37 protein-coding genes, 1 tRNA gene, 2 rRNA genes and 2 pseudogenes (1 of these 42 running past the window's edge) are annotated in these 57,671 nt (G+C 72.8%); 11 read left to right on the top strand and 31 right to left on the bottom strand.

All coding sequences use genetic code 11. The features are described from left to right. From recA to CHF15_RS37175, 3 genes are all read right to left on the bottom strand, one after another. Positions 1–704: the 5' portion of a recombinase RecA gene (gene recA, locus CHF15_RS37185; protein ID WP_089228354.1), read on the bottom strand. Its footprint begins 433 nt before the window's first position; the window shows 704 of its 1,137 coding nt (coding positions 1–704); it begins with the start codon at positions 702–704; its stop codon lies off the left edge, out of view. Between the two features lie 191 nt (positions 705–895). After that, the gene (locus CHF15_RS37180; protein WP_089228353.1) at positions 896–2,032 is read right to left on the bottom strand and encodes an AI-2E family transporter; all 1,137 of its coding nucleotides are present in this window, start codon (positions 2,030–2,032) and stop codon (positions 896–898) included. 126 nt (positions 2,033–2,158) lie between these two features. Beyond that, complete coding sequence (locus tag CHF15_RS37175) at positions 2,159–2,353, bottom strand: DUF3046 domain-containing protein (RefSeq protein ID WP_018561797.1); 195 nt, start codon at positions 2,351–2,353, stop codon at positions 2,159–2,161. Positions 2,354–2,708: 355 nt separating this feature from the next. Between CHF15_RS37175 and CHF15_RS37170 the strand changes: the two genes are divergently transcribed. The 3 genes from CHF15_RS37170 (at position 2,709) to CHF15_RS37160 (ending at position 7,130) form a co-directional block, all read left to right on the top strand. Then, complete coding sequence (locus CHF15_RS37170; RefSeq protein ID WP_089228352.1) at positions 2,709–3,290, top strand: TMEM165/GDT1 family protein; 582 nt, start codon at positions 2,709–2,711, stop codon at positions 3,288–3,290. Positions 3,291–3,516: 226 nt separating this feature from the next. Then, a complete protein-coding gene (locus CHF15_RS37165) occupies positions 3,517–4,737 on the top strand; it encodes a PP2C family protein-serine/threonine phosphatase (RefSeq protein WP_089228351.1) in 1,221 nt (406 codons plus the stop codon). A gap of 92 nt (positions 4,738–4,829) precedes the next feature. Further along, positions 4,830–7,130, top strand: a complete 2,301-nt coding sequence (locus CHF15_RS37160) for a SpoIIE family protein phosphatase (RefSeq protein ID WP_245939243.1) — start codon at positions 4,830–4,832, stop codon at positions 7,128–7,130. Here CHF15_RS37160 and CHF15_RS37155 read toward each other — a convergent pair whose 3' ends face one another. The 4 genes from CHF15_RS37155 to CHF15_RS37140 all read right to left on the bottom strand — a co-directional run bounded on the left by CHF15_RS37155 (position 7,131) and on the right by CHF15_RS37140 (position 13,562). Further along, the gene (locus tag CHF15_RS37155) at positions 7,131–7,748 is read right to left on the bottom strand and encodes an HdeD family acid-resistance protein (protein WP_089228350.1); all 618 of its coding nucleotides are present in this window, start codon (positions 7,746–7,748) and stop codon (positions 7,131–7,133) included. Positions 7,749–7,802: 54 nt separating this feature from the next. Continuing rightward, complete coding sequence (locus tag CHF15_RS37150) at positions 7,803–8,219, bottom strand: SHOCT domain-containing protein (RefSeq protein WP_089228349.1); 417 nt, start codon at positions 8,217–8,219, stop codon at positions 7,803–7,805. Between the two features lie 95 nt (positions 8,220–8,314). Further along, on the bottom strand, positions 8,315–10,792 hold the full coding sequence (locus CHF15_RS37145) for an ATP-dependent Clp protease ATP-binding subunit (protein WP_089228390.1): 2,478 nt from the start codon (positions 10,790–10,792) through the stop codon (positions 8,315–8,317). 145 nt (positions 10,793–10,937) lie between these two features. After that, positions 10,938–13,562: a Pls/PosA family non-ribosomal peptide synthetase gene (locus tag CHF15_RS37140; protein ID WP_089228348.1), complete on the bottom strand. Its 2,625-nt coding sequence runs from the start codon at positions 13,560–13,562 to the stop codon at positions 10,938–10,940. Between the two features lie 267 nt (positions 13,563–13,829). Between CHF15_RS37140 and CHF15_RS37135 the strand changes: the two genes are divergently transcribed. After that, positions 13,830–15,734 (top strand): Na+/H+ antiporter NhaA, encoded by a 1,905-nt coding sequence (locus CHF15_RS37135; RefSeq protein ID WP_378358333.1) that lies wholly within the window; start codon positions 13,830–13,832, stop codon positions 15,732–15,734. Between the two features lie 108 nt (positions 15,735–15,842). Here the strand turns inward: CHF15_RS37135 and CHF15_RS46080 are convergent. Then, positions 15,843–16,106: pseudogene (locus CHF15_RS46080) on the bottom strand (DUF418 domain-containing protein); the annotation flags it as partial. A 15-nt stretch (positions 16,107–16,121) separates the two neighbouring features. Beyond that, a complete protein-coding gene (locus tag CHF15_RS37130; protein WP_245939242.1) occupies positions 16,122–16,901 on the bottom strand; it encodes a DUF418 domain-containing protein in 780 nt (259 codons plus the stop codon). 249 nt (positions 16,902–17,150) lie between these two features. On the opposite strand from CHF15_RS37130, the gene CHF15_RS37125 reads away from it, so the two are divergent. Further along, positions 17,151–17,816 carry a response regulator gene (locus CHF15_RS37125; protein ID WP_089228346.1) on the top strand — a complete coding sequence of 222 codons (666 nt, stop codon included), beginning with the start codon at positions 17,151–17,153 and terminating at the stop codon, positions 17,814–17,816. Next, a complete protein-coding gene (locus CHF15_RS37120; protein ID WP_089228345.1) occupies positions 17,813–18,913 on the top strand; it encodes a sensor histidine kinase in 1,101 nt (366 codons plus the stop codon). Before CHF15_RS37125 ends, CHF15_RS37120 begins: the two co-directional genes overlap by 4 nt. Here the strand turns inward: CHF15_RS37120 and CHF15_RS37115 are convergent. The 5 genes and pseudogenes from CHF15_RS37115 to CHF15_RS37100 form a co-directional block, all read right to left on the bottom strand. Then, complete coding sequence (locus CHF15_RS37115; RefSeq protein WP_089228389.1) at positions 18,874–21,663, bottom strand: cation-translocating P-type ATPase; 2,790 nt, start codon at positions 21,661–21,663, stop codon at positions 18,874–18,876. The two genes, CHF15_RS37120 and CHF15_RS37115, sit on opposite strands and share 40 nt — an antisense overlap. A 51-nt stretch (positions 21,664–21,714) precedes the next feature. Then, complete coding sequence (locus CHF15_RS37110; RefSeq protein ID WP_089228344.1) at positions 21,715–22,674, bottom strand: polyphosphate kinase 2 family protein; 960 nt, start codon at positions 22,672–22,674, stop codon at positions 21,715–21,717. A gap of 119 nt (positions 22,675–22,793) precedes the next feature. Then, complete coding sequence (locus CHF15_RS46640) at positions 22,794–23,222, bottom strand: ATP-binding protein (RefSeq protein WP_322975716.1); 429 nt, start codon at positions 23,220–23,222, stop codon at positions 22,794–22,796. A 73-nt stretch (positions 23,223–23,295) separates the two neighbouring features. Continuing rightward, positions 23,296–24,858, bottom strand: a pseudogene (locus CHF15_RS37105) (SpoIIE family protein phosphatase); the annotation flags it as partial. Positions 24,859–25,018: 160 nt separating this feature from the next. Next, entirely contained in the window at positions 25,019–27,457 is a 2,439-nt protein-coding gene (locus CHF15_RS37100; RefSeq protein WP_179280127.1) for a SpoIIE family protein phosphatase, read from the bottom strand. Positions 27,458–27,765: 308 nt separating this feature from the next. Between CHF15_RS37100 and CHF15_RS37095 the strand changes: the two genes are divergently transcribed. Continuing rightward, a complete protein-coding gene (locus CHF15_RS37095; protein ID WP_089228342.1) occupies positions 27,766–28,668 on the top strand; it encodes a hypothetical protein in 903 nt (300 codons plus the stop codon). 6 nt (positions 28,669–28,674) lie between these two features. Here CHF15_RS37095 and CHF15_RS37090 read toward each other — a convergent pair whose 3' ends face one another. From CHF15_RS37090 to CHF15_RS37075, 4 genes are read right to left on the bottom strand one after another with little or no spacing between them, the layout of a single operon-like run. Further along, the gene (locus CHF15_RS37090) at positions 28,675–29,895 is read right to left on the bottom strand and encodes a PucR family transcriptional regulator (protein ID WP_089228341.1); all 1,221 of its coding nucleotides are present in this window, start codon (positions 29,893–29,895) and stop codon (positions 28,675–28,677) included. 60 nt (positions 29,896–29,955) lie between these two features. Further along, on the bottom strand, positions 29,956–30,264 hold the full coding sequence (locus CHF15_RS37085; protein ID WP_089228340.1) for an AzlD domain-containing protein: 309 nt from the start codon (positions 30,262–30,264) through the stop codon (positions 29,956–29,958). Next, positions 30,261–30,977, bottom strand: coding sequence for an AzlC family ABC transporter permease (locus tag CHF15_RS37080; protein ID WP_245939247.1), 717 nt, complete (start codon positions 30,975–30,977; stop codon positions 30,261–30,263). The genes CHF15_RS37085 and CHF15_RS37080 overlap by 4 nt, the downstream gene beginning before the upstream one ends. Before the next feature lie 25 nt (positions 30,978–31,002). Further along, positions 31,003–31,851 (bottom strand): AraC family transcriptional regulator, encoded by an 849-nt coding sequence (locus CHF15_RS37075; RefSeq protein WP_089228338.1) that lies wholly within the window; start codon positions 31,849–31,851, stop codon positions 31,003–31,005. 90 nt (positions 31,852–31,941) lie between these two features. Here CHF15_RS37075 and CHF15_RS37070 point away from each other — a divergent pair, with 90 nt between their 5' ends. Genes CHF15_RS37070 through CHF15_RS37060 form a run of 3 tightly spaced genes read left to right on the top strand, consistent with a single transcriptional unit; the run spans position 31,942 to position 38,349 of the window. Beyond that, positions 31,942–36,660: an ATP-dependent helicase gene (locus CHF15_RS37070; protein ID WP_089228337.1), complete on the top strand. Its 4,719-nt coding sequence runs from the start codon at positions 31,942–31,944 to the stop codon at positions 36,658–36,660. Between the two features lie 27 nt (positions 36,661–36,687). Continuing rightward, entirely contained in the window at positions 36,688–37,515 is an 828-nt protein-coding gene (locus CHF15_RS37065; RefSeq protein WP_179280126.1) for a DNA-formamidopyrimidine glycosylase family protein, read from the top strand. A gap of 36 nt (positions 37,516–37,551) precedes the next feature. Next, positions 37,552–38,349 carry an SDR family NAD(P)-dependent oxidoreductase gene (locus tag CHF15_RS37060; protein ID WP_089228336.1) on the top strand — a complete coding sequence of 266 codons (798 nt, stop codon included), beginning with the start codon at positions 37,552–37,554 and terminating at the stop codon, positions 38,347–38,349. 559 nt (positions 38,350–38,908) lie between these two features. Here CHF15_RS37060 and CHF15_RS37055 read toward each other — a convergent pair. The 9 genes from CHF15_RS37055 to CHF15_RS37015 form a co-directional block, all read right to left on the bottom strand. After that, the gene (locus tag CHF15_RS37055; protein ID WP_089228335.1) at positions 38,909–39,379 is read right to left on the bottom strand and encodes a Dps family protein; all 471 of its coding nucleotides are present in this window, start codon (positions 39,377–39,379) and stop codon (positions 38,909–38,911) included. Between the two features lie 160 nt (positions 39,380–39,539). Further along, entirely contained in the window at positions 39,540–39,923 is a 384-nt protein-coding gene (locus CHF15_RS37050) for a helix-turn-helix domain-containing protein (protein WP_089228334.1), read from the bottom strand. Positions 39,924–40,017: 94 nt separating this feature from the next. Next, positions 40,018–40,560, bottom strand: coding sequence for a CinA family protein (locus CHF15_RS37045; protein WP_089228333.1), 543 nt, complete (start codon positions 40,558–40,560; stop codon positions 40,018–40,020). Further along, entirely contained in the window at positions 40,557–41,294 is a 738-nt protein-coding gene (pgsA, locus tag CHF15_RS37040) for a CDP-diacylglycerol--glycerol-3-phosphate 3-phosphatidyltransferase (RefSeq protein WP_089228332.1), read from the bottom strand. Before pgsA ends, CHF15_RS37045 begins: the two co-directional genes overlap by 4 nt. Next, the gene (rimO, locus tag CHF15_RS37035; protein ID WP_089228331.1) at positions 41,291–42,775 is read right to left on the bottom strand and encodes a 30S ribosomal protein S12 methylthiotransferase RimO; all 1,485 of its coding nucleotides are present in this window, start codon (positions 42,773–42,775) and stop codon (positions 41,291–41,293) included. Before rimO ends, pgsA begins: the two co-directional genes overlap by 4 nt. A 114-nt stretch (positions 42,776–42,889) precedes the next feature. Further along, the gene (locus CHF15_RS37030; protein ID WP_089228330.1) at positions 42,890–43,690 is read right to left on the bottom strand and encodes a helix-turn-helix domain-containing protein; all 801 of its coding nucleotides are present in this window, start codon (positions 43,688–43,690) and stop codon (positions 42,890–42,892) included. Between the two features lie 220 nt (positions 43,691–43,910). After that, positions 43,911–46,544 (bottom strand): DNA translocase FtsK, encoded by a 2,634-nt coding sequence (locus CHF15_RS37025; protein WP_089228329.1) that lies wholly within the window; start codon positions 46,542–46,544, stop codon positions 43,911–43,913. A 114-nt stretch (positions 46,545–46,658) separates the two neighbouring features. Next, positions 46,659–47,339, bottom strand: a complete 681-nt coding sequence (locus CHF15_RS37020) for a response regulator (RefSeq protein WP_089228328.1) — start codon at positions 47,337–47,339, stop codon at positions 46,659–46,661. A gap of 270 nt (positions 47,340–47,609) precedes the next feature. Beyond that, the gene (locus tag CHF15_RS37015) at positions 47,610–53,090 is read right to left on the bottom strand and encodes a HAMP domain-containing protein (protein ID WP_410169681.1); all 5,481 of its coding nucleotides are present in this window, start codon (positions 53,088–53,090) and stop codon (positions 47,610–47,612) included. A gap of 284 nt (positions 53,091–53,374) precedes the next feature. Between CHF15_RS37015 and CHF15_RS37010 the strand changes: the two genes are divergently transcribed. Then, positions 53,375–55,996, top strand: coding sequence for a SpoIIE family protein phosphatase (locus tag CHF15_RS37010; protein WP_089228326.1), 2,622 nt, complete (start codon positions 53,375–53,377; stop codon positions 55,994–55,996). Positions 55,997–56,070: 74 nt separating this feature from the next. Here the strand turns inward: CHF15_RS37010 and CHF15_RS37005 are convergent. The 4 genes from CHF15_RS37005 to CHF15_RS36990 form a co-directional block, all read right to left on the bottom strand. Then, positions 56,071–56,143, bottom strand: a tRNA-Thr gene (locus tag CHF15_RS37005). An 83-nt stretch (positions 56,144–56,226) separates the two neighbouring features. Beyond that, positions 56,227–57,192 carry a DegT/DnrJ/EryC1/StrS family aminotransferase gene (locus CHF15_RS37000; RefSeq protein WP_143681722.1) on the bottom strand — a complete coding sequence of 322 codons (966 nt, stop codon included), beginning with the start codon at positions 57,190–57,192 and terminating at the stop codon, positions 56,227–56,229. A gap of 142 nt (positions 57,193–57,334) precedes the next feature. Next, positions 57,335–57,451, bottom strand: a 5S ribosomal RNA gene (gene rrf, locus CHF15_RS36995). Between the two features lie 96 nt (positions 57,452–57,547). Continuing rightward, a 23S ribosomal RNA gene (locus CHF15_RS36990) occupies positions 57,548–57,671 on the bottom strand; the annotation flags it as partial.

Genomic DNA, 57,671 nt, shown 5'->3' with positions numbered 1-57,671 from the left:
GTGCCGTCCTTGAGGGTCTCGATACGGCGGATGTCCAGCCGCACGGAGGCGTAGAACTTCAGCGCGCGGCCACCGGTCGTGGTCTCCGGCGAGCCGAACATCACGCCGACCTTCTCGCGGAGCTGGTTGATGAAGATCGCGGTGGTCTTGGACTGGTGGAGCGCACCGGTGATCTTGCGCAGCGCCTGGCTCATCAGACGGGCCTGCAGACCCACGTGCGAGTCACCCATCTCACCCTCGATCTCGGCCCGCGGCACGAGGGCCGCCACGGAGTCGATCACGATGAGGTCCAGCGCGCCGGAGCGGATCAGCATGTCGGTGATCTCGAGGGCCTGCTCGCCGTTGTCCGGCTGGGACAGCAGCAGGGAGTCGACGTCCACGCCGAGGCGCTTGGCGTAGTCGGGGTCGAGGGCGTGCTCGGCGTCCACGAAGGCGACCTTGCCGCCGGCCCGCTGGGCGTTGGCCACCGCGTGCAGGGTCAGGGTCGTCTTGCCGGAGGACTCCGGACCGTAGACCTCCACCACGCGGCCGCGCGGGAGACCGCCGACGCCGAGGGCGACGTCCAGGGCGGTGGATCCCGTCGAGATGACCTCGATGGGATCGTTCGGCCGATCGCCGAGGCGCATGACGGCACCCTTGCCGAACTGCCGTTCAATCTGTGCGAGCGCGGCGTCGAGCGCCTTGTCGCGGTCGGTTCCTGCCATGGGTTCCACCCTGGGTGTCTGAGTCGTTCGCTTCACGTCCATGACGCTACTGCCTGCCACTGACAACGCGTCCCGACGCCGCCCCCGGCCTGTGGACAACCCACGGGAGTCCGTGAAAACCCTTGGGAAACCGGGCCCGGGACATCCATGAGAATGGATGTTCGATTTTCGTGTCAAGCGACCCGCGAACCTCAGGCGCCCCCGTCGTCCGCCCCGCCCCGGCCGTCCCGCCGGTCCCGCCCCTCCCCGCGCGACCGCCACCGGAACAGCGGACGCCGCTGCGGCCCGTGCGCCCGCGGGTCCGTGACGGCGTACCGCTTCACGTACGCCCCGAGGAAGCCCTGCAGCGTCGCCGTCGCCGGGATCGCCACCAGCGCGCCCACCGCCCCCAGCAGCGCGGTGCCCGCGATCACCGACCCGAAGGCCACCGCGGGGTGGATGGCGACGGTGCGCGCGGTGATCCGCGGCTGCAGCACGTAGTTCTCGAACTGCTGGTAGACCACGACGAAGCCGAGCACCCACAGCGCGTCCCACGGGTCCTGCGTGAACGCGATCAGCATCGGCAGCGCCCCCGCCAGGTACGTGCCGACCGTCGGCACGAACTGCGAGACGACGCCGACCCAGACCGCCAGCGCCGGGGCGTAGGGCACCCCGATGACCACGAACAGCACGTAGTGGGCGACGGCGGAGATCAGCGCCATCAGGGCCCGCGAGTACAGGTAGCCGCCGGTCTTGGCCACCGCGATCTCCCACGCCCGCAGCACCTCGGCCTGCCGGGCCGGCGGCAGCACCGAGCAGACGGCACGGCGCATCCGGGGCCCGTCGGCGGCGAAGTAGAAGGTGAACAGGCCGATCGTCAGCACCTGGAAGACCCCGCCGAGGACCGTCGCCGACAGCCCCCACACGTTGCCCGCCTGCCGCTGCACATAGGTGCGCAGCCAGTCGGAGTGCAGCACGTTCTCCTGCAGCTTGCCGACGGACAGGTCGGTGCCGAAGGTCTGGTTGACCCACACGACCACGTCGTCGACGTACTCCGGCAGATTGCTGCCGATCGAGGTGATCTGGTCCACCAGCAGCGAGCCGAGCAGCACCACGAAGATCCCGCCCGCGGCGAGCACGACCAGGAACACCAGCCCGGTCGCCCACCCCCTGCGCATCCCGCGCGCGGCCATCCAGTCCACCGCCGGCTCGATCGCCAGGGCGGCGAAGAAGGCCAGCAGGATGTTCACCAGCAATCCGATGACCTGGTGGAACGCCCAGTTCGCCAGCTGGAAGGCGGCCAGCAGCGCGATCGCCAGCACCATGGCCCTCGGCAGCCAGCGCGGCATCGCCGAACCCCCCGCACCCTCCCCGGCACCCGTTCCGTGTCCCGGTTCCCCCGGGGGCCGCGGACCCCCGGTCGCCCCGGCTATCGTCTCGTCGCTTCCCGTCACGCCCTCAGTCCCGCCCCGTGCTCAGCGGCGCGAGGCCGGGACGTCGACGGCCGCGCACACCGCCCGCCAGACGTCCTTGGTCTCCCAGCCCTCGTCCAGTGCCTGGTGGACGGTCCGGCCGCCGAGCTCGGACATCACGTGGTCGCGCGCGAAGGAGTCGGCGTACGTCTCGCCGAAGTGCACGCGCATCCGTTCCCAGAACACCGTCAGCTTCATGCGCCCAGTATCCCGCGCCGCCGACCGAACGAGCGGGCGTCGCACAAGGGCGCACGCGTCCGCCGACCGGGACGCCCGGCAAGGGGGCGGCGGGGCCGACCGGGGCATTGGGTACACTGGGTGAAGCGAAGGGGAGTAGTCCCGCAATACCGGCTGGTCGACACACTGGACGTCCGTGGATGTCCCGGCCACCGGGCCGCCGCACCGGGTGCGGGGGTGGACGAGACCTTCGGCCAAGGCAAGACGTGGTCCGCACCGCCGTGCGGGCCGCTCCGTCGCGCCGGGCCGTTGGCGCTTCCCGTCGCCCCCTGGGTGCCGTCGAGTCCGCGGTCCGGCCCCAGCAGAAAGCACCGGAATGACCTTCGACCCCCTGGCGCTCGTCACCGCCTTCGGGCTGATCTTCCTCGCCGAGCTCCCGGACAAGACGATGTTCGCCTCGCTGGCGATGGGCACGCGCATGCGCCCGCTCTACGTCTGGTTCGGCACCTCGACCGCCTTCATCCTGCACGTGGCCATCGCGGTGGGCGCGGGCAGCCTGATCAGCATGCTGCCGAACATGGCGGTGAAGCTGGTCTCCGCCGCCCTGTTCGCCTTCGGCGCCGTGGTGCTGTTGCGGGGCGGGGGCGACGACGACCACGACGAGGCCGGCAGGACCGTGACCGGGTTCTGGCCGGTGTACTCCACCGCGTTCACGGCCGTGTTCATCAGCGAGTGGGGCGACCTCACGCAGATCACCACCGCCAACCTCGCCGCCACCAACGGCTGGCTGCCGACCGCGATCGGCTCGGCCGCGGCACTGATGTCGGTCTCCGCCCTCGCGCTGGTGGTGGGCCGGTTCATCGCCAAGAAGGTCCCGCTGAAGACCATCCAGCGCGTCGGCGGCGTCTGCATGGCGGGCCTGGCCGTCTGGACCCTGGTCGAGGCGTTCGCAGGCTGACGTACGCAGGCTGACGTCCACGGGTGACGCCCCGGACCTTCGGGCCGGGCGCACCGCCCACCGGCCCCACCCTTCCCCGTTTCATCCGCTTTTCCCGAACAGTGCCATTAAGTACCACGATGACCCGAGATGTTTGCGGGGCGTACATTCGGTGTATGCGATCGCCAGCGCTGGAGGACGGCCTTCGTGCTTCGGCCCCCGGACCCGTCGGGGACCCGGAGCCGCGATGAAGGACAGCCTCACGCACCGCCTGCGGCGGCTGCCCGGGCGGCGGGCGGCGCCGCACGGCTCAGGGCCCGGTCCCTCCTGGGTGACGCTGCTGACCCAGGGCCACGGGCCGCTGGCGCTGGCCCTGTTCATGATCATCTCCATCGTCGTCACCGGCTTCATACTGCCGCCCACCGAGCACCTGGCCTCGCTGATGGTGGTGGTCCCCGCCACCACGGCCGTGCTGGCGGGGCCGGGGACGACGACCCTGAGCGCCGCCTTGTCCTGTGTCGCGGCCTTCGTACTGGACGTGCACGACAACCTGCTGGGCACGTCCATCCCCGCCGTGCACCAGCTGGAGATCCTCCTCGTTTCGGCCTTCGTCATCGCCTCCCGCAGCATCCGTGACCGCAGCGTCAGGGAGCTGATGGAGGTGCGGATCGTGTCCGACACCATCCAGCGCGTCCTGCTGCGCCCGCTGCCCCCGCGCATCGGGCCGCTGCTCGTGCGGGCGGCGTACCACGCCTCCCATCCGTACGCGCAGATCGGCGGGGACCTGTACGCGGTGGCCAGGAGCGCGGCGGGGGTGCGCTTCCTGATCGGGGACGTCAAGGGCAAGGGGTTGCCCGCGGTCGAGGACGCGGAGGCACTGCTCGGGGCGTTCCGGGGGGCGGCCCGCCGGTTCGGCTCGCTCCCGGAGCTGGTGGCCGACCTGGAGCACTCGATACGCGGCCACTTCGAGGAGACGGGCCGGACCGACAGCGACGCCGTGGAACGGTTCATCACCGCGCTGGTCCTCGAGGTCCCCGACGACTGCGCCGAGATCCACATGGTCAACTGCGGGCATCCCCCGCCCTACATGGCACAGCGGTCCGGCACCCTGCTGCTGTCCCCCGCCACGCCCTCTCCCCCGCTCGGCCTGGGCAGCCTGGACGCCGGGGACTACATCGTCGACACCTTCCCCTTCGGCCGCGAGGCGACGCTGCTGCTCTACACCGACGGGGCCATCGAGGCCCGCAACGACGACGGCCAGTTCTACGACCTGGGCGCGCACGTGGCCACCTGGCCCGGCTCCCGTCCGGAGGAATTGCTCCAGCACGTACTCGACGGGCTCTCCCTGCACGTGGGCGGCGGCGCCATCAAGCTCGACGACGACATCGCCATGATCGCGGTGCAGTACGGCGACGGCTTCCCCTCGCCCTCCCCCGCCCCGTCCGACGAGCGGCTCCTCGCCTCCTGAGCGCGGACGCGGCGGCGGGCCTTCCCCGGGGGAAAACGCCGGGGTGCGGGGGCTGGTGGGGTGGGAGAGGGTGAGGTGGGAGGTGCGTGCGGATGGCGGGTGGCGGTGACGTGCTCCTGCTCGTCGACGAGGGCGGGCGGGTGGAGGAGTGGTGGCCGAAGGCCGAGGAGTTGTTCGGCCTGCCCGCCGACGGGGCCGTGGGACGGCCCGTCGCCGACCTCGTGCGCGCGCCCGGATCCGCGCTGGGCCGGAGCGAGCTGCTGGTCAGGCCGATCCTGCGCGGTACCTCCGTGCTGTGGGAGGTGCGCACGGGCGGCGACACCCTCGGCGCGCGGGACGCTGCGCTGCTGAAGGTGATGTTCTCGCAGGCCCCGGTGGGCCTTCACGTCCTCGACGACCAACTGCGCCTGGTACGGATGAACAGCGCGACGCGGGCGCTGCACGACGAGCCGCTGAGCCCCGGGCGGCGCTTCGGCGAGGTGTTCCAGCTGGACGACCCGGTGACGGAGGAGGAGGTCGCCCGGCGGGTGCTGGAGACCGGGGAACCGGTGCTGAACCGGCTGGTGCGCGGGGCGCTGGGCGAGGGCCGGCCGCACAGGCGCATGTACCTCACCTCCGTCTTCCGTCTGGAGGGACCGCACGGAGAGGTGCTGGGGCTGGTGGCCGCGGCCTCCGACGTCACCGAGCGGCAGACGAGCCGCCGGCGGATGACGGTCCTGGACGCGGTGCGCGAGCGGGTGGGGCAGCGCCTGGACGTGGTCGCGGTCTGCGAGGAGCTGGCGGAGGCGGTGGTCCCGGCGTTCGCCGGCATCGTGGTGGTGGAGGTGGTGGAGGACGTCGTACGGGGCGAGGTGCCGCCGCTGGTCCCCGTCGACCGCGACGTGCCGCTGCGCAGGGCCGCCTACCGCGGGAAGGTCTCGGCGTACCCGGTCGGGGACGTCCGGCACCTGCCGTACGGCACCCCGTTCGCCCGGGTGATGGCCGATCTGCAGCCGCGGCTCGTGCTGGTGGACGCGGACAGCATATGGCTGGCGGCGGACCCGGCGCGGGCCGACGCGATCCGCCGGCAGAACGTGCACTCGCTGATCGTGGCGCCGCTGGCGGTGCGCGGTGAGGCGCTCGGCCTGGTCAGCTTCTACCGGCACGACGACGAGGACCTCTTCGACGAGGACGACGTGCGGCTGGCGCTCGACGTGTGCACCCACGCGGCGCTGTGCATCGAGAACGCCCGGCGCTTCACCCGTGAGCGCACCATCGCCGCCACCGTGCAGCGCCGGCTGCTGCCGCAGCGGCCGGCGCCGCGGATCGCGCTGGAGACGTCCCACCTCCACCTGCCGGGGATGGAGGGCGGCGGTGCGTGGTTCGACGTGATCCCGCTGCCGGGGGCGCGCACCGCCCTGGTCGCCGGCGACGTCAAAGGGCGCGGCGTCGAGGCCGCCACCACCATGGGGCAGTTGCGGACGGTCATCCACTCCCTCGCCGCGCTCGACCTGCAGCCCGAGGAGCTGCTGGCACGGCTGAGCGACACCGCGACGCGGCTGGCCGAGGAGCGGGCGGCGCTGCCGGCCGGGGACCCCCTGCACCGCGAGCCACTGGCCGCGGAGTGCGTCATCGCCGTCTACGACCCGCTCGACCTCACCTGCACGATCGCCCTCGCGGGCCACCCGCAGCCGATCGCCGTCTTCCCCGACGGCGCGATCGAGTCGCTGCCCGTCTCCCCCGGGCCCCTGCTGGCGGAGACCGGCAACGCCCCCTTCTCCGCCACGACGGTCGCCCTCCCCGAGCACACCACCCTGTTGTTCGGCACCTCCGCGCTGACGGACCTGCTCCACCCGCGTTCCGGGACGCTGCACGGCCTGCTGGAGCGGTACGGCCGGGGCCCGCTGCAGGAGCTCAGCGACGCCTTCGCGTACGCCATCAGGAACGGCAGTCAGCCCGGGGACCTGCTCATGCTGCTCGCCCGCACCCGGGGGTTCCCCGGCGACCGGGTGCTGACCTGCCCGCTGCCGAGCGACGCGGAGGCGGCGCCCATCGCGCGGTCGATCGCGCGGCGCCGGCTGTCGCGGTGGGGGATCGACGAGGAGACGGCCTTCACCACGGAGCTGATCCTCAGCGAACTGGTGGGCAACGCGGTGCGGTACGGGGCCCCGCCCCTGCAACTGCGGCTCGTCCTGGACGCCACACTGACCTGCGAGGTCAGCGACGCGGGCGCGAGCGCGCCGCACCTGAAGCACGCCCGGACCCTGGACGAGAGCGGGCGCGGCCTGTTCATCGTCTCCCGCTGCGCCGACCAGTGGGGCACCCGCTACCACGCCGAGGGCAAGACCATCTGGGCCGAGCAGACGCTGCAGACCCCGGCGCCCGCGCAGACCGCCGACGACCCCGGGCCCTGATCACCCGGGCGGACGCGCCCGCGTCGGCGCCGGCCGTTTCGCGAGGGAGCGCAGCGCGAGGGCCGCCGCCACCTCGGCCAGGCCCAGCAGGACGAGCCACAGTCCGACCAGCCGGGCCAGCGCGACCGCCGACTGCGCGGGGAAGGCGAGCACGACGATCCCGGCGACGACCCCGAGCGCGGCCACCGCGAACGCCATCCCGCGGTGCGGCATGTCCCGTCCCGCGATGGCGATGAACCCCACGAGCAGCCCGGACACCAGCCAGTACGCGCCGAGGACGAGGGAGAGCACGGCGGTCGTCTGCAGCGGGTGCCGCAGGCACAGCACCCCGGCGAGCACGGCGACCACCGCGACGATCACCGCCGTCACCCTGCTGCCGCCGTCCTGGCGGGCGAACGCCGTGACGAAGCGGAAGACGCCCGCGAGGAGCAGGTAGAGGCCGATGACGACCGCCAGCACGTGCAGCGTCTCGTCCGGCCAGACGAGCACGATCACCCCCGCCACGAGCGTCGCGAGCGCGAAGCCCAGGGACCACCCCCAGGAGCCGCCCAGTCTGCCGAGCACCTCGTCGGGGTCGGCGGGCGCCTGCGTCGTGGTGTGTCCGTACGGTGCGTTCATGGTGTCTCCCGGCGCTGCGCGCGGCGGCGTGCGCCGCCGCGCGACGAGGACGGCTCAGTGCAGGACCTTCTCCTTGAAGCGCTGGAACTCCTCCTCCGTCAGGTCGCCCTTCGCCTTGAGCTCCGAGAGCTTGGCGAGCGCGTCGACCCCGCCCGCCGCCGTGCCGCCGCCGGCGGTCTCGCGGACGTACTCGTCGAACGCCTTCTGGCGGTTGCGCATCTGCTCCGCCTCGCGCCTGCCCATGCCCGAGCCGCGGAAGAGCAGGTACGCGAGGATCCCGATGAAGGGGAGGACGAGCACGAAGAGCAGCCATGCCGCCTTGGCCCATCCGTTCATGCCGTCGTCGCGGAAGACGTCCATCACGACGCGGACGATGAGGAAGATCCAGATGACCCACAGGAAGATCCACATCATCGTCCAGAACGCGCCCAGGACCGGGTAGTCGTAGGCGAGGTACATGTGACCGGTCATTTTCCGTCTCCTCCCGGCGCCCGCCCCGTACGGTTCCGGGGAGGGCGCGGGCCCGGGGGCGGATGCCCGCCCGTGAGCTGCCTGATGAGCCGGCGTCAGCCGTCCGACGCCGCGGCCTCCTCGGCCGTGTCGTGCGCTTCGCGCTCCTGGAGGCCGAGGGTCAACTCCCCGTCCCTGACGTCGGCGACGACCGTGTCCCCGGGGTTGAGGGTGCCGTCGAGCAGCATGTTGGAGAGCCTGTTGTCGAGTTCGGTCTGGATGGTGCGGCGCAACGGACGTGCGCCGAACTCCGGTTGGTAGCCCCGGTCGGCCAGCCACTCCTTGGCGGCCTGGGTGACCTCGAGGCCGATCCGCTGGGCGTGCAGCCTGCGGCGGCTGCGCTCCAGCAGCAGGTCGACGATCTGCACGAGGTCCGACCGGGTCAGCGCGTGGAAGACGATGATCTCGTCGATACGGTTGAGGAACTCGGGCCGGAAGTGCGCCTGGAGCTCGGCCATCAGGTCGTCCCTGATGTCGTCGATCGCCCCTTCGTGGTCGAGGATGTGCTTGGAGGCGATGTTGCTGGTCATGATGACCACGGTGTTCCGGAAGTCCACCGTGCGGCCCTGGGCGTCGGTGAGGCGCCCGTCGTCCAGCACCTGCAGCAGCAGGTTGAAGACGTCCGGATGGGCCTTCTCGACCTCGTCGAACAGCACGACGCTGTACGGCTTGCGGCGCACCGCCTCGGTGAGCTGCCCCGCTTCGTCGTACCCGACGTAGCCGGGCGGTGAGCCGACGAGCCGGGAGACGGTGTGCTTCTCCTGGAACTCGCTCATGTCGAAGCGGATCATGCGCTCGGGGTCGCCGAAGAGCAGCTCCGCGAGCGCCTTGGCGAGTTCCGTCTTGCCGACGCCGGTCGGCCCGAGGAACAGGAAGCTGCCGGTGGGCCGGTCGGGGTCGCCCATGCCGGCGCGCCCGCGGCGCACGGCCTGGGCGACGGCGTCGACCGCCTCGTCCTGGCCGATCACCCGCCGGTGGAGGTCCTCCTCCAGCTTCATCAGCCGCTCGCGCTCGGTCTCGGTCAGCTGGGAGACGGGGATGCCGGTGCGCGCGGAGAGCACTTCGGCGATGTCCTCGGCGGTGACGCCGGGGGTCTGCTCCCGTTCCCCGGCGAGCGCGGCGAGTTCGTTCTCCAGCTCCCGGATCCGCTCCTTGAGGCCGCCGGCGCGTTCGAAGTCCTCGGTGCTGACGGCCTCGTCCTTCTCGCGGCGGAGCTTGGTCAGGCGCTCCTCCAGCTCGTCGGACGGGCCCGGGCCGCCCAGGGAGCGCAGGCCCACCCGGGCGCCGGCCTGGTCCATGAGGTCGATGGCCTTGTCGGGCAGGAAGCGGTCGCTGATGTAGCGGTCGGACAGGGCGGCCGCGGCGTCCAGCGCCTCGTCGGTGTAGCGCACCTGGTGGTGCGCCTCGTAGGAGTCGCGGAGCCCGCGCAGGATCTCGACCGTCTCGTCGACGGAGGGCTCGGGCACCATCACCGGCTGGAAGCGCCGCTCGAGGGCCGCGTCCTTCTCGATGTACCTGCGGTACTCGTCGATGGTGGTGGCGCCGACCACGCTCAGATCGCCGCGGGCCAGGGCGGGTTTGAGGATGTTCCCCGCGTCCATGGCCCCCTCGCCGCCCGCCCCTGCGCCGACGACGGTGTGGAGTTCGTCGATGAACAGGATGACGCTGCTCTTCGCCGCGGTGACCTCGTCGATCACCTTCTTCAGGCGTTCCTCGAACTCCCCGCGGTACTTGGAGCCGGCCACGAGTCCGGCCAGGTCCAGGCCGACGACCCGGCGGTCCCGCAGGGCCCTGGGCACCTCCCCGGCCACGATCCGCTGGGCGAGTCCCTCGACGATGGCGGTCTTGCCGACGCCGGGGTCGCCGATGAGCACGGGGTTGTTCTTGGTCCGCCGGGACAGCACCTCGACGGTCTGCTCGATCTCCTCGCCGCGGCCGATCACCGGGTCCAGCCGCCCGCCGCGCGCCTCCTCGGTGAGGTCCCGGCCGTACTCGTCCAGGGTCGGGGTGTCGGTCGGCGCGGACCGGGTGCCGCCGCCCTTGCCCGCAAGGGCCGTGGGATCGGCTCCCTCGGAGCGCATCTCCAGGCCGGAGCGGGGGTCGTCGGAGAGCGCGGCGAGGATGTGCTCCGGGCCGATGTACGAGGCGCCGGCGGCCTGGGAGCGCGCGTGGGCGGCGAGCAGGGCGCGTTTCGCGGCCGGGGTGAGCGCGGGCTCCCCGCCGCCGGTGCCCGAGGGCAGGACCGCGGCCACGTCCTCGGCCAGCCGGTCGGGGTCCATGCCCGCCTGTTCCAGCAGTTGCCGGCCCGCCGGTACGCGCGTGGCCGCCCACAGCAGGTGCTCGGTGTCGAGGTCGGCGCCGTCCGCGGCCGCCCTGCTCGCGGCGGCCGCCAGCAGTTGGTTGGAGGAGTCGCTGAGCAGTCGCCCGATGGGGACGCGCTGGACGGCGGGTGGTGATGCCGCCGGACTCATCCCGAAGAAGCGGTTGAAGAGATCGGAGAACGGGTCGCCGGACCCGAAGGGGGAAGTCGTCACCTTGCCCACCCGTCCGGCGGGCACACAACGGCTGAGTGGCGCCCGCCGTAGTCGATTTGCCCGTACTCCACCAGTGTTGGCCCGATCGGACGCGCGTGCCACCGCAGTGCCCGGACGGTGACGCAGCGCGGCCCGGCGCCGCCGCTCAGCCGGTCCTGGTCCGGGCGGTGTCCGCGTCCTCGCGGTGGGCCGGGGGCACCGGCAGCTCGTCCGGCATCTCCCGTGCGGGGTTGCCCGCCCAGTGCGCCCCCTGCGGCATCTCCTCGCCCTTCATCAGGAAGGAGTCGGGCGCGAGGACCGTCCCGTCGCCCATCGTCACGCCGTAGTGGACGAGGGCGCCGACGCCGACGGTGCAGCCGGCCCCGAGGGCGCTGTGGTCGGACTTGAAGGTGCCGTCCTCCTGGGAGTGGCACTGGATCCGGCTGCCCTCGTTGAGCACGCACCCATCCCCGATGGCGACCAGGGAGCGCTCCGGGAAGTAGCAGCCGTCGTCGAAGACCCGCCGGCCCATCCGGACGCCCAGCCAGCGCCAGATGACGCCCTTGAAGGGCGTGCCGTTGAAAACCATGATCGCCTCGCTCACGCTGGTCACCTTCCAGTACCGCTCGTGCTGCCAGAAGGGGCGTTCGTAGATCGAGCAGTACAGCGGCCGCAGCCCCCGGAATCCGGTGGCGATGCGTTCGGAGAGCACCATGTCGACGACGGTGAAGGCGAGGGTGAGGACGTTGGCGAGGGCGATCACCGACAGGCCGAGCACGGAGTACAGGTCCGCGGCCACCGACACCACGAGCGCCACCCAGAAGAAGAAGACCCACCGTGCGAGCAGGTGCAGCGCCATGGTGGAGACGTTGTGCTTGTTCTTGGCCGCCAGACGGCGTCGGAAGGTCTCGCCGTCCTTGAGGTGGTCGAACTTGCTGTCGCGCAGGACGGACCGCGGGATCTCGAAGCTGGGCGAGCCCAGCAGGCCGACGCCCTCCCTGACCTTTCCGTCCACCGGGACCATGACCTTGGTCGCCAGCAGGCAGTTGTCCCCCGTCCTGCCCTGCGACGGGTAGGCCACGTAGTTGCCGACGAAGTTGTGCGGCCCGATGGTGACCCGCGAGACGCAGAAGGACGAGCTGGAGAAGTCGGCGTTGATGATCGACAGCCCGTCGGCCACCATCGTCCCCCGGCCGACGGAGCTGAGGAACGGGTTGTCCTGCTTCATGATCGTGCCGAAGTTCGACCCGGTCTGCTCCACGTGCGAGAGCCGGTAGCCCAGGCCGCCGAGGTAGTGGACGATCGCCGAGCTGTCGCCGAACAGGGTCTTGAAGAAACGCCGGTTGGTCAGGAAGCCGATGGTCCGGTGCATCCCGTACCGGAAGCCGAACAGGGGGTAGACCGTGTCCGGTCTGACGGCGAGGTTCAGCACGCGCGGGACCGTCACCGTGAACAGCAGGCCGAGCACCACCGCGCCGAAGAACAGGGCGATCGAGGTGACCAGGGCGTCGGCGTAGAACCCCCAGGTCGTCAGCGCCGTGGGGCCGGGCTCCACGAGCGAGGCGAACTGCGGCACGGCGGCGAACAGCAGCACCGAGCCGGCGACGGCCAGCGGCACGTAGACCAGGACCGCTCCGAGCAGCTGCGAGACGGAGTAGCCCGCCCTGCGTGCGGCGCCGCAGCGGGCCGGTCCCACGGCCCGGTAGTCGACGTCGGCGGGCTGGGCCGGGGACCCGTGCCAGTGCTCGCCGTCGGGCACGCGCTGGCCGGCGTGGAGCGAGGAGGCGTGCCCGAGCTGGGTCCCGTCGCCCATGACCGTGTCGATGTCGATCACCGTCACCTCGCCGACGAGCACGTCCTTGCCGAGCGTGACGGGGCCGGTCCGGATCACCCCGGACTCGGCGCGGTAGCCGGAGAAGAACACGTCCTTGCGGATCACCGTGTCGTCGCCGATGGTGAGCAGGTCGGTGCAGATCGGTACGCGCCGTGACAGGACGGTGACGCGGCGTCCGATTTTCGCGCCGAGCGCCCTCAGGTAGAGCGTGTACAGCGGCGACCCGTGGAAGAACACCAGCGGATCCGACCGGATGAGCGTCTTGACGCACCAGAAGCGCAGGTAGTCCATGCTCCAGATGCGGATCTGCCGGGGGCGCCACCGGCCGACGAGCACCCACTTGGCGACGACGGGGAGCACGCACACCGCGGCGAAGGCCACGCCGCCGAAGGCGATCGCCCGCAGGTAGGTGTCGACCAGGCCCGAGGCGCCGGCGATCCAGTCCAGGCCCTTGGTGAGGACGAGGGCGGCCCCGAAGGAGTACGCCACGAAGAAGGCGAGCTGCAGCACCGCGCAGAGCACGTAGTGCGGGGTGCCGGTCGGCGGTCCCGCCACCGACCGAGGCACCGCGGCCCGTACCGGACCGGACGCGGTCGCGGTCGCGGTCGCGGTCGCGGGGACAGCGGTGGCGGCGGTGGCGGCGGTGGCGGCCGGCGGGGTCTCGTCGAGGGCGGCGGCCAGGCTGCGGACGGTGGGATGGCGGTAGATCTCCTTCATCGACACCGACGGTGCGTCCGGCCGTTTCCTCAGCCGTGCGCAGAAGTGCGCCATGACCAGCGAGTCGGCGCCCAGGTCGTCGAAGAAGTGGCTGTCGACGCGGACCTGATCGGCGTGGACAACGCCGGCCAGGGTCTCCGCGAGGATCCTCTCGGTGCCGGTCCCGGGACCGGCGCGATCACCCCCGATGGTCGGGGCCTCATCCTCGCGCCCGCGGACCTCGGCTGATTTGTCCACCATGTGATCCCCTGAGGGTCTACGACCATCCGCGGCCCAGCGGCCCGCTGCCACGAGGTCGTGGGCGCTTGTCCGGCCGTACGGGAAGAAGTCGTCTCCTTGCAGTCTCGAACGTCCGGCGCCGGGGCGCCAACCGCCGGGCCCGCGACGGGCGGAGCGGTCACCGTGCGTAGGGTGCGCGGGCCCTGCGCAGGCCCCGACGGGAACGCCCGCCCGCCCCTGGCCGCTGTGCGACAGGCCGCCGTCGCGGGCTCGTGCCACGATGTGCGGGTGAGCGCGTTCTCGTCACTGCAAGCAACGGGGCAGACTCCGCGCCGCCCCGGCGTGACCACTCCGCGCCTGCGTTTCCTGCGCACCGAGACCGCGAGCGCCGGTTTCCTGCTGGCGGCCACCGTCATCGCCCTGGCCTGGGCCAATCTGGCGCCGGAGAACTACGAGTCGGTGTGGCGCACGCAGCTGTCGCTCACCCTGGGCTCGCAGGGGGTGTCGCTCGACCTGCGGGAGTGGATCAACAGCGGGCTGATGACGCTGTTCTTCTTCATCGTCGGCCTGGAGGCCCGCCGGGAGTTCGACCTCGGCGAGTTCCGCGAACGGGCCCGGATCACCCTGCCCACGATGGCCGGACTGGCCGGCATGCTCGTACCGCTCGCGCTCTACCTCGCGTTCACCCACGGCACCCCCGAGGCACGCGGCTGGGGCACGGTGATCTCCACCGACACCGCGTTCGCGCTCGGGCTCTACGCCCTGCTGGGCCGCAGACTCCCCACGGCCACGCGGGCGTTCATCCTGACCGCGTCCGTCGTCGACGACTTCATCGCGCTCGCCGTCATCGCCTTCGCCTACACCAGCGGCATCTCCTGGCCGGAACTGTTCGTCGCCATCGGCATCTTCGGCGTCGGGCTCGTCGCGTCCAACTCCGTCGTGCGGGCCTGCGGCGAGTTCCGCGGCGCCGCCTTCGCCCTGACCGGTGTGGCCGTGTGGTTCGCGCTGCTCGGCTCCGGGGTGGACCCCGTCGTCACCGGGCTGGCGCTCGGTCTCATGGCCTGCGACCACCCGGCGCGCGGCGCCGACCTCCGCCGGGCCAGCACGCTCTACCTGCGTTTCAGGGAGCAGCCCACACCCGAACTGGAGCGCAGCGCCCGGCGGGGCCTCGCGCTGTCGGTGTCGCTCAACTCCCGGCTGCAGGAGCTGTTCCGCCCCTGGACCAGCTATCTGATCGTCCCCGCCTTCGCCCTGGCGAACGCCGGCATCACCATCGACGCACGGCAGTTGACGGCCGCGTTCACCTCCCCCGTCACCTTGGGCATCGTCGTCGCCTATGCGGTGGGCAAACCGCTCGGCATCGTGGGCGCCTCCGCGCTGACCACACGGCTCAGCCGCGGGCGGCTGCGCCCGCCGGTCGGCTGGGGAGCGGTGACGGCCGGCGGCACCATCTCCGGCATCGGCTTCACCATCGCCCTGCTCATCGCGGCCCGCGCGTTCGAGGGCGGCCGGCTCGCCGAGGCGAAGGTCGGCATCCTCGCCGCGGTCATCCTGTCCTTCCTGTTCACCTGGGGTGTGACGATGGTCCTGTCCCGGCTGCCCCGGGCGGTGCGCCGGCGGGCGCTGCTCGGCAAGGCGCAGCAACTGGAGGACCTGGCCGTCCCCGTGGACCCGGAGCGCGACCATGTGCGCGGCCCGCACGACGCCCTGGTCACCGTCGTCGAGTACGGCGACTTCGAGTGCCCCTACTGCGGTGAGGCGGAGCCCGTCATCCGCGACCTGCTCGCCGACTTCGGCGACGTACGGTACGTCTGGCGCCATCTGCCGCTCGCCGATGTGCACCCCCACGCCGTCCAGACCGCCCGCGCCGCGGAGGCCGCGGCCGAGCAGGACCGCTTCTGGGAGATGCACGACCAGATCTTCGCCCACCCCCAGGCGCTCGACGTCCGCGGACTGGAACGGCTGGCCACGGCGGTCGGGCTCGACATGGAGCGCTTCCGGCACGATTTCGAGACCCGCGCCGTCGCCGTCCGGGTCGCCGAGGACGCCGAGTCCGCGGACCTGAGCAATGTGTCGGGCACGCCGACGTTCTTCATCAACGGCCGTCGCCACTACGGCGCGTACGACATCGACAGCCTCTCCGCCGTCGTCCGCGGCGCCCTGGAGCGCGCCAAGGCGGCCCTCCACCACTGACGCCCTCCGGGCGCTGCCGTACCGGGACCGTGGGCTCCCGGTACGGCACGTGTGCCGGCGCTGGGCGGCCCCGGCCTCGCCCGGGGCCCGGTTCCCGGCCGGGCGACATCAGTTGATGAGGCGGGCGGGCAGCGTGACGGAGTGCAGCGCGTACTCCAGGGGTCCGCGCCGGAAGACGCGCGTCCACAGGAGGGCGGCCGCCATGGCCGTCGCCGTGAAGCAGAGCCACAGCGCGACGGCGCCGGTGTAGGAGCGGTCCTCGTCGTCGAGGCCGAGCGCGCTCAGGGCGACGATGTGCCCGGCGTAGGCGGTCAGCGAGACCGAGCCGACGGCGGCGACGGGTGCGGCCGGTCGGCGCGGCCCCGTCGAGCGGCCGACGAGGGCGAGTCAGCCGGCGAGCACGAGGAGGGCGACGCCGGTGTTGCCCGGGATCGAGAAGGTCGTCTGGCTGTGCGGGGCGGCCACGAGCAGCAAGGCCGGGGTGGTGTCCCCGGGGGGAGCCGACGGCGTCGGACCACCAGGCGGCCGCCGCCGGGCCGCCACGGACGGGGGCCCGGCCGCGGTGAGGGCGGCGGCGCGGACGGCCGGCCGGGACCGTACGCCGGGGCGGCCGAGGTCGAGCCGGGCCACGGCCATGCCGGCGACGATGAACGGCAGCCAGGTGAGCACCGGGTGGTCGCCGGTGACCACCAGGTCGAGAAGGCCGTCGCCGCCGCTGATCCGGGCCGGCGGATCGTGGTCGGCGAGGGGTGTCGGCCCAGCCTCCGCCGTGGGCCGCCGCACGGAGCGGGTACAGCACCTGGGGCAGGACGAGCGCGCCCGCAGCCGGCGCAGCGGAAGCGCCAGGGCGAGGGCCAGGCCGTAGTAGGCGAGGATCACGTCGACCGAGGTGTCGAGGGCGGTGAGCGCCCCGCCCAGGGCCACGAGGGCGGCGGAGCGGATCAGCACCCGGCCGGCGGCCTTCCGTCCCGCACGCCCGGTCCGGGGCTCGGGCCGGCCGGTGAGGATGACCGGCGTGAACCCGGCTAGCAGCGCGAACAGCGCCGAGGAGCGGCCGCGGGACATCTCCGCCGCCCAGCCCACCGGCCCGCCCCCGGGAGGGTCGCGTCCCACGTGGGACCCGTACATGCCGAGCACCGCCAGTCCGCGGGCGAGGTCGAGCGCCACCAGGCGCCCCGTCGACGGGCCCTGCCCCACCGCGCGCGCCGCTGCCCGCGACGCACCCGGTGTTACGTTGGTCTTGGCTCCAGGGTTGTGGAAACCGCCCGCGGCCCCCCATCCGGAAGTCGTCCGGAACCGCCTCCGCCTTCTGACCCCCGCTCGCCCGTCACCTGGCCGGACGCGGCCCGGTGCCCTGCCGGACGGCCCGCGGCGTGGTAGGAATCGGGCAGGGGTCCGGTGGTGAGTGGAGCACGCGTGATCCGGGTATTGGTGGTCGACGACGAGGCCCTGATCCGTACGGGCTTCCAGCGCATCCTCGACGCGGCGGACGACATCGAGGTCGTGGCTGCGGTGCCCGGCGGGCAGGCGATCCGTACGGCGCAGGAGTCCCAGCCCGACGTCGTCCTGCTGGACATCAGGATGCCCGACGTGGACGGCCTCACCGTCCTGGCCGGGCTCCGGCGGCTGCAGCAGCCTCCGGTGGTGGCGATGCTGACGACCTTCGACATGGACGAGTACGTGGCGACGGCGCTCCGCTCGGGCGCGGCCGGTTTCCTGCTGAAGGACACCGACCCCGAGGAACTGCCGTTCCTGGTGCGGACCCTGGCCGACGGCGGCGCCGTGCTGTCGTCCAAGGTCACCCGGACGGTCGTGGACGGGTACCTGGGCTCGGGCCCGCAGGAGTCGGCGACCCGCGGCGTGGCCCGGCTGACCGACCGCGAGCGCACCGTGCTGCTCCTGGTCGCCGAGGGCCTGTCGAACGCGGACATCGCCGGGCGGATGCATCTGGGGACGGGCACGGTGAAGGACCATGTGAGCGCCATCCTGACCAAGCTGCAGGTGGGCAGCCGGGTGCAGGCCGCGCTGCTCGCGGAGCGCGCGGGGCTGCTCAAGCGGCCGCAGGACGGTGAGGGCGGATGAGGTTCCGGCGTCCGTCTCCCGTGGTGGTGGACCTCGTCGTCGTCGCGGTCGCGCTGTTCGACATCTGGGTCAACGTCGACCCCGCGGAGCCGGTGCGCCTGGGCTGCGCCCTCGGCGGGGCGGTGGCCCTGCTGCTGCGCCGGCGCCTGCCGCTGATCACCTTCCTGCTGGCGCTGCCCGCCGTGCTGGTCTCGGACGCGGCCTTCGCGACGCTGGCCGCGCTGTACACCCTCGCCTCGCTCACCCGTCGCCGGTGGCTGCTGGCGGGGTGCGCGCTGGCCTTCACGATCGCGGACATGGCGCCGTGGCCCGCGCCGAAGTTCGACCTGTCCGAGCCCTCGACCCTGATCACCCTGAGCTACACGGCGGCGACGGCCGCCGCGCCGGTCTTCCTCGGCCAGCTCGTGCAGGCCCGGCGGGACCTGTCGTTGCGGCTCGCCGAGATCTCGGAGGCCCGCGACCACGAGCGGCTGCTCACCGCCCAGACCGTGCTGGCCAAGGAGCGCGCCCAGCTCGCCCGGGAGATGCACGACGTGGTCTCCCACCAGGTCAGCCTGATCGCGGTGCGGGCCGGGGCGCTCCAGGTCGGCACACAGGACGCCGAGGTCAAGGAGGCCGCGGCGACGATCCGGCGGCTGAGTGTGCAGACCCTGGACGAGCTGCGGCACATGGTCAGCGTGCTGCGCGCCGCCGGCGGCCGCCCCACGGAGCTCACCCCGCAGCCCTCCCTCGCCGAACTGGAACGGCTGGTGAGCGGCAGCGGCATCGAGGCCGAACTGCAGCCGGACCTGCCGGACGGTCTGCCGCCGACGGTGCAGCGCGCGGTCTACCGCACCGTCCAGGAGGCACTGACCAACGTGCGCAAGCACGCGCCCGGGGCCTCCGCGCGGGTCCGGATCCACCGCCAGGGCGGCACCGTCCGGGTCACGGTCACCAACACCGCCCCCACCCGGCCCGCGCTCCCGCTGCCCAGCGCCCACTACGGCCTCGTGGGCCTGCGGCAGCGCGCCGCGCTGCTCGGCGGCACCGTCACCTCGGGCCCGACGGCCGACGGCGGCTACGAACTCAGGCTGGAACTGCCCGCCGCGGGCAGCTGAAGCGGCGCCGCCCGGCCGCGCGCCGCGGCCGCCGCCCGTGCCCGGCGGGCCACCAGCTTTCCGAACTCCCACAGGAGCAGCAGGACGACGGCGGACAGCAGGGCCCAGCCGAACTGCCGCAGGTTGATCTCGGTGGTGCCCAGGATGCGGCGGAAGCCGTCCATCTGCGTCACCAGCACGGCGAGGGCGAACTCCGACAGCGCCGCCCAGTTCATCTGCTTGCTGTCGAAGGTGGCCGTGGTCAGGACGGACGCGGTCTCGCTGCGGCACTCGAACGCGGCGACGATCAGGCAGAGCGCGAAGGCGGTGAAGGCCATCGAGTTGCCGACGGCGGCGCTGTGGAAGTGGCTCTCCCCCACCTTGATGAGGGCCAGCAGGATCACGGTGATCGCCAGCCCGCTCAGCCCCACGGTGATCAGCACCGGCCTGGTCAGCACGGACTGCCCGCGGGGCCGGGGTGTGCGGCGCATCAGGCCCGGGCTCTCCTGGTCGAAGCCCAGGGCGAAGCCGAAGGGGGCGTTGACGACGAAGTGCACCCACAGGACCTGGGCCGGGGTGAAGGGTTCACCGGCGGCGATGTTGAGGAGGGTCGCGCCGAGGAAGGTCAGGACGAACGTGACCAGCAGCAGCAGGACGAAGCGGATGTACTTGGTGAGGTTGTCGTAGAGCTTCCGGCCCTCCTCCACGGCGTGGATGATCGTGGCGAAGTTGTCGTCGGAGAGGATCATGCGGCCGGCGTTCTTGGCGACGTCGGTGCCGCTGCCCATGGCGATGCCGATGTCCGCGGCCTTGATGGCGGGGGCGTCGTTGACGCCGTCGCCGGTCATCGCCACGACCTCGCCCTTCTTCTTCAGGGTGTCGGCGAGCAGCACCTTGTGCTCGGGCGCGACCCGTCCGACCACGCCGATGCCGTCGATGCGGGCGAGCCGTTCCTCCTCCGGGAGCGCGGCGAAGTCCGCGCCGAGCATCGCCTCGCCGGGGATGCCGAGCTGCCGGGCGATGGCGGCGCCGGTGGTGACGTCGTCGCCGGTGACCATCCGGACCCTGATGTGGGCGGCCTGCGCGTCGGCCACGGCGTCCCGGGACTCCTCGCGGGGCGGGTCGATCATGCCGACGAGGCTGGTCATCCGCAGGTCGGTGACAAGGGACAGGAGGTCGCCGGCGGGGTCGAAGCCGGCCGGGTCCAGGTCGCGGGTGGCGGCGGCCATGACGCGGCGTCCCTCGCCGCCCATCCGCTCGGTGGCGCCCTGGGCGCGCCGGCTGAGGTCGTCGTCCCAGGGGACGGTCGTGCCCGCGGACAGGGCGGTCGCGGCCCGCGCCATCACGGCCGGCGCCGCGCCTTTCACGAAGCACCTCACGACCGGGCGGCCCGAGGCGTCGGTGGCCGAGTGGAAGGTGGCCATCAGCTTGTAGTCGGGGTCGAAGGGCAGGGTGGCCAGCCGCGGCAGCCGCTCCCGGGTGGCCTCGATGTCCAGCCCGGCCTTGTGGCCGAGGACGAGCAGCGCTCCCTCGGTGGGGTCGCCCACCACCTTCCCGTCCACCAGCTTCGCGTCGCTGGCCACCACGTACGGCAGGATCGCGTCCTCGATGCCCGCCGAGGAACCCGCGGCGTGGTGGATCCTGCCCTCCAGGCCGTAGCCGGTGCCGGAGACGGTGTAGCGGTCGGTGGGGCTGACCACCTCGACGGCCGTCATCTGGTTCAACGTCAAGGTGCCGGTCTTGTCGGAGTTGATGGCCGAGGTGAAGCCGAGGGTCTCGACCGAGGGCAGTTCCTTCACGATCGCGTTGCGCCGGGCGAGGTTGAGGCTGCCGACCGAGAGGATCACCTGCGTCACCGTGGGCAGCGCCTCGGGGATGGCGGCGATGGCCAGCGAGACCGCGCTGACGAACAGTGCGTCCCACTCCTGGCCGCGGGCGCGGCCGAGGGCGAACATCACCACCATCGTCAGCCCCGCGGCCGCGGCGATCCACAAGGTGAGGTCGTCCAGCTCCTTCGTCAGCGGCGACTGTTCCTTGGGGGTGGCCGACAGCATCCCGGAGATCTTGCCCAGCTCCGTGCCGGCGCCCGTGCCGGTGACGATCAGGACCCCGCTCCCGTGCGTCACAGGGGTGTTCATGAAGGCCATGTTGGTCTGGTCGCCGGGCCCGACGGGGGCGGCGCCCGCGGGCAGGGTGCCGGCGTCCTTGGCGGCGGGGACGCTCTCGCCGGTCAGCGCGGACTCGTCGATCTGCAGGGCGTTGGCCCGGACGATCCGCCCGTCGGCCGGGACCTGGTCGCCCGCGGCGAGGAGCACGACGTCGCCCACCACGACGCCCTCGGCCGGCACCTCCGACTCGGTGCCGTCGCGCCGTACCCGGGCGGTCGCCTTCATCATCGACTTCAGGGCGTTCATCGCGCTCTCGGCCTTGCCCTCCTGGCGGAGCCCGACGACCGCGTTGAGCAGGGTGAGCAGGACGAGCAGGATGCCGGTGGTCCACTGGGCGATCAGGAAGGAGACGACGGCCGCGGCGACCAGGATGATCTGCATGTAGCTGCGGTACTGGCCGACGAAGCGCCGCCACGCGGGCGGCGGCTTCTCCTCGGGCAGCGCGTTCGGACCGTGCGCCGCGAGCAGTTCGGTCACCCGGGCCGTCGGCAGGCCGGCGTCCGGGTCGACCTCGAACGCCATGGCGACGTCCTGCGGGGACCGCGCGTACCAGCCTTCCGGGGACGCGGGGCGTTCCCCCTCCGGGGTGGGCTGCACCGTCATCGTCATGCCTCCGATCCGGTCGCGGCGTCCGGCCGTGCGGCGGGCCCCGGGTCAGGGGCGCCGCGCGTCCTTCGTCCGCCGCCGCGCCGCGTACGGGTCGGCCGGCGCCCCGTCGGGGGCCTCGGCCTCCAACTCCCCCCGGGCGGTGAGCAGGTCGCGCCGGGCCTGCTCACCGAGCGTGGGGTACTGCGGGTCGATCTCCATCAGCGTGTGGGCGAGCACCGCCGCGGCGCAGATCCGCGCGAACCACTTCCGGTCCGCCGGGACGACGTACCAGGGGGCGTGCTTGGTGCTGGTGGCCGACAGCATCTCGGAGAACGCCTTCTGGTACTCGTCCCAGTGGCGGCGCTCGCGCACGTCGGCGGCGGAGAACTTCCAGTTCTTCTCCGGAAGGTCGATCCGCTTCAGGAACCGGGTGCGCTGCTCCTCCTTGGAGAGGTTGAGGAAGACCTTCACGACCTTGAAGCCGTTGTCGGTCAGGTAGCGCTCCCAGTTGTTGATCTCCCGGTAGCGGCGCTCCCAGATGCCCGCGCGCTTGGGCCGCTCCGGCAGCTTCTGCCGCCTGAGGACCTCGTCGTGCACCCGGACGACGAGGACCTCCTCGTAGTGGGAGCGGTTGAAGATCGCGATCTCACCCCGCGAGGGCAGCCGCTGGGCGTAGCGCCACAGGTAGTCGTGGTCGAGCTCCTCCGTGGACGGCACCTTGAAGCTGCTGACCCGCACGCCCTGCGGGTTCACCCCGCTCATGACGTGGCGGATGGTGCCGTCCTTGCCCCCGGCGTCGAGCGCCTGGAGGCAGAGCAGCACCCCGTAGGTGTCCTGGGCGGCCAGCCGCGCCTGGTACTCGGCCAGCAGGGACACGCCCGTGCTCAGCAGTCCGACGCCGTCCCGCTTCTTCAGGCTGCCCTTGTACCGGGGGTCGAAGTCCCTGGCCAGGTCCACGGTGGCCCCCGGCTCCACACGCAGCGGCTCGATGAACTTCGCTATGCGCCTGGCCCGGGTGTCCGCCATCGCCGTCCGGCCTTTCTACGAGCGGGGATAACGCCACGTTCCGCCGCCCCGGACGGTGCGTCAAACGGACCGGGTCCGTTCGCCTGAACGGGCGTCGCCGCCGAGCGCCGGCGGACCGGTCAGGCCGGGGACGGGGGGAGGGCCTGCTCGGTCCAGATGGTCTTGCCGTCCTCCGCGTACCGCGTGCCCCACATGTCGGCGAGCTGGGCGATGATGAACAGCCCCCGGCCGCCCTCGTCCACGGTGCGCGCGTGCAGCAGGTGCGGGGAGGCGGGACTGGTGTCGCGGACCTCGCAGGTCAGCATGCGGTCGTTGATCAGCCGCAGCCGCATCGGGGGGCTGCCGTAGCGGATGGCGTTGGTGACCAGCTCGCTGACGATCAGCTCGGTGTTGAAGGCGGTGTCCTCGTCCGCCCCCCCACGCCGCGAGCCGGTCGCGGACGAGGGCCCGCGCGGTGGCGACCGCCGTGGTGTCGTCCACGAGCGGCCAGGCGGCGACGCGGTCCGGCGGGAAGGGGCGCGTGCGGGCCAGCAGCAGCATGGGCACACCCCGGTCGACGCCGGCGGGGAGCGTGTACATGATCTCGTCGCACAGTTCCTGGAGCGGACGGCCCCGCCCCGGCGGGGCGCCCTTCAGCGGGGTGGAACCGCCGGCCAGGTGCAGGGACAGCACCGGGGAGCTGGTGAAGGCCAGGACACTGCCCTCGGGGATCTCGAGTTCGGCGGCGGCAAACGGCGCGCATCCGGCGGTGCCCAGCCGGGGCCCGTCCGGGATCTCCGCGATCTGCGCACTGCCGTCCGGCCGTACGATCACCGGCGCCAGATGTCCGGCGCGGGCCATCGTGCAGGTGCGGGTCAGCGGATCGTACACGGCGTACACGCACGCGGCGGTGAGCGCCTCCCGGTGCAGCGGGTCGGCGGGCGGCAGCGAGGCGCGCTCGGTGGCGAGGTGGGTCGTGATGTCGTCAAGCCGGGCCAGCAGTTCGTCGGGCCCCAGGTCGAACGCGCTCAGCGAGCGGATGACGGTGCGCAACTGGCCCATGCCGGCGGTCGCGTGGATGCCCTGTCCGGCGACGTCCCCGACGACCAGCGCGGTGCGGGCGCTGGACAGCGGGATGGTGTCGTACCAGGACCCGGCCGCGCTCTCCCTGGCCGTCGACAGGTAGGCGGTCTCCAGCGCGGTGTGCGACACGGGGCGGCGGGGCAGCAGTTGCCGCTGCACCGTCGCGGCGACGCTGTGCTCCCGGGTGTAGCGGCGGGCGTTGTCGATGCACAGGGCGGTGTGGTCGGCCAGCTGCAGGCCGATCTCGACGTCGTCCTCCGTGAAGGGCTCCATCCGCTTCGTCCGGTAGAGGCTGATCAGCCCGAGCACCGCCCCGCGCAGCGTCAGCGGCACCGTGAGCAGCGTCTGCGCACCCGAGGCACGGATCGCCTCGGCGCGGGCGGGGTCGGTGCCCAGCCAGGGCAGCCCGGCGTGCAGCCGCAGGACCCGGGGCCGCAGATCGGATAGCGCCTGGGTGTACGGGGTCGGGTCGGGCAGGCTGCGCACATCGCCGACCGGGTGGGCCTGGGGCTGCCCGGCGCCGGCGCTGCTGCCGAACGCGGCCCGCCGCAGCGGGGTCCCGCGGGGCAGCGGCGACAGCGGCGGGTCGTCCCCGCGCACCACGTCGTCGACGACCTCCACCACGACGACGTCGGCGAAGGCCGGCACCAGGGCGCCGACCAGTTCCTCGCAGGTCACCACCACGTCCAGGGTGCGGCCCACGCGGTCGCGCACCGTGTTCAGGACGCGCAGCCGGGCACGCCCCTTCTCCCGCTCGGTCACGTCGACCACGGCGAGCGCGACCCCCAGGACCGTTCCGTCCGGGTCCTCCAGGCGGAAGCCGGAGACCGAGTAGGAGTGCTCCGCGCCGTCCCCGGACATCGGACGCGTCCGCACGACGTCCTCGATCAGCGGCACACCGGTCTCCAGCACCCGGCGCACGCGTCCCTCCACGTCGTCGGGGCAGACGACGGGGTAGGCGTCGCGGAAGTACCGCCCGAGAAGATCCTCCGGCCGCACCCCGCGCATGGCGGGGGTGCCCATGTTGACGCGGACCACGCGCAGGTCCGGGTCGAGGACGTGCAGCCCGACCGGCGACTGCGTGAACAGGGCGCGCAGGATCGCCGCCTCCGCGTCGCCCATGGGAGCGGACGGGCCGCCGTGCGCCACTGGAACCACCTCCGTCGGCGCACGCGCGGTGGGGCACCGGGAGGACGCCGCTTACGGTCGTCCTCCCAGGTTTAGTGCGAACGCCCGGAACCGGCGACCCGTGCGGCCCGGACGCCTGACGCGGACATCGGGCTCAGGACTCGGACAGCGGCTGCTCGGCCCAGATGGTCTTCCCGCCCGCGGTGTAGCGGCTGCCCCAGCGGCTGGAGAGCTGGGCGACGAGGAACAGCCCGCGGCCTCCCTCGTCCGACAGCCGGGCGCGGCGCAGCCGGGGCTGGGTCTGGCTCGGGTCGGACACCTCGCAGACCAGGGTGTCGTCGCGGATCAGGCGCAGCCCGACCGGGGCGCCGCCGTAGCGGATCGCGTTGGTGACCAGCTCACTGGTGATGAGTTCGGTCGTGAACGCCAGGTGCTTGAGGTCCCACGACTGCAACTGGCTCTCCACCGCGGTCCTGGCCCGCGCCACGACGGCGGGATCGGCGGGGAACTCCCAGGTGGCGACGGATCCGGGCGGCAGCGGGCGCAGACGGGCGACCAGCAGCGTGACGTCGTCCCCGGGCGGCTCGGCGAGGAGTTCATCGAGGATCGCGCGGCCGGTCCGGGTGGGGGTGCGCGTCCCGGAGGGGTCCGTGGCCAGCACCGAGCACAACCGCTCCAGCCGCTCCTGCGCGGTGCCGTCGGGGTGGGAGATGAGCGGTTCGTTGAAGAACGCGAGCACGCTGCCCGGGGGGACCTCGAAGCCGACCGGCTCGAAGGGCATGCTGTCCACGCCCAGCGCCGGACCGGGTTTGAGGCCGATGACCTCGGCGGGGGCGCCCGGCGCCGCGTACACCGGCGGGGGATGCCCGGCGCTCGCCATCTCGCAGCGGCCCTCGACGGGGTCGTAGACGCAGTAGAGGCAGGTCGCGCCGACCGCGCTGCTGCGCGCGGTGCCGTCCTCCTCGCCCTGCGGCGGGGCGACGTCGCCGAGCCTGACCACGAGGTCGTCCATGTGGGCGAGGAGTTCACCGGGCGGCAGGTCGAGATCGGCCAGGGTCTGCACCGCGGTGCGCAGCCTCCCCATGGTGGCCGCCGCGTTCAGGCCGTGTCCGGTGACGTCGCCGCTGACCAGCGCCAGCCGGCTGGACGACAGCGGGATCACGTCGAACCAGGCGCCGCCGACCGCCTCGGTCGTCCCCGCCGGTACGTAGCTGCCCGCGGTCAGCACCCCGCTGGTCTCGGTGATGGACGGCGGGAGCAGGCTGCGCTGGAGCGCCTCGACGGTGCGGTGCTCGCGCGTGTAGCGGCGGGCGTTGTCCAGGCCCAGGGAGGCCCGTGAGGCCAGCTCCTCGGCGAGGCCGGCGTCGCCGAGGCCGTACGGCGGGAGACCGGCCGTCCGCCACATCAGCAGGACGCCGAGGACCAGGCCGCGGGCGATCAGCGGCACGCTCAGGAAGGACGCGGCCGCGTCGGGCAGCAGCAGCCGGCTGCGTTCCACGTCGCCGGCGAGTCCCTCGCGCCAGGACGTCAGGTCCGACCGGAAGACGGCGGCGCCCCGGCGCAGGTGGTCGCTCTCCAGGCTGCGCAGGCGGAAGCCGGCGCCCCGGGGGTGGATCTCGGGGGGCCACGAGCCGTCGGAGGAGGCCACCGCGACCCTGCGGAAGGGGGCGCCGAGCCGGAACTCGCCCGGCTCCTGGCCGATCAGCACGGTGTGGGTGAGGTCCACCGCCGCCAGGTCCGCGAAACGGTGGGAGACGAGCACGTCCACGAGTTCCTGCGCGACCCTTGCGACGTCCAGGCTGCGGCCGATCCGCTCCGCGGCGGCGTGCAGCAACTCCATGCGCTGGCGGGCGGCGTACTCCTGGGTGACATCGGTGAAGATGACGGCCACCCCGACGGGCCGGTCGTTCGCCCCGTGCAGCCGGAAGGCGGAGAAGGACGCCAGCCGCTTCACGTCCGCCGCGCCCCGGCGCCGGGCGCTGTGCACCCAGCCGACCAGCGGTTCCCCGGTCTCGGCCACGTGCCGGAGCTGCGCCCGGAGCGCCGCCGCGTCCTTGGGGAGCAGCACGTCCTCGACGCTCCACTCCACCGGATCGACGCGGGGGCCGACATCCGGCGGCAGATCGACGCCGGGGACGAGGTTGAAGCGGGTGGTCTCCAGTGCCAGGTCGTGGATCGCCAGGCCCACGTGCCGCTGCCGGAACAGCGCCCTGAGCAGGGCCTCGTCCTCCCGGTGCCGCTCGGCCACCGCGCGGGGCGTGGCGGTCACGACCAGGCCCCCGGGCGGCCCGCCGCCCGCGGTCACCGGCTGCACGCACAGCCGCACCGGGACCGCGGTGCCGTCGCGGTGCCGCAGTTCGGCGTCGCACTCCGCGCCGGCGGCGCCGGGCGCGCGGAGGTGGCGTGCCCATGCCCCGGGGTCCGTGAGGAGTTCGGCGACCGGTCGTCCGCACACCTCGGCGGGGGGCCGTCCGGTGAGCTCCTGCACCGACCCGGTGCACATGAGGACGTCGCCGTGCCCGTCGACGACGAACAGGGCGCCGCCGCCGTCATGCGGCGAGCCGAGGTTGTCCAGGTCGGTGTGTGTAGTCACCCGGTCGTCCGATGTCGTGGGTCCCCCTCCCATTCAAACCCCCCGGGACCCGCGCGCGCATCGTCACCGGGGCGCTCGGGCCGTGCCGCCGCGGACACCGCCCTCGGCGACCGCACGCACGTCATACGGGTGGGCCGGCCGCCGCGCCCCCTCCCCCGCGTCCTCCGCACATCGGGTCCGGGGTGCGCCGGGGCTGCCGTCAACTCCCCGCGGCTCATGACCCGTACCGGGGGGCGCGTGGTCGCACGCCAGGGTGCTCCCTGCGCACTTCCGTGTGCAGAGCGCTTCCGGAGGCCTACTGTGCGCACATGCCAGCAACCCCGCTAGAACGCGCCGAGCATTTCGTGTGGCTGACCGCACGCGTGCTCGAGCAGCGCAGGTTCGCGTACCACTTCCGAAACGGCCCGGCGGACGCGGTGGAGACCGCGCTGTCCGCGTACCGCAACGCCGACGACGGCTACGGCCACGCCCTCGACCCCGATCTGCGCGGCACGGTCAGCCAGCCGCTGCACGTGGTCCACGCGCTGGAGGTGCTCGACGAGATCGGCAGGTGCGGCGGCCAGCGCGCGGAGCGGATCTGCCGCTACGTGACGGCCGTGTCGACCCCGGAGGGCGCGCTGCCCGCGCTCCACCCCTCGCTGCGCGGCTTCCCGGTCGCCCCCTGGCTGCCGCTGGTGGACTGCCCTCCCGGCGACCTGCTGGCCACCGGGCCCGTGGTGGGCACGTTGCACCGCAACGAGGTGTGGCACGCCTGGCTGTTCCGGGCCACGGACTTCTGCTGGTCGGCGATCGAGACGCTCGACAAGACCCATCCCGGTGAGGCCGTGGCCGCGATGGCGTTCCTGGACCACGCGCCCGACCGCGCGCGGGCCCGGGAGGCGGCGGCGCGCCTGGGACGGATCGTGCGCGAGCAGCGGCTTGTCGTGCTGGACCCCGGCCGGGACCCGGAGCACGCCCCTCCGTCCGGAGCGCCCGACGGCGAGCACCGTTTCGCGTACGACTACGCGCGCACGCCGCAGTCCCCGGCGCGGGAATGGTTCACGGACGCGGAGATGGACCGCGCGCTGGACTTCCTCGCGGCCGGCCAGCAGGACGACGGCGGCTGGCCCGCTCGGCGGCCCGCCTGGGCGCCCGGGACGCTGCTGGAGCGGCGGCCCCTCGTCACCCTCGACGCGCTGCTCACCCTGCGGGCCTACGGGCGCCTGGTCTGAGCCGGCTCACCCGGCGCCGTCGCGCAGCAGCAGCGCGGCCAGCGCCAGGGCCGTGCCGTGCGGCGCGGCGAGGTCGAGCCCGGTGAGTTCGCAGATCCGGGCGAGCCGGTTGTCGACGGTGTTGGGGTGCAGCCCCAACTGGCGTGCGGTGCTGCGGCGTTCCTGCCGGCTGCCGAGATAGGTCCGCAGGGTCTCGACCAGGTCCTGGCGGTCCGCGATGGGGTCGAGCAGAGCGGCTATGCGCTCACTGCTCTCGTCACGCCGTGACAGGTGGTACTCCAGCAGTACGTCGTCGAGCCGGTGCAGCCCGGGCGGCAGACCGCCGGCGCGGGCCACCCGCAGCACCTCCGACGCCGTGCGGGCGGCGCCGGGGATGTCCCCGGGCGCGGCGGCGGTGACGACGGCCAGCCGTACGTCGGGGGAGCAGGCGCGGCGCAGGGAGGCCAGCAGACCGTCGTCGCCGCCCGGCGGCACCCGGTGTCCCGGGACGACGGCGTGGCCGCCGGTGTCGTCGAGCAGGGCGGGCACCTCGGCGCCGAAGGCGCGGTCGAGGGCGGCCTGGGCACGGCGCGGCCTGCGGTGCGCGGCGGCCGAGGGGCGGCCCGCGGCGTCCTCGGGCGGGAAGTGCAGGGCCAGCACGAGGGCGCCGTCCGCCAGGCCCAGCCGCCCGGCGGACAGCCGTTCCGGCGGCAGGGATCCGTCCAGCAGCGCCCGCACCAGGGCGCGGCGCTCCTCACGGCGTTCGGCGGCGAGGGTGCTCTGCTCGTCCAGGTACGTCTCGGAGACGGCGCCGACGATGCCCTCCTGGATGCCGATGAGGACGTCGGCGAGTTCGGCGAGCGCGGCCTCCTCGCCCGGCCGGGCCACCTCGCGCAGCGCCCGCCACAGCACGGCGGTGCCGCGCAGATGGCTGCGCAGCACCAGGTGCAGGGGCAGCCCCTCCTCTGCGCGCTGGGCGGCGCGTTCCCTGAAGCGGTCGAAGTCGCCCCGTTCCGGCCGCTCGGCGGGGGTGCCGTGGACGACCCGGCGCAGGAAGAGCCGCAGGCCGTGGCGCGCGGTGGCGGCGAGCTCCCCTTCCTTGACGTCGGCGGGCAGTTCGGCGTAGCCGGGGAGGTCGGTGAAGGCGCGCGTCGTCATGGTGCGGGCGATCTCGTTCACCTTGTGCTCGCAGCGCGCCGCGAGGGCGCGGGCCGCGTCGGAGAGGACCGGCAGGGTGTCGGCCGCCATCGTCCCACCCCTTCACTCGCGTTCACTCGCGCGTCCTTTGTGACGGATCACAGTAACCCGTCACCCGGTGACGGCCCGCAGCCCTCCGGTCACCACCACCGCCACGGCGACGACCAGCAGGAAAGGGGCGCGCAGCAGCAGGGCGACGCCGGCCGCCGCCAGGCCCGCGGCGCGCGCGTCGAGCACCAGGGCGCGGCCGTCCCCGAAGGCCTGCAGCGCTGTGAGGGCCGCCAGCAGGGCGATGGGCAGCAGCGCGGCCAGCCGCCGTACGACGGGACGTTCCAGGAAGCCGGCGGGGACGGACAGGCCCAGCAGCTTCACCCCGTAGCAGCCGAGGGCCGTGACGCCCACGGCGATCCATGTGCTCAACGGTCGGCCTCCTTGCGGCGGGTCACGGCCAGGACGAGGGGCGCGGCCAGTGCCGCGACCAGGACGGGCACCCCGGCGGGGAGCAGCGGCAGGCACACCAGGGCGAGCGGTACGGCCAGGGCCGCCGTGGCACGCTCGCGGCGGCCCCGCAGCATGGGTGCGAGCAGCGCGAGGAAGACCGCCGGGCCGGCCGCGTCCAGGCCCCAGTCGGCCGGGTCGCCGAGCGCGGCGGCACCGAGCCCGCCCAGGAACGTGGTCAGGTTCCACAGCACGTAGAGGCTGGCGCCGGTGACCGTGAAGCCCAGCCGGGCGCTCGCCCGGTCGGGCTGCGCGAGGGCGACGGCGGAGGTCTCGTCGATCACCCACTGCGCCGCGAAGGGGCGCACCGCCCGCGGGAGGCGCAGCAGTCCGGAAAGCCGCAGCCCGTAGAAGGCGTTGCGCACCCCGAGGAAGAACGCCCCGGCGGCGGCCGCCAGGGGGCTGCCGCCCGCGCCCAGGGCGCCCACGAGCGCGAACTGCGAGGCGCCGGTGAACACCAGCAGGCTGAGCGCGCAGCTCTGCAGCAGGCTCAGCCCGGCCCCCGCCGCGGTCACCCCGAAGGCGAACCCGGACAGGCCCACGGCGACGCCCACGCCCAGGGCGTCGCGAACGACCGCGGAACGCGGTTTGGCGGAGGTCGGTGGGGGCTGCTGCCGGTGCTGTCCGGCTTCCAGGGGTGCTGCGGTCACCCGTCCGACGCTAGGCGGCGCCCTCGGCGCCGTCTTGTACGTTCTTGCGCTCCCGCCGGTACGCGCCCGGCGGCACCCCCACGATCCGCGTGAAGTGGCGGTTCAGATGGGGCTGGTCGGTGAAGCCCACCGCGACCGCGGCCTCGGCCGGAGCCGTCCCGCCGTCCAGCAGGCGCCGTGCGCGGCGGACCCGGGCGTCGGTGAGCCAGGCGTGCGGCGGCATGCCGTAGTGGTCGCGGAAACCGCGCAGCAGCGCGAAGGGGCTGGTGCCGAGCTCTGCCGCGAGTTCGGCCAGCGGCGGCGGGTCGGTGAGGCGCGCCTCCAGGATCTGCCGGGCGCGCTCGGCGCTGCGGGCGCCCGCGGTGAGCGGGGTGCGCTCGGGCAGCGTGCCCCCGTGGGCGCGCAGCAGCCGGGCGATGGCGAGCCGCATCATGGTGTCGGCGGCGAGCGCGTTGGCCTGGTCGGTCGCCCGCAGCACCTGGGTGACCAGGTGCACGGCGTACGGGTCCTCGGCGACGGCCACGGCGAAGCCCGCCGTCCCTCGGATCGCCGCGGTCTCCGCCGCGACGGAGGCCACGATGTCCGCCCCGGGGTAGAGCACGCTGTACGTCCACCCCTCGGGCACGCCGGCGTGCCCGGTGTGCGCCGTGTCGGGGTTGATCAGCGCCACCGCCCCCGGCCCCGCCCGCTCGATCGTGCCGTGGTGGTGGAAGGCCTCGACGCCCTTGGTGATGCCGGCGATCACGAAGGACTCGTGCGTGTGCCGGACGAAGGTCTTGCGCACGTACCGGGCCCGCAGCAGGTCGACGTCCGGCAGCCCCGGATGCCTCCACAGCCGTGCCCGCTCGTCCGACCCCATCCCCCCATTCTGCGCCGAACCCGCCGGGGAAAGGCGGTGCGGGCACCGGACGGGGGCGGTTTGTCAGTGCGGCGAGGCAGGATGGATGGCATGTCGCGACGGAGCAGCGGTGGCACCCCGCAGGAGCAGGATCCCGCGGGGGCCCTCGACGCGTTCGCCCCCGCCACGCGCGCGTGGTTCACGGGGGCCTTCGATGCGCCCACCGCCGCCCAGGCGGGGGCGTGGCGGGCGATCGCCGGCGGGTCCGACGTGCTCGTGGTGGCCCCCACCGGCTCCGGCAAGACGCTCGCGGCGTTCCTGGCCGCCCTGGACCGGCTGGCGTCGACGCCGCCGCCCGCCGAGGCCAAGCGCCGCTGCCGTGTGCTCTACGTGTCGCCGCTGAAGGCGCTCGCCGTCGACGTGGAGCGCAATCTGCGCAGTCCGCTGACCGGTCTGCGGCACGAGTCCGTCCGGCTGGGGCTGCCGGAGCCCGAGGTGCGGGTGGGGATCCGCTCGGGCGACACCCCTGCCGCCGAGCGGCGCGCTCTGGCGACCCGGCCGCCGGACATCCTGATCACGACCCCCGAGTCGCTGTTCCTCATGCTGACCTCCTCGACCCGGGAGTCGCTGCGCGGCGTCGAGACGGTGATCCTGGACGAGGTGCACGCCGTCGCCGGGACGAAGCGCGGCGCGCACCTGGCCTTGTCGCTGGAGCGGCTCGACGAGCTGCTGGAGCGCCCCGCGCGGCGTATCGGCCTGTCGGCGACGGTCCGCCCGGTGGACGAGGTGGCGCGCTTCCTGTCGCCCCAGCGCAAGGTGACGGTCGTCCAGCCCCCGTCGCAGAAGGAGTTCGACCTGTCGGTGGTCGTCCCCGTCGAGGACCTGGGCGAGCTCGGCGGCTCCCCCGCCACCGAGGGCGACGACCCCCGGCCCTCGATCTGGCCGCACGTCGAGGAGCGCATCGCCGACCTCGTGCAGGACCACCGGTCCACGATCGTCTTCGCCAACTCGCGCCGCCTGGCCGAGCGGCTGTGCAACCGGCTCAACGAGATCGCGTACGAGCGGGCCACGGGCGAGCCCCTGCCCGAGGGCGCGCCGCCCGCGGAGATCATGGCGCAGTCCGGGGCGGCGCGCGGTGCGCCGCCGGTGCTGGCCAGGGCGCACCACGGCTCGGTCTCCAAGGAGCAGCGCGCCCTGGTGGAGGAGGACCTCAAGGCCGGGCGGCTGCCGGCCGTCGTCGCCACGTCCAGCCTGGAGCTGGGCATCGACATGGGCGCGGTGGACCTGGTCGTCCAGGTGGAGTCGCCGCCCTCGGTGGCGTCCGGGCTGCAGCGCGTGGGCCGGGCCGGTCACCAGGTGGGGGCGGTCTCGACGGGCGTGGTCTTCCCCAAGTACCGCGGTGACCTGGTGCAGTCGGCGGTCGTCACCGAGCGGATGCGGGAGGGCGCGATCGAGGCGCTGCGCGTCCCGTCCAACCCCCTGGACGTCCTGGCGCAGCAGCTGGTCGCGATGACGGCGCTGGACACGTGGGACGTCGACGAGCTGCTGGCGGTGGTGCGCAGGGCCGCGCCCTTCGCGGCCCTGCCGCACTCGGCGTTCACCGCGGTGCTGGACATGCTGGCCGGGCGCTATCCGTCGGACGCCTTCGCCGAGCTGCGGCCGCGCGTGGTGTGGGACCGGGTGGCCAACACGGTGGCGGGCCGGCCGGGCGCCCAGCGCCTGGCGGTGACCTCGGGCGGCACCATCCCCGACCGCGGGCTGTTCGGGGTGTTCCTGGCCGGCGCCGACCCGAAGAAGGGCGGCGGCCGGGTCGGCGAGCTGGACGAGGAGATGGTCTACGAGTCCCGGGTGGGCGATGTCTTCACGCTGGGCACGACCTCGTGGCGGATCGAGGACATCACCCGCGACCGCGTGCTGGTCTCGCCCGCCCCGGGTGTGCCGGGGCGGCTGCCCTTCTGGAAGGGCGACCAGCTCGGCCGCCCCCTCGAACTGGGCCGCGCCCTGGGCGCCTTCCTGCGCGAGGTCGCCGCCCTGGAGCCGCGGAAGGGCCGGGAACGGCTGGCCGCGGCGGGCCTGGACCCGTGGGCGGTCGACAATGTGCTGGCCTACCTGGAGGAGCAGCGCAAGGCGTGCGGCCATGTACCCGACGACCGCACCATCGTGGTGGAGCGCTTCCGGGACGAGCTGGGCGACTGGCGGGTGGTCGTCCACTCCCCCTTCGGCGCCCAGGTCCACGCGCCGTGGGCGCTCGCGCTGGGCGCCCGGCTCGGTGAGCGGTACGGCTTCGACGCGCAGGTGATGCACGCCGACGACGGGATCGTGCTGCGCCTGCCGGACGCGGACCTGATGGGCCTTGACCTGCTGGACGTGGACCCGGCCAGGCAGGGCAGCGAGTACGACGCAGAACAGTCGCCGGTCGGCGCCGCCGACGTCGTCTTCGACAAGGGCGAGGTCGAGCAGCTCGTCACCGACCAGGTCGGCGGTTCCGCGCTGTTCGCGTCCCGGTTCCGGGAGTGCGCGGCCCGGGCGCTGCTGCTGCCCCGCCGCGACCCGGGCAGGCGCACGCCGCTGTGGCAGCAGCGCCAGCGGGCCGCCCAGCTGCTCCAGGTGGCCTCGGAGTTCGGTTCGTTCCCGATCGTGCTGGAGGCCGTCCGCGAGTGCCTGCAGGACGTCTTCGACGTCCCCGGGCTGGTCGAGCTGATGGGCGACGTCGAGTCCCGCAAGGTACGGCTGGTCGAGGTGACGACGCCCGAGCCGTCGCCGTTCGCCAAGTCGCTGCTCTTCGGCTACGTGGCCCAGTTCCTCTACGAGGGCGACTCGCCCCTGGCCGAGCGCCGCGCCGCGGCGCTCTCGCTGGACTCCCGGCTGCTGGCGGAGCTCCTGGGCCAGGCCGAGCTGCGCGAACTGCTCGACGCCGACGTCATGGTGGAGCTGGAGCGCGAGCTGCAGTGGCTCACGGAGGACCGGCGGATCAAGGGCCCCGAGGGCGTCGCCGACGTGCTGCGGGTGCTGGGCCCGCTGGACGACGCCGAGTTGGCCGCCCGCGGAGCGGAGCCGGACTGGGCGGCGGGGCTGGAGAGCGCGCGCCGGGCGATCAGGGTCCGCGTCGCGGGCGTGGAGCACTGGGCCGCCGTGGAGGACGCCGGGCGGCTGCGGGACGCCCTGGGGACCGCGTTGCCGGTCGGTGTGCCGGAGGCCTTCACCGAGCCGGTCAAGGACCCCCTGGCCGATCTGCTGGCCCGCTACGCCCGTACGCACGGGCCGTTCACCTCGGCCGAGGCCGCCCGGCGCTTCGGCCTGGGCACCGCCGTCGCCGACGGCACCCTGCACCGGCTCGCCGCGTCCGGGCGGGTCGTGCAGGGAGAGTTCCGGCCGGACGGCGCGGGCCACGAGTGGTGCGACGCCGGTGTGCTGCGGCGGCTTCGGCGGCGCTCGCTGGCGGCGCTGCGGCACGAACTGGAACCCGTGCCGCCGACCACCCTGGCCACCTTCCTGCCGCAGTGGCAGCACGTGGGCACGCACAGCCTGCGGGGCCTCGACGGCCTGGTGCGGGCCGTGGAGCAGCTCCAGGGCGCGGCGGTCCCCGCCTCGGCCCTGGAGAAGCTCGTCCTGCCCGCCCGGGTGGCGGACTACACCCCGGCGATGCTGGACGAGCTCACCTCCGCGGGCGAGGTCGTGTGGGCGGGGGCCGGCGCCCTGCAGGGCAAGGACGGCTGGGTGTCGCTGTACCTCGCCGACACCGCGCCCCTGCTGCTGCCGCAGCCGCAGCCCCTGGAGCTCTCCCCGGTGCACCGCGCGGTCCTGGACGGGCTCTCGGGCGGCTACGGGCTGTTCTTCCGGCAGATCTCCGAGCAGGTCGGCGCCGCCGGGCACGAGGTGTCCGATCCGGAACTGGCCGAGGTGGTCTGGGAGCTGGCCTGGTCCGGCCGGCTGACCAATGACACGCTCGCGCCGCTGCGCGCGCTGCTCGGCTCCGGCCGTACGGCGGGCTCCACCGCCCACCGGGCGCCCCGCGCGGTGCCCCGTGGCCGCTACGGCGCCTTCACGGCCCGCACCGGCCGGCCCGCGCCCCGGGTGACGGCCTCTCGGGGCGGCCCGCCGACGACCGCGGGCCGCTGGTCCCTGGTGCCGGCCGCCGAGTCCGACGCGACGCACCGGGCGCACGCGCTCACCCATACCCTGCTGGACCGGCACGGCGTGGTCACCCGCGGCGCGGTGGCCGCCGAGGGCGTGGAGGGCGGCTTCTCGGCCGCGTACCGGGTGCTGTCGGCCTTCGAGGAGACCGGCCAGGCGCGCCGCGGCTATGTCGTGGAGGGGCTGGGCGCGGCCCAGTTCGCCATGGACGGAGCCGTGGACCGGCTGCGGGCCATCAGCAACGCGCGGGACCGCGAGGACGCCCGGCACGAGAAGGCCCGCACCGTGGTGCTGGCCGCCGCCGACCCGGCCAACGCCTACGGTGCCGCCCTGCCCTGGCCCGAGCAGCCCGCCGGGGTGAGCCACCGGCCGGGACGCAAGGCGGGGGCCCTGGTCGTCCTGGTCGACGGAGAGCTCACGCTGTACGTGGAGCGCGGCGGCAAGACCCTGCTGGCATGGCCCGGCCCCTCCCCGGCGGAGGGCGACGGCCTGGGAGACGGCTCAGGCGGCGGCGCGGACGAGGAGCGGTTGCAGGCGGCCGCCGACGCACTCGCCCTGGCCGTACGCGACGGCGCACTCGGCCGGCTCACGGTGGAACGCACCAACGGCGAGTCCGCCCTGACCTCGGTGCTGGGCCGCTCCCTGGAGGCGGCCGGCTTCCACGCGACACCCCGCGGTCTGCGGCTGCGGGCCTGAACAGGAACGACGGGAACAGGGGGATCCGTGCCCGAGGGCGACACGATCTGGCTGGCCGCACACCGGCTGCACTGGGCGCTGGCGGGGCACGTCCTGCTCCGCGCGGACCTGCGCGTGCCGCGGCTGGCGACGACCGACCTGTCGGGACGCCACGTGGAGGAGGTCGTGGCCCGCGGCAAGCACCTGCTGATCCGGGTAGAGGGCGGGATGACCCTCCACTCGCATCTGCGCATGGACGGTTCCTGGCAGTTGTACGCGCCCGGCGAGCGCTGGCGGGGCGGCCCCGACCACCAGGTCCGCGCGGTCCTCGCCAATGCCGAGCGGGTCGCGGTCGGTTACCGGCTGCCCGTGCTGGAGCTGCTGCGCACCGCCGAGGAGGACCGGGCCGTCGGCCATCTCGGCCCGGATCTGCTGGGCCCGGACTGGGATCCGCAGGAGGCGGTGCGCCGGCTCACCGCCGACCCGGCCCGGCCGGTCGGGGACGCGCTGCTGGACCAGCGCAATCTGGCGGGCATAGGCAACGTGTACAAGTGCGAGGTGTGCTTCCTGCGCGGTGTCACACCCTGGATGCCGGTCGGCGAGGTCCCCGAGCCCGAACGGATCGTCGCGCTCGCCAGGAAACTGCTGCAGGCCAACAAGACCCGGCACGGCCACATCACCACGGGCGACACCCGGCGCGGCCGGACGCACTGGGTGTACGGCCGCGGCCGGCACGACTGCCTGCGGTGCGGGACGGCGATCCGCGTCGCCGAGCTGGGGCCGCCCGGCCAGACCCGGGTGACGTACTGGTGCCCGCGCTGCCAGCGCGGTCCCGCGCCGGCGCCCGCACCCGCGTCCGCGCCGCGGTCACACTGATTGACGGACCGTCAGATCCGGTCGTACCGTCGCCGCATGACCGTACCGGCGTACGACCTCACCGGGCGCACCGCCCTGGTCACCGGTGCCGCCGGCGGCATCGGCCGGGCCTCGGCGCTGCTGCTCGCCCAGGCGGGGGCCACCGTCGTCTGCGCGGACGTGGACGGGCCCGGTGCCCGGCACACCGCCGAACTGGCCGTGAAGGCCGGCGGCGCGGCGGAGGCGCGCGCCGTGGACGTCACCGACCGCGCGCAGGTCGCGGAGGCCGTCGCGGCCACCGTGGCCGCCCACGGACGCCTGGACGTGCTGGCGGCCATCGCGGGCGTCATGCACTCCAGCACCGTCCTGGACACCGACGACGCCGACCTGGACCGGGTGCTGTCGGTGAACTTCAAGGGGGTCCTGCACTGCGCCCGCGAGGCCGCCCGGCCGATGGCCGAACGTGGCGCCGGCAGCATCGTCACCATGGCCTCCGGCGCCATCGACACCGGCGCCCGCGGGCTGCTCTGCTACAGCGTCTCCAAGGCCGCCGTGGTACAGCTGACCCGGACCCTCGCCACGGAGCTGGGGCCCCGCGGAGTACGGGCCAATGCCGTGGCGCCCGGCTTCGTCCGCACACCGATGACCAGCCACTACGGCACCGGCCCCGACGGCCGCTTCGACGAGCGGGCCCAGGCCCGCGCCGAGGAGGCCCTGGTGCGCGCCGCGCCCCTGGGGCGCGTGGGCGATCCCCTGGACGTGGCGCACACCGTGCTCTTCCTGGCCTCCGACGCCTCAGCCTTCACGACCGGCCAGATCCTGCGCCCCAACGGGGGCGTCGTCATGCCCTGGTAGTGACTGACTTCGGGGTCCCGGCAGTCTTCCCGGCAGTTCTCCCGGCACCGGGCCCTCAACCTCGCGGACGGCCGCCCTGGCGGCCGATGACGATCCCCGTGACCACCTCGCCGTGTGCAGGGGGACGATGCTGAGCCCCCAGCCACCGGCGACGACCAGGCCCTCGAAGGAGCCTGCCTGCGCGGGCTGGACGATGAGCCTCAGCAGGGCCCACCACCACACCACACCCGCGACGAAAGCGATCGCCCAGCGGACCGGCCGCCGGGCCCACAGCTCGTGAAACAGGCGGAGAACATGCATGGCCGCCTCCTTCGGAGCCCCGAGGTTGCGGCGGGAATCACCAGGGATCCGATCCCGGGCTTTCCCCGTACACAGGTGCGATCCCCTTCCCGCAAGATCGCTAGACCTCAGCCGCCCCACCCCGCACAACGTTCACCCGGAAGGAGGACATGCACGGCTACTACCTGCGACATTTCCCCGCCTGAGGGCAACCCAGGGCGACCGGGCGCCAAAGCGTCCGTCGACTCCCCACCCGGCCCGGACGAGGCCCGGACGATTTCTAGACGTTCTCCGCCTGGAACATCCAGTGGTGCTTCTCGAGCTCGGCGGCGAGGCCGATCAGGATGTCCTGGCTCACCGGGTCGGGCTTCTCCGTCGTCCCGATCCCCTGGCGCACCCGCCTGATCACGGCGTCCAGTGCCGCGATCATGACCGCGACCACCTTCTCGTCCTTGATCCACCCGTCCGGCACCTCGTCGATCCTGCTGCTCTTGGACACCGTCCCCGCACGCCCGTCCGGCGTCACCCCGATCGCGGCCGCCCGCTCCGCGACGGTGTCGGCGTAGGTCCGCGCCGTGGTCACCACGTCGTCGAGCTGGAGGTGGACGGACCGGAACCGCGCCCCGATCACGTTCCAGTGCACCTGCTTGGCCACGAGCGACAGGTCGATCAGGTCGGTGAGGGTGTGCTGCAGGGCCTCTCCGACGATCTTGCGGTCGGCCTCGGGCAGCGTGCTCTTCACGACGGTCATGCTGCTCCTCCTCGGGAATCGCCTGGCGTCGCGGGGCCACCTCCAGGGCGGACCCGCCACAGGGGCGCCTTCCCCGGATCCGCGGACCAAACGCGGACACGCCGAAGCCCCGGCCGGTTCTCCACCGGCCGGGGCCACGGTTCGGGACTGCTTGTGTCGCTCAGGCCGCGACGACGTCCACGGCCTCGGTGGGCGCCTTCGGCGCCTTGATGGTGACCCGCTCGTCCGGACCGGACGGTACGGACGGAACCGCGCCCAGCAGCGGCCGCATAGGCGCGGCTGCCGACTCGACAGCAGCCGACTCGGCGAGTTCGGCAAGCGCCAGATCGTCGCTGACCTCCCGCATCACCTCGGACATCGGGACGTCCAAGGCGTCACAGATCGCGGAGAGCAGTTCGGAGGAAGCCTCCTTCTGCCCTCGTTCGACCTCCGACAGATAGCCCAGGGAGACCCGGGCGGATGAGGAGACCTCACGCAGGGTGCGGCCCTGACGCTGGCGCTGCCGACGCAGCACGTCACCGAGCAGGCGACGGAGCAGAATCATCGGTGGCTCCCTCCTCGGACCGCGAATTCGCAACCTTCTTGCCCCACCGTACCGCCTCCGACACCGGCCGTGCGGGGAGCGATGACGTGTTCACTCAGGGCTGCAAACATCCCTGCCCCCCGCTGTCTTCCCTACCCTTCGCCGCCGGGGATTCGCCGGGTGTTCCCCGGCCCGTCAGAAGCGTCTGCTGCAAGAGGGTCAGAACGGCGTTCACTGTGGTGGTACGGATCGCGGCACGGTCGCCGTTCAACTGCAGTCTCTCGCACCACGAGCCGGTCGGCCCGGCGACCGCCACGTAGACGGTCCCGACCGGCTGCCCGTCCTGCGGGTCGGGGCCGGCGACACCGGTGGTGGCCAGCCCCCAGTCGGCGCGCAGCACGCGCCGCACGCCCTCCGCCATCGCGCGCGCGACGTCGGGGTCGACTGCACCGCGTTCGGCCAGCAGCGCGCCGTCCACGCCCAGCACGTCCCGCTTCAGCTCGGTGGCGTACGCGGTGACCGAGCCCCGGAAGGACCGGGAGGCGCCCGGCACCGAGGTCAGCTCTGCCGCCACCAGGCCCCCGGTCAGCGACTCGGCGACGGCGAGCCACTGCCGCCGCTCCTCGAGCAGCCCCAGGACCTCGGCGGCGGCGTTCACGCGCCCTGTCCCTGCTCCTCCGGGTGCTCCAGCGGGACGTCCTGCACGAGCCCGCCCTCCGGCTCGTCGGCCCCCTCGTGCGCCCGGCGCGCGGCGGCCGTGCGCTGCGCGGCGAGCCCGGCCCGGCGCATGACGACCGCCTGGCGCACGTAGTCCAGGCCGGTCACGACGGTGAGCACCACCGCGGCGCCCATCAGCACCGCCCGCAGCGTCGCCAGCGGCCCGGTGAGGACCAGGATGTACATGCCGACGGCGACGCCCTGGGTGAGCGTCTTCAGCTTGCCGCCGCGGCTGGCCGGGATGACGCCCCAGCGGATCACCCAGAACCGCATCAGCGTGATGCCGAGCTCACGGAAGAGGATCACCGCGGTGACCCACCAGGGCAGGTCCCCGAGGGCGGAGAGCCCGATCAGCGCCGCACCCATGATCGCCTTGTCGGCGATCGGGTCGGCGATCTTGCCGAAGTCGGTGACCAGCCCGTAGCGCCGGGCCAGCTCGCCGTCGAAGAGATCGGTGATCATCGCGATGGCGAACGCCGCCCACGCGAAGGAGCGCCACGCCGGGTCGTGCCCGTCGTCGTGCACGAGCAGCATGACGAAGCCCGGCACCAGGAGCAGCCGCACCATCGTCAGGACGTTGGCGATGTTCCACAGCGAGGGCCGCCGGACCGCTGCCGCCGGGACGGCGGGTGCGGAGCGGTGGTCGCCGGCCGCGGACGCCGGGACTCCCGTCATCTGCCGGCCTCCTCCGTCGTGCCGAGCGGCTCGGCGACGAGGTCGACGCCTTCGGTGTCCACCACCTTCGCCGCCACGAACGTTCCGGGCACCAGGCCCGCGGAGGAGGTCAGGACGACCTGGCCGTCGGTCTCCGGCGCCTGGTGGGCACCGCGGCCGACCGCCCCCTCCTCCTCGTCGACGGACTCGACCAGCACGTGCACCGTCGAGCCCAGCCGTTCCTCGGCACGCTGCGCGGTCAGCTCCTCGGCCAGCCGGGACACCCGGGCCAGCCGCTCGGCGACCACGTCCTCGTCGAGCTTGCCCTCGTAACCGGCCGCCTCCGTGCCCTCCTCGTCGGAGTAGCCGAAGACGCCGATGGCGTCCAGCCTCGCGGCGCCCAGGAAGCGCTCCAGCTCCTCCAGGTCCGCCTCCGACTCGCCGGGGAAGCCGACGATGAAGTTGGAGCGGACCCCGGCCTCCGGCGCCTTGGAGCGGATGGTGTGCAGCAGCTCCAGGAAGCGCTCGGTGTCGCCGAAGCGGCGCATCGCGCGCAGCACCCCGGGGGCGGAGTGCTGGAAGGACAGGTCGAAGTACGGCGCGACCTTCGGCGTGGAGGTGAGCACGTCGATCAGGCCCGGGCGCATCTCGGCGGGCTGCAGGTAGCTGACCCGGATCCGCTCGATGCCGTCGACGGCGGCCAGCTCCGGCAGCAGCGTCTCCAGCAGCCGGATGTCGCCGAGGTCCTTGCCGTACGAGGTGTTGTTCTCGCTGACCAGCATGACCTCCCTGACGCCCTGCTCGGCCAGCCAGCGGGTCTCGCCGAGCACGTCCGAGGGACGGCGGGAGATGAACGAACCCCGGAAGGACGGGATGGCGCAGAACGAGCAGCGGCGGTCGCAGCCGGAGGCCAGCTTCACCGAGGCGACCGGGCTGCTGTCCAGGCGGCGGCGGAGCGGGGCGCGCGGCCCGGAGGCGGGCGCGACGCCCTCGGGCAGGTCCTCGGGGGCCGGGGCGGGCTCCTCGGCCGTCTGCGCGTGGCCGGGGAGCGCGACCTCGCTCGCGGCCTGCCGGGCGGCCGGGCTGATCGGCAGCAGCTTGCGGCGGTCGCGCGGGGTGTGCGAGGCGTGGACGCCGCCGGACAGGATCGTCTGCAGGCGGTCGGAGATGTCGGCGTAGTCGTCGAAGCCGAGCACGCCGTCCGCCTCGGGCAGGGCCTCGGCCAGCTCGCTGCCGTAGCGCTCGGCCATGCAGCCGACCGCGACCACGGCCTGGGTGCGCCCATGGCCCTTGAGGTCGTTGGCCTCCAGGAGGGCGTCGACGGAGTCCTTCTTGGCGGCCTCGACGAAGCCACAGGTGTTCACGACGGCCACGTCGGCGGCGGCGGCGTCCTCGACGAGCTGCCACCCGTCCGCCGCCAGCCGGCCGGCGAGCTCCTCGGAATCCACCTCGTTACGGGCGCAGCCGAGCGTGACAAGAGCGACGGTACGGGGTTCGGACATAGGCTCAGCCTACTTTGTCCCCGACGGGGCTCCGACGCGCAGCGGCGCCCGGCGACGGGACGGTTGTCCCGCGCCGGGCGCCGCGGTGTCCGTGCGCGCCCGAGAAGCCGGGCGTCACCCCGCTTCCGGGTCGCCGGGGGTGAAGGTGAGGCGCTGGACCTGACCGGGGTCACCCGCGGGTCCCAGGTCCTTGCCGTTGACGAAGAGGTTGACCGCGCCCGCGTTGCCGATGATGAGGTTGATCTTGCTCTTGTCGGTGAAGGTCTTGGAGTCGCCCGGCTCCAGACTGCCCTGGAAGAGCTGCCTTCCGTTGCTGTCCACCGCCTGGATCCAGCTCTTGGCGTTCGGGGCGGTGAGCTTGACGGTGACCTTGTCGGCCGGAGCGGCGGCGATCGCGCTGTCCGACTGCTCCGGCCTCGGCGCGGTGCTCGTGGGGTTGCCGGACGGCTTGGCCGCCGGGCTCGCCGCACTCGGCTTGCCCGCCACCGGCTCCTTGCCGCCGTCCTCACCACCGCTGAAGAGGGTGAAGCCGACGAAGCCGACGACGGCGACGATCGCCGCGACCATGGCCGCGGTCCAGTTGGGGCGGCGCGGTTCCGACCGCATCCGCTCCGCCTCGTACAGCGGCGCCACGGGGGTGGGGGCGGGCGCACTGCCGTGCTCCGCCGAGAACTGCTCGATCAGGACCTCGGGATCGAGGCCCACGGCGCGTGCGATCGCCCGGATGTGGCCGCGGGCGTACACGTCGCCGCCGCAGCGCGAGAAATCGTCCTGCTCGATCGCGTGCACGATGGGCGCGCGCACACGCGTTGTGGTACTGACCTCGTCGACGGTCAGACCCGCGGCGACGCGGGCCTGGGCGAGGGCTCGACCGACCGGGATCCGGTCGTCGGGGGGCGGGTTGCCGATGGACACGGGGGCGCCTTTCGAGCGTGCAGCCACCTGCTGGAGACTCAGTCTAGGGGGGTGTGCAAAAGGACGGGCAAGCGGGCGGGCGGCGTTTGTCCGCCATCAGGATTGCCGTCTCTCCCGGCGCCGATGACAGTCGGCCATACGCCTTCCCCCTGCAATAACTTGACGTGCGGGCAGGAGCAACGGTTGCGCCCAGCCCACTTACGAGTGAGCCACGGAACGGCTACGAACCGGCATCGCCGCGGAGTACGGCGAGCACTCCGTCCATCTCGTCCGGCTTGACCAGTACGTCACGGGCCTTCGACCCCTCGCTGGGGCCGACGATCCCGCGAGATTCCATCAGGTCCATGAGCCTGCCCGCTTTCGCGAATCCGACACGCAGTTTGCGCTGGAGCATCGAAGTCGAGCCGAATTGCGTGGAGACGACCAGTTCCGCGGCCTGGCACAACAGGTCCAGGTCGTCGCCGATCTCCTCGTCGATCTCCTTCTTCGGGCCCGAGCCGACGACCACGTCGTCACGGTAGGCGGGGGTCAACTGCGCCTTGCAGTGGGTGACGACGGCGTGGATCTCGTCCTCGGTGACGAAGGCGCCCTGCATGCGGACCGGCTTGTTCGCGCCCATCGGCAGGAACAGCCCGTCACCCTTTCCGATCAGCTTCTCGGCGCCGGCCTGGTCGAGGATGACCCGGCTGTCGGCGAGGGAGGAGGTCGCGAAGGCCAGCCGGGAGGGCACGTTGGCCTTGATGAGGCCCGTGACGACGTCGACGCTGGGCCGCTGGGTGGCCAGCACGAGGTGGATGCCGGCGGCCCGGGCGAGCTGGGTGATGCGGACGATCGCGTCCTCCACGTCCCGCGGCGCGACCATCATCAGGTCGGCGAGCTCGTCCACGATCACCAGCAGGTAGGGGTAGGGCGCGAGCTCCCGCTCGCTGCCCTCGGGCGGCTTCGCCTTGCCGCTGCGCACGGCCGCGTTGAAGTCGTCGATGTGCCGGAAGCCGTAGGCCGCCAGGTCGTCGTAGCGCAGGTCCATCTCGCGCACGACCCACTGCAGCGCCTCGGCGGCCCGCTTGGGGTTGGTGATGATCGGCGTGATGAGGTGCGGGATGCCCTCGTACGCGGTCAGCTCGACGCGCTTGGGGTCGACCAGCACCATCCGCACCTCGTCGGGTGTGGCACGCGCCAGGATCGAGGTGATCAGGCAGTTGATGCAGGAGGACTTGCCGGACCCGGTGGCGCCCGCCACGAGGATGTGCGGCATCCGCGCGAGGTTGGCCATGACGTAGCCGCCCTCGACGTCCTTGCCGAGGGCCACCGTCATCGGGTGCTCCTCGCCGGCCGCGTCCGCGGAGCGAAGGACGTCGCCGAGGTTGACCATCTCCCGGTCGCTGTTGGGGATCTCGATGCCGACCGCCGACTTGCCGGGGATCGGGCTGATGATCCGTACGTCCGGACTGGCCACGGCGTACGCGATGTTCTTGGCGAGGGCCGTGATCCGCTCGACCTTGACGGCCTGGCCGAGTTCCACCTCGTAGCGCGTCACCGTCGGGCCGCGGGTGAACCCGGTGACCCGCGCGTCGACCTTGAACTGCGAGAAGACGCTCGTCAGCGACTCGACCACGGCGTCGTTGGCGGCGCTGCGGGTGCGTCCGGGACCGCCGCGCTCCATCAGGTCCAGGGACGGCAGGCCGTAGGTGATGTCGCCGGACAGCTGGAGCTGTTCGGCGCGCGGCGGCAGCGCCGTGCCCTCGCTGCCGGGCGCCGCGGCCTTGGTGAGGTCGGGCACGGACCGGCCCGCGTCCTCGTCGGCGCCGTCCTCACCGGTGCCCCGCTCCGGCGGCATGGAGTGGGTGACGAGGTCCGCGACGACCGAGGAGCCGGGCACTCCGTAGGTGAGGGCGCCGTCGAGGTCGGCGGCGACACCATAGGCGAGGTCGACCGCGTCCAGGCCGTCGCCGGGCGTGAGATCGGGGAGTTCCGTCGGCTCCTGGCGGCGCCTGGAGCGGCGGCGCGCCTTCTCCGTGCCGTCCTGGGGAGCGGCCTCCTCCAGCAGGTCGCTGAAGGGCACGGAGTCGTCCTCGGCCGTGGCGGTGCCGTGTTCCTCCACCAGGCCCAGCCGGATGCCCAGTTCGCGCAGCCGCCGGGGAATGGCGTTGACCGGGGTCGCGGTGGTGACGAGCAGCCCGAAGAAGGTGAGCAGCGCCAGCAGCGCCACCGCCAGGGGCGCGCCGACGGTGTAGCCGAGCGGAGCGGACGCCGCCCAGCCGATGAGCCCGCCCGCGTCGCGGATCGCGTCGGCGCCCTGGCCCCGTCCGGGGGAACCGCAGCCGATGTGCACCAGTCCCAGCACGCCGACGCTGAGGGTGGTCAGGCCGATGACGATGCGCCCGTTCGCGTCGGACTTCTGCGGATGGCGCATCAGCCGCCAGACGACGGCCCCGACGAGGAACGGCACGAGCAGGTCCAGCCGCCCGAACAGCCCCGTGATCAGGATCTCGACCAGGTCGCCCACCGGTCCGCGCAGATCCGACCAGGTGCCGGTGGCCACGACCAGCGCGAGGCCGAGCAGCAGCAGCGCCAGGCCGTCCTTGCGGTGCGCCGGGTCCAGACCGCGCGCGCCGCGCCCGACGCCGCGGAAGAGCGCGCCCACGGTGTGCGCCAGGCCGAGCCAGACCGCTCGCGCGAGCCGGTAGACGCCCCCCGTGGGGGACGGCGCGGGCTTCGGCGCGGGTTTGGCCGCCGCCGCCTTGGCGGGCGGCTTCTTGGCCGCCGCCTTCTTCGCGGGGGCCTTCTTCGCCGCGGGCTTGGCCGCAGGTTTGGCGGCAGCCTTCTTGGCGGTGCCGGACGTACGTGAGGCCATGATGGTGAGGTTACCGTTCCGCCCCGCGCACGACACGCGTGCCCACGCATACCGCCATTCGTGTCGTGACCCTGGTGCGCCAAGGATGACTCTGCATCAAGTGGCGCACATGCTTCACTCCTGCGGGGGAATCTTCTTGTCGCCGCCGCCCGTGCCGGGCTCCAGCGCGTCCAGCGCGCGGCGCAGTCCGGTCAGCTTCCGCTCCAGGTGGGCGGCCGTGGCCACCGCCGCCGCGTCCGCGGACTCGTCGAGCTGCTTGGACAGCGCCTCCGCCTGCTCCTCCACGGCGGCGAGCCGCGCGGAGAGCTCGGCGAGCAGGCCCACGGGCTCCTTGGAGCCGTTGCCGCCGGCGCGAGCGCCCTGTTCCAGCTGCAGCCGGAGCAGGGCGGCCTGCTCGCGCAACTGGCAGTTCTTCATGTAGAGCTCGACGAAGACCGAGACCTTGGCGCGCAGCACCCACGGGTCGAAGGGCTTGGAGATGTAGTCCACCGCGCCGGCCGCGTAGCCGCGGAAGGTGTGGTGCGGCCCGTGGTTGATGGCGGTCAGGAAGATGATCGGGATGTCGCGGGTGCGTTCGCGACGCTTGATGTGCGCCGCGGTCTCGAACCCGTCCATGCCCGGCATCTGGACATCGAGCAGGATCACCGCGAAGTCGTCGGTGAGCAGCGCCTTGAGCGCCTCCTCCCCGGACGATGCCCGCACCAGGGTCTGATCGAGCGCGGAGAGGATGGCCTCCAGCGCCAGCAGATTCTCCGGCCGGTCATCGACCAGGAGGATCTTGGCCTTCTGCACCATGGCCCGCCCTCCTCGCCCCGGCACTGCACCGGTCGCCGCCCCCATGGACGACTCCTGAGTGCCGCCCGTCCTTGTGCCGGTCATGGTAGCCGCACCCCGCTGTCCGCCACACCCTGTCACCGCCATGTCACTGTGCACGTAGCAGAAACGCAAGCAGGGACCAGAAGGTTCCCAGAATCCCGCACTCCCACACCTCTTCACACACGCCGAGTCATGGACGTTCACCGTCCGTTGCCCGCCGGGCCACCCAACGTGGCGCCCGACGCGGCGTCACCTGGACTGCATCCACTGCTCCATCACCGCGAGCAGGTGGTCGGTGTCCACCGGCTTGGCGACGTAGTCGGACGCCCCGGACTCGATGCTCTTCTCCCGGTCGCCCTTCATCGCCTTCGCCGTCAGCGCGATGATCGGCAGCCCGGCGAACTGGGGCATCCTGCGGATCGCGGCCGTGGTCGCGTAACCGTCCATCTCGGGCATCATGATGTCCATCAGCACCACGGCGACGTCGTCGTGCTGCTCCAGGACCTCGATCCCCTCCCGGCCGTTCTCCGCGTACAGCACGGTCAGCCCGTGCTGCTCCAGCACGCTGGTGAGCGCGAAGACGTTGCGGATGTCGTCGTCGACGATGAGCACCTTCTCACCGCTGAACCCGCCCGCGAAGCCGGTGTAGGCGTCGCTGTGCGCGCCCTCCACCCACGACTCGGGCAGCGTGGCGCGTTCCACCGGCCCGGCGGCCGCCGCGGGGCGCGGTGTCGCCGCCGAACGCCGGCGCAGCCGGGACAGGCTGCTGCCCGCGCCCCGGCCGCGCACCGCCACGTGGCCGTGCGCCGGGGCGTGGAGCGGCTCGACCGCTGCTCCCTCGAGTTCCGCGGTCTCGCCGCCGGGGAGCTGCAGGTAGCCCTGGGGCGGCAGTTCGGTGGTGTTGAGCGGCAGGTAGAGGGTGAAGGTCGAGCCGCGGCCGGGCTGGCTGTCGGCGTGGATCTCGCCGCCGAGCAGCCGGGCGATCTCCCGGCTGATGGACAGGCCCAGGCCCGTACCGCCGTACTTGCGGCTGGTCGTGCCGTCCGCCTGCTTGAAGGCCTCGAAGATGACCCGCATCTTGCTCGCCGCGATGCCGATGCCCGTGTCGGTCACCGAGAAGGCGATCAGCGGCTCGTCCGCGCCCCGCAGCGAGCCGGACTCCAGCAACTGCTCCCGGATCACCTGCGGCACGTCGGGGCCGGCCGGGCGGATGACCAGTTCGACCGAGCCGCTGTCGGTGAACTTGACCGCGTTCGACAGCAGGTTGCGCAGCACCTGCAGCAGCCGCTGCTCGTCGGTGTGGAGCGTGGCGGGCAGCTCCGGGGAGACCCGTACCGAGAAGTCCAGGCCCTTCTCGGCCGTGAGGGGCCGGAAGGTCGCCTCCACGTAGTCGACCAGCTGGACCAGGGCGATGCGGGTCGGGCTGACGTCCATCTTGCCCGCCTCGACCTTGGACAGGTCCAGGATGTCGTTGATGAGCTGCAGCAGGTCCGAGCCGGCGCCGTGGATCGTCTCGGCGAACTCGACCTGCTTCGGGGAGAGGTTGCCCTCGACGTTGTCCGCGAGCAGCTTGGCCAGGATGAGCAGCGAGTTGAGCGGGGTGCGCAGCTCGTGCGACATGTTGGCCAGGAACTCGGACTTGTAGCGCATCGAGACGGCCAGCTGCTCGGCGCGCTCCTCCAGGACCTGCCGGGCCTCCTCGATCTCGGTGTTCTTCACCTCGATGTCCCGGTTCTGGCGGGCCAGCAGCTCCGCCTTCTCCTCCAGCTCCGTGTTGGACATCTCCAGCTGCTTCTGCCGGTTCTCCAGCTCCGCCGAGCGCTCCCGCAGCTGCTCGGTCAGCTCCTGCGACTGCTCCAGCAGGTACTCGGTCTTGGTGTTCACGCTGATGGTGTTCACGCTGACCGCGATCATGTCGGTGATCTGGCCGAGGAAGTCCTTCTGGATCTGGGTGAGCGGCTGGAAGGAGGCCAGCTCCATGACACCGAGCACCCGGTCCTCGAACACCACCGGCAGCACGATGACATGGGCCGGCGGCGCCTCGCCGAGACCGGAGGAGATCCTCAGGTAGCCCGGCGGCACGTCCTCCACCAGGATCGAGCGCTTCTCGACGGCGGCCGTGCCGATCAGCCCCTCCCCGGGCAGGAACACCGTCGGCATCGTCCGCTTGGAGAAGCCGTACGAGCCGCTCAGCCGCAGCTCGTAGCCCTCGTCGATCTCCTCCCCGCCGGCCGGCTCCTCCGCGATGAAGAAGGCGCCGTGCTGGGCGGAGACCACCGGGGTCAGCTCGCTCATGATGAGCGCCGCCACGTCGTTGAGGTCGCGGCGGCCCTGCATCAGACCGGAGATGCGGGCGAGGTTGCCCTTGAGCCAGTCCTGCTCCTTGTTGGCGAGCGTGGTCTCGCGGAGTCGGACGATCATGGTGTTGATGTAGTCCTGGAGCTCCAGGATCTCGCCCGCCGCGTCCACGTCCGTGCGGATGTTGAGGTCGCCGCGGGTCACCGCGGTGGCCACCTGGGCGATGTTGCGCACCTGGCGGGTCAGGTTGTTCGCCATCAGGTTCACCGACTCGGTGAGGTCCTTCCAGATGCCGGAGACGCCCGGCACGCGGGCCTGGCCGCCCAGGCGGCCCTCGGTGCCCACCTCGCGGGCCACCCGGGTCACCTGGTCACCGAAGGCGGACAGCTGGTCGACCATCGTGTTGATGGTCGTCTTCAGCTCCAGGATCTCCCCGTGCGCGTCGACGTCGATCTTCTTGGACAGGTCTCCGCGGGCGACCGCGGTGGTGACCATGGCGATGTTGCGGACCTGGCCGGTCAGGTTGGAGGCCATGTTGTTCACCGACTCGGTGAGGTCCTTCCACGAGCCGGACACGCCCGGCACGCGGGCCTGACCGCCGAGGATGCCGTCGGTGCCCACCTCGCGGGCCACCCGGGTCACCTCGTCACCGAAGGCGGAGAGCGTGTCGACCATCGTGTTGATGGTCTCGGCGAGCTGCGCGACCTCGCCGCGCGCCTCGACGGTGATCTTCTTGGTGAGGTCGCCGTTGGCGACGGCGGTGGCGACGGAGGAGATCGAACGCACCTGGCTGGTCAGGTTGTTGGCCATCAGGTTGACGTTGTCGGTGAGGTCCTTCCAGATGCCGGAGACGTCCCGCACGCGGGCCTGGCCGCCCAGCTGGCCCTCGGTGCCCACCTCGCGGGCCACCCGGGTCACCTCGTCGGCGAACGCGGACAGCTGGTCGACCATCGTGTTGACGGTGGTGACCAGGGCGAGGATCTCGCCCTTGGCGTCGACGGTGATCTTCTTGGACAGGTCGCCCTGGGCGACCGCGGTGGTGACCTCGGCGATGTTGCGGACCTGCATGGTGAGGTTGTTCGCCATGAAGTTGACGGACTGCGTCAGGTCCTTCCAGGTGCCCGACACGCCCTTCACCTCGGCCTGGCCGCCGAGGATGCCCTCGGTGCCCACCTCGCGGGCCACCCGGGTCACCTGCTCCGCGAAGGACGAGAGCTGGTCGACCATCGTGTTGAGGACGTTCTTCAGCTCCAGGATCTCGCCGCGCGCGTCGACGTCGATCTTCTGGGAGAGGTCGCCGCGGGCCACCGCGGTGGCCACCTGGGCGATGTTGCGGACCTGCGCGGTCAGGTTGCCCGCCATGCCGTTCACGGAGTCGGTGAGGTCGCGCCACACGCCGGCCACCCCGGGCACCTGCGCCTGGCCGCCGAGCCGGCCCTCGGTGCCCACCTCGCGGGCCACCCGGGTCACCTGCTCCGCGAAGGAGGAGAGCTGGTCGACCATCGTGTTGATGGTGTTCTTCAGCTCCAGGATCTCGCCGCGCGCGTCGACGTCGACCTTCTGGGAGAGGTCGCCGCGGGCCACCGCCGTCGTCACCTGGGCGATCTGGCGCACCTGCGAGGTGAGGTTGCCCGCCATGAAGTTGACGGAGTCCGTCAACTCCTTCCACACGCCGCTCACGCCGTCGACGCGGGCCTGACCGCCGAGGCGGCCCTCCGTGCCCACGTCCCGGGCCATGCGCGTGACCTGTCCGGCGAACGAGGACAGCTGGTCCACCATGCGGTTGACGGTGTTCTTCAGCTCCAGCATCTCGCCGGAGACGTCCACCGTGACCTTCTGCGACAGATCCCCGTTGGCGACCGCCGTCGTCACCTGCGCGATGTTGCGGACCTGGCCCGTCAGGTTGCGGAACGCGGTGTTCACCGAATCCGTCAGGTCCTTCCACAGACCCGCCGCACCCGGCACCTGCGCCTGGCCGCCCAGCTCTCCCTCGACGCCGACCTCACGCGCCACTCGGGTCACTTCGGCACCGAAGGCCGACAGCTGGTCGACCATCGTGTTGACGGTGTTCTTCAGCTCCAGCATCTCGCCGGAGACGTCCACCGTGACCTTCTGCGACAGGTCGCCGTTGGCGACCGCCGTCGTCACCTGCGCGATGTCCCGCACCTGGCCCGTCAGGTTGCGGAACGCGGTGTTCACCGAGTCGGTGAGGTCCTTCCAGATACCCGCCGCGCCCGGCACCTGCGCCTGGCCGCCGAGCCGGCCGTCCGCGCCGACCTCGCCCGCGACACGGGTCACCTCGTCGGCGAAGGTGCGCAGCGTCTCGGTCATCGCGTTGACGGTCTCGGCGAGCTGCGCGACCTCGCCGCGGGCGCCGATGGTGATCTTCTGCGACAGGTCGCCGTTGGCGACCGCGGTGGTCACCTGCGCGATGTCACGCACCTGGGCCGTCAGATTGCCGGCCATCAGGTTGACGGAGTCCGTGAGGTCCTTCCACACGCCGTCGACCCCGGCCACCTTGGCCTGGCCGCCCAGCTGGCCCTCGGTGCCCACCTCGCGGGCGACGCGGGTCACCTCCGCGGCGAAGGAGGAGAGCTGGTCGACCATCGTGTTGACGGTGTTCTTCAGCTCCAGCATCTCGCCGGCCACGTGCACGGTGACCTTGCGCGACAGGTCGCCCTTGGCGACCGCCGTCGTGACGAGGGCGATGTCACGCACCTGGGCCGTCAGACGGGACGCCATGGTGTTGACCGAGTCCGTGAGGTCCTTCCACGAGCCGGACATGCCGCGCACCCGCGCCTGACCGCCGAGCTTGCCCTCGGTGCCGACCTCGCTCGCCACCCGGGTCACCTCGTCGGTGAACGTGGACAGCTGGTCGACCAGCCCGTTGACGGTACGGCCCACCTTGAGGAACTCTCCGCGCAGCGGATGCCCGGAACCGTCGGCGCCCTGCGCGCGCAGGTCCATCCGCTGCTCCAGGTCGCCCTCCGCGACCGCCGACAGCACCCGGCCGACCTCGGACATGGGGCGCACGAGGTCGTCCACGAGCGCGTTGGAGGCGTCGATGGCCGCCGCCCAGGCGCCTTCGCACGCCCCCGTCTCCAGGCGCTCCGCGAGCTTGCCCTCCCGGCCCACGACCCGGCGCACCCGCGCCAGCTCCCCGGTGAGGTGCTGGTTGCGGTCGGCGACCTCGTTGAACACCGCGGAGATCTCCGCCATGACCCCGTCGCCGGTGACCGTCAGCCTCTTGCGGAAGTTGCCGTCCCGCATGGACTCCAACGCCGACAGCAGCCTGTGCAGGGCCGCCGAGTCGACCTCGACGGTCCCCGAACCCGCCCCGCTCGTACGCGACCGCACGTTCTTGACGCGTGCGGAACCGCCCCGCTTCGCCGCGGATGCCGCGCCGCCTCGCGCCGATGCGCCAGACTCCACCGTGTCCCTCCCGGAGGGTCGACCGACCTGCAGGTGCCTCGTTCAGGCATGACCAGTGTTTCACCATGCCCGGGCCCGGCCATAACAGTTCGGCAGCATCGCATATGACCGGCGTCATGATCGGGGCAGGAACACCCCCAACCGGCACACACGCGGTCGCCGGGGGTAAGTAACCTGGCATGCGGTTGCCCACCTTGGGCCGGGCGTACACCTCGAAGTGGGGGCCGGTGGTGACAGTACAGCGGACGACGAATGGTGACGTCCCGGGACAAACAAGGAGATCTGTGATCACGGCGCGGGCAGCGGCCACCTTCGAACCCGTGGGACGCTCGGTCGCCACCGCACGCGCGTTCGTCCGCGACACGCTCCAGGGCTGGGGCTTCTCCGAGGTGGTCGACGACGCCGTCGTCCTCACCAGTGAACTCGTCACCAACGCCGTGGTCCACGCCGGCACCGCCGCGGACGTCCAGTGCCTGCGCTTCGAGTCCGCCGTACGGATCGAGGTCTCCGACCGCTACCCGGAACGTGAGCTTCCTCTCCACGACGCCAAGAAGCAGATCCACCCCGACCACGAGGGCGGCCGCGGGCTGCTCCTGTGCTCGGCGCTGGCCAGCCGCTGGGGCGTGGAGTACACCGCGGCCAACAAGCACGTCTGGTTCCGCCTGGACCTCCCCCAGCGTCCCGCCGGCACCCGTTCCGCGGGCCCGGCCCTGCCCGTACAGGCGCTGCCGCTGGCCGACGAGCGGGTCCGCGTCGCCGTCGTCCAGGTCGACCGCGGCGGCATCATCACCCGCTGGAACCAGGACGCCGCCGAACTCTTCGGCCACCCCGGCGACCAGGTCACCGGCAAGCCGCTCGGCGACTTCGCCGCCTGGCCGCAGACCCCCGGCACCGGCCACGGCATCGCCGAGGCCCTGCGGCTGTCCCGCTGGGAGGGCAGCTACGGCGTCCGCGACGCCGACGGCCGGATCCTCCCCGTGTACGGCACGCACCTGCGGGTCCGCAACACCTCCGGCGAGCCGTCCACCGTGTGCCTGCTGGTGCGCGAGGACGAGCGCGCCGTCCTGCAGAACCCCGGCCGCGGCATGGTCGCCGTCGAGCGCGGCGCCGAACGCGGCAAGGCCGTGGACCCCTTCGAGTCCTTCATCGGCTCCCCCGCCCCCGACGACCTCGACGGGCTGCTGCAGCGCACCGTGGAACGCGCCCGCGACATGCTCGACGGAGACGCCGCCTACCTGCTGCTCGCCACCGACGACGAGACCGAGCTGGAGGTGCGCGCCTCCACCGGCCTCCCCTCCGCCCGGCAGCGCTTCGCGCGCGTCCCCGTCGAGGCCGGCACCGGCCGCTACGGCAGCGCCCGCATGCCCGCCGTCCACGAGGACCTCACGGCGGTCCCCGGCGCCGTACCGCTGCTCGCCGGCACCGGCATGCGCTCCGTCGTCACCGTCCCCCTCAAGGTCGAGGGCCGCCTCACCGGTTCGCTCGGCGTCGCCGCGGAGAGCCCCGGCCGCTACACCAACGAGGAGGCGCTGCGGCTGCAGTTCGCCGCCGACCGCATCGCGCTGGCGGTGGAGAGCGCCCGCCTCACCGAGCTCGAACGGCTGCGCAGAGGCTCGCTCTCCTTCCTGGTGGAGGCCTCCGACCTGCTGGCGGGCACCCTCGAACGCGACCAGACGCTGGCCCTGATGGCCCAGATGACCGTGCCCACCCTGGCCAACTGGTGCGCCGTCTACACGATCGCCGACCAGGCCTCGGAACCCGAACTCGCCTTCGTCCTGCACGAGGACGAGGACCGCATCGACGGCATCAAGGCCCTGCTCTCCCGCCTCGCCCCTCCCGACCCCGACCCCACCCCCGGCGCCCGTGCGTGGACCGCGCCCTCCGACGCCGCCCACTCCAGCGCCCTGCGCGCCTCCCTGCGCAGCCTGGGCCTCGGTGATGCCGGACGGCCCGCGACGGGCCCGGGGACGGCCCTGGCGACCGCCGCCGCCGTCGGCGGCGAGACGGTCGTCCTGCCGCTGGTGGCCCGCAACCGCGTCATCGGCATGCTCACCCTCGGCAAGTCCGCCGACGAGCGCTTCCGCCAGGAGATCCTGGAACTCGCAGAGGACCTGTCGCGCCGGGCCGCCCTCGCCCTGGACAACGCCCGCCTCTACAGCGAGCGAACGGCCATCAGCCAGTCCCTCCAGCGCAGTCTGCTGCCGCCCGGCCTGCCGGTGATCCCCGGCGTCGAGGTCGAGGTCGTCTACCGCGCCGCCGGCGAGGGCAACGAGGTCGGCGGCGACTTCTACGACGTGTTCCCGATCCGCGACGGCTGCTGGGGCTTCGCCATCGGCGACGTGTGCGGCACGGGCCCGGAGGCCGCCGCCGTGACCGGTCTCGCCCGGCACGCGCTGCGTCTGCTCGCCCGGGAGGGCTTCAGCGGCCCGTCCGTCCTGGAACGCCTCAACGCGGCCATCCTGGACGAGGGGGCCCGCAGCCGCTTCCTCACCCTCCTCTACGGCGAGATGTGGCCGCAGAACGACGGCAGCGCCGTCCTGAAGGTCGTCTGCGCCGGCCACCCGCTGCCGCTGCGACTGCGGCAGAGCGGTGTCGTGGAACCGGCCGCGGAACCGCAGCCGCTCCTCGGCGTCATCGAGGACCTCGAACTCGTCGAGCAGACCGTCACCCTCGACCCCGGCGACGTCCTGCTCTGCGTCACCGACGGCGTCACCGAACGCCGCGAGGGCACCCGCATGCTCGGCGACGACGGTCTCGCCGACGTCCTGGCCACCTGCACGGGCCTCACCGCGGGCGCCGTCGCGGCGCGTATCCAGCGGGCCGTGGAGCGCTTCGCGTCGGACGCGCCCTCCGACGACATGGCCATCCTGACGATGCGCGTCCCGGAACCGGAACTGCCCGCCTGACGGAGGGCAGTTCGCCGAAGGCGCCGAAAACAGGAAAGGCCCCCGCCGTGAGGCGGGGGCCTTTCCTGTATCAGAGCCCCAATACGGAATCGAACCGTAGACCTTCTCCTTACCATGGAGACGCTCTGCCGACTGAGCTATTGGGGCGTGTCGACGTGAAGGATCTTAACCCATACGGGCCCAGGTTCGGAAATCCGCGCGACGTACGGCCCGACCGGAACAGCCCGGGATCAGAGCAGACCGCCCAGCGTGTTGCACGCCGCGGCCATCCGCTCCAACTCCTTCTCGGTCAGGCCCGGGTGGACGGGCAGCGACAGCGTCTCGCCGGCCGCCTTCTCGGTCTTGGGCAGGAACGAACTCGACCGGTACTCGGGCATCCGGTGCACAGGCGTCGGGATGCTCACGTTCGCCTGTACGCCCCGCGCGGCCAGGGCCATCGCGAAGGCGTCCCGGTCCGGGCGGCCGTTCCCCGGTATGCGCACCGTGTAGCGGTGGTAGACGTGGTGGGCGCCGGGCTCCACGTAGGGCACCAGGACACCGGTCAGGGCCGAGTCCAGGTAACGGCAGTTGGCCCGCTGCCGGGCAACGGCACCGGCCAGCTTCGCCAGCGCCCCGCGGCCCACGGAGGCCTTGCGGTCGGCCATCCGGGCGTCGGCGTGGGCGGTGTCCCGAAGCCGCTTGACGGCACCGGCCAGTTCGGGGTGCTCCGTGGTCACCACGGCACCCTCCTGGACGGCGAACACGCTCAGCACGCCGTAGGTGCCGACCCGGCGGCCGGCCAGCGTGGCCGCCTGCGCCTGGGTGGCGTCCTCGATGATCGCCAGGCCGTGCCGGGCGGCGATGTCGGTGATCTGGTCGACGGCCGCGGGGTGCCCGAAGAGGTGCACCGGCAGGATCGCCACCGTGAGGGGCGTGATCGCGGCGGCGACGGCCTCCGGGTCCAGGCAGAACGTCAGCGGGTCGATGTCCGCGAAGACCGGCACCGCACCGGCCCGCCGCACGGCGGCCGCGGACTCCACGGGCGCGAACGACGGCAGGATCACTTCCTCGCCGGCACCGATGCCGAGCGAGAGCAGCGCCAGCTGCAGCCCGGAGGTCGCCGAGTCCACCGCAACGGCATGGCGCCCCTCCACCGCGGACGAGAACTCGTCCTCCAGCGCGGCTACTTCAGCACCCTGGACCAGGAACTGCTGCATCAGGCCCACCTCCACTTACCCGGTTCCCGCAAGGATCACCGCAACGGGTGATGCGTTGCTGATCTGAACATGAACAACGGGTGTGGATACGACAAAGAGCCGTGCCCCCGGACTGGGTCCAGGGGCACGGCTCTCAATATTTGTTCGGCGGCGTCCTACTCTCCCACAGGGTCCCCCCTGCAGTACCATCGGCGCTGAAAGGCTTAGCTTCCGGGTTCGGAATGTAACCGGGCGTTTCCCTAACGCTATGACCACCGAAACACTATGAAACTGTCGAACCGGCACCAGCCACCCCACAAACGGCAGGGGGCCGGGGTTCGTTGTTTCAGAACTACACAGTGGACGCGAGCAACCTATGGACAAGCCCTCGGCTTATTAGTACCGGTCAGCTCCACCCATTACTGGGCTTCCACATCCGGCCTATCAACCCAGTCGTCTACTGGGAGCCTTAACCCCTCAAGGGGGTGGGAGTCCTCATC

The sequence above is a fragment of the Actinacidiphila glaucinigra genome, from assembly GCF_900188405.1.
GTDB classification, from domain to species: domain Bacteria; phylum Actinomycetota; class Actinomycetes; order Streptomycetales; family Streptomycetaceae; genus Actinacidiphila; species Actinacidiphila glaucinigra.
This window is presented reverse-complemented; position numbering and strand designations above follow the sequence as displayed.

Bases quoted from the DNA above. Each gene is read 5' to 3' on its own strand.
- CHF15_RS37180 (WP_089228353.1), bottom strand. From the start codon at position 2,032: ATGCCGCGCTGGCTGCCGAGGGCCATGGTGCTGGCGATCGCGCTGCTG.
- CHF15_RS37175 (WP_018561797.1), bottom strand. From the start codon at position 2,353: ATGAAGCTGACGGTGTTCTGGGAACGGATGCGCGTGCACTTCGGCGAG.
- CHF15_RS37170 (WP_089228352.1), top strand. From the start codon at position 2,709: ATGACCTTCGACCCCCTGGCGCTCGTCACCGCCTTCGGGCTGATCTTC.
- CHF15_RS37165 (WP_089228351.1), top strand. From the start codon at position 3,517: ATGAAGGACAGCCTCACGCACCGCCTGCGGCGGCTGCCCGGGCGGCGG.
- CHF15_RS37160 (WP_245939243.1), top strand. From the start codon at position 4,830: ATGGCGGGTGGCGGTGACGTGCTCCTGCTCGTCGACGAGGGCGGGCGG.
- CHF15_RS37155 (WP_089228350.1), bottom strand. From the start codon at position 7,748: ATGAACGCACCGTACGGACACACCACGACGCAGGCGCCCGCCGACCCC.
- CHF15_RS37150 (WP_089228349.1), bottom strand. From the start codon at position 8,219: ATGACCGGTCACATGTACCTCGCCTACGACTACCCGGTCCTGGGCGCG.
- CHF15_RS37140 (WP_089228348.1), bottom strand. From the start codon at position 13,562: ATGGTGGACAAATCAGCCGAGGTCCGCGGGCGCGAGGATGAGGCCCCG.
- CHF15_RS37120 (WP_089228345.1), top strand. From the start codon at position 17,813: ATGAGGTTCCGGCGTCCGTCTCCCGTGGTGGTGGACCTCGTCGTCGTC.
- CHF15_RS37115 (WP_089228389.1), bottom strand. From the start codon at position 21,663: ATGACGGTGCAGCCCACCCCGGAGGGGGAACGCCCCGCGTCCCCGGAA.
- CHF15_RS37110 (WP_089228344.1), bottom strand. From the start codon at position 22,674: ATGGCGGACACCCGGGCCAGGCGCATAGCGAAGTTCATCGAGCCGCTG.
- CHF15_RS37095 (WP_089228342.1), top strand. From the start codon at position 27,766: ATGCCAGCAACCCCGCTAGAACGCGCCGAGCATTTCGTGTGGCTGACC.
- CHF15_RS37090 (WP_089228341.1), bottom strand. From the start codon at position 29,895: ATGGCGGCCGACACCCTGCCGGTCCTCTCCGACGCGGCCCGCGCCCTC.
- CHF15_RS37075 (WP_089228338.1), bottom strand. From the start codon at position 31,851: ATGGGGTCGGACGAGCGGGCACGGCTGTGGAGGCATCCGGGGCTGCCG.
- CHF15_RS37070 (WP_089228337.1), top strand. From the start codon at position 31,942: ATGTCGCGACGGAGCAGCGGTGGCACCCCGCAGGAGCAGGATCCCGCG.
- CHF15_RS37060 (WP_089228336.1), top strand. From the start codon at position 37,552: ATGACCGTACCGGCGTACGACCTCACCGGGCGCACCGCCCTGGTCACC.
- CHF15_RS37055 (WP_089228335.1), bottom strand. From the start codon at position 39,379: ATGACCGTCGTGAAGAGCACGCTGCCCGAGGCCGACCGCAAGATCGTC.
- CHF15_RS37050 (WP_089228334.1), bottom strand. From the start codon at position 39,923: ATGATTCTGCTCCGTCGCCTGCTCGGTGACGTGCTGCGTCGGCAGCGC.
- pgsA (WP_089228332.1), bottom strand. From the start codon at position 41,294: ATGACGGGAGTCCCGGCGTCCGCGGCCGGCGACCACCGCTCCGCACCC.
- rimO (WP_089228331.1), bottom strand. From the start codon at position 42,775: ATGTCCGAACCCCGTACCGTCGCTCTTGTCACGCTCGGCTGCGCCCGT.
- CHF15_RS37025 (WP_089228329.1), bottom strand. From the start codon at position 46,544: ATGGCCTCACGTACGTCCGGCACCGCCAAGAAGGCTGCCGCCAAACCT.
- CHF15_RS37020 (WP_089228328.1), bottom strand. From the start codon at position 47,339: ATGGTGCAGAAGGCCAAGATCCTCCTGGTCGATGACCGGCCGGAGAAT.
- CHF15_RS37000 (WP_143681722.1), bottom strand. From the start codon at position 57,192: ATGCAGCAGTTCCTGGTCCAGGGTGCTGAAGTAGCCGCGCTGGAGGAC.